General features: G+C 68.8%; 61 protein-coding genes, 1 tRNA gene and 1 riboswitch (1 of these 63 running past the window's edge). Of the genes, 34 read left to right on the top strand and 28 right to left on the bottom strand.

Translation table 11 applies throughout. From position 1 onward, the window contains the following. A protein-coding gene (locus IG98_RS0132340) for a glycosyltransferase family 2 protein (protein ID WP_030920931.1) crosses the window boundary here: on the bottom strand, positions 1 to 399 show its 5' portion. It extends 282 nt beyond the left edge of the window; the window shows 399 of its 681 coding nt (coding positions 1-399); the start codon lies at positions 397 to 399; the stop codon falls past the left edge of the window. Between the two features lie 48 nt (positions 400 to 447). After that, entirely contained in the window at positions 448 to 801 is a 354-nt protein-coding gene (locus tag IG98_RS0132335) for an STAS domain-containing protein (RefSeq protein ID WP_030920928.1), read from the bottom strand. A gap of 228 nt (positions 802 to 1029) precedes the next feature. On the opposite strand from IG98_RS0132335, the gene IG98_RS45530 reads away from it, so the two are divergent. Further along, on the top strand, positions 1030 to 1542 hold the full coding sequence (locus tag IG98_RS45530) for a hypothetical protein (RefSeq protein WP_245651814.1): 513 nt from the start codon (positions 1030 to 1032) through the stop codon (positions 1540 to 1542). Positions 1543 to 1654: 112 nt separating this feature from the next. Here IG98_RS45530 and IG98_RS0132325 read toward each other — a convergent pair whose 3' ends face one another. Both IG98_RS0132325 and IG98_RS0132320 read right to left on the bottom strand, forming a co-directional pair. Beyond that, entirely contained in the window at positions 1655 to 2782 is a 1128-nt protein-coding gene (locus tag IG98_RS0132325) for a sensor histidine kinase (RefSeq protein WP_030920922.1), read from the bottom strand. Continuing rightward, positions 2779 to 3474, bottom strand: coding sequence for a response regulator transcription factor (locus tag IG98_RS0132320; RefSeq protein ID WP_030920919.1), 696 nt, complete (start codon positions 3472 to 3474; stop codon positions 2779 to 2781). The genes IG98_RS0132325 and IG98_RS0132320 overlap by 4 nt, the downstream gene beginning before the upstream one ends. A gap of 116 nt (positions 3475 to 3590) precedes the next feature. Between IG98_RS0132320 and IG98_RS51045 the strand changes: the two genes are divergently transcribed. The 3 genes from IG98_RS51045 (at position 3591) to IG98_RS0132305 (ending at position 4819) form a co-directional block, all read left to right on the top strand. After that, positions 3591 to 3758 carry a hypothetical protein gene (locus tag IG98_RS51045; RefSeq protein WP_157594633.1) on the top strand — a complete coding sequence of 56 codons (168 nt, stop codon included), beginning with the start codon at positions 3591 to 3593 and terminating at the stop codon, positions 3756 to 3758. Beyond that, positions 3755 to 4021 carry a DUF6412 domain-containing protein gene (locus tag IG98_RS0132310; RefSeq protein ID WP_037971805.1) on the top strand — a complete coding sequence of 89 codons (267 nt, stop codon included), beginning with the start codon at positions 3755 to 3757 and terminating at the stop codon, positions 4019 to 4021. Before IG98_RS51045 ends, IG98_RS0132310 begins: the two co-directional genes overlap by 4 nt. Positions 4022 to 4123: 102 nt before the next feature. Then, positions 4124 to 4819 carry a YidC/Oxa1 family membrane protein insertase gene (locus IG98_RS0132305; protein WP_030920913.1) on the top strand — a complete coding sequence of 232 codons (696 nt, stop codon included), beginning with the start codon at positions 4124 to 4126 and terminating at the stop codon, positions 4817 to 4819. A 74-nt stretch (positions 4820 to 4893) separates the two neighbouring features. On the opposite strand, the gene IG98_RS0132300 is transcribed toward IG98_RS0132305, so the two are convergent. Further along, positions 4894 to 5325: an ATP-binding protein gene (locus IG98_RS0132300; protein WP_245651822.1), complete on the bottom strand. Its 432-nt coding sequence runs from the start codon at positions 5323 to 5325 to the stop codon at positions 4894 to 4896. A gap of 174 nt (positions 5326 to 5499) precedes the next feature. Beyond that, the gene (locus IG98_RS0132295) at positions 5500 to 7371 is read right to left on the bottom strand and encodes a sensor histidine kinase (RefSeq protein ID WP_051753244.1); all 1872 of its coding nucleotides are present in this window, start codon (positions 7369 to 7371) and stop codon (positions 5500 to 5502) included. A 125-nt stretch (positions 7372 to 7496) separates the two neighbouring features. Between IG98_RS0132295 and IG98_RS0132290 the strand changes: the two genes are divergently transcribed. Beyond that, positions 7497 to 8057 carry a methylated-DNA--[protein]-cysteine S-methyltransferase gene (locus tag IG98_RS0132290; RefSeq protein WP_030920903.1) on the top strand — a complete coding sequence of 187 codons (561 nt, stop codon included), beginning with the start codon at positions 7497 to 7499 and terminating at the stop codon, positions 8055 to 8057. Positions 8058 to 8072: 15 nt separating this feature from the next. Here the strand turns inward: IG98_RS0132290 and IG98_RS0132285 are convergent, their stop codons facing one another. From IG98_RS0132285 to IG98_RS0132260, 5 genes are all read right to left on the bottom strand, one after another. Further along, positions 8073 to 9419 carry a purine-cytosine permease family protein gene (locus IG98_RS0132285; protein WP_030920901.1) on the bottom strand — a complete coding sequence of 449 codons (1347 nt, stop codon included), beginning with the start codon at positions 9417 to 9419 and terminating at the stop codon, positions 8073 to 8075. Beyond that, positions 9410 to 9549: riboswitch (TPP riboswitch) on the bottom strand. It overlaps the preceding gene by 10 nt. Positions 9550 to 9657: 108 nt before the next feature. Then, the gene (locus IG98_RS0132280) at positions 9658 to 9981 is read right to left on the bottom strand and encodes a rhodanese-like domain-containing protein (RefSeq protein ID WP_030920899.1); all 324 of its coding nucleotides are present in this window, start codon (positions 9979 to 9981) and stop codon (positions 9658 to 9660) included. Positions 9982 to 10184: 203 nt separating this feature from the next. Beyond that, positions 10185 to 10790, bottom strand: a complete 606-nt coding sequence (locus tag IG98_RS0132270; protein WP_030920896.1) for a TenA family protein — start codon at positions 10788 to 10790, stop codon at positions 10185 to 10187. Positions 10791 to 10805: 15 nt separating this feature from the next. Then, on the bottom strand, positions 10806 to 11372 hold the full coding sequence (locus IG98_RS0132265; RefSeq protein WP_030920893.1) for a DM13 domain-containing protein: 567 nt from the start codon (positions 11370 to 11372) through the stop codon (positions 10806 to 10808). 125 nt (positions 11373 to 11497) lie between these two features. Next, positions 11498 to 12769 (bottom strand): LCP family protein, encoded by a 1272-nt coding sequence (locus IG98_RS0132260; protein ID WP_245651813.1) that lies wholly within the window; start codon positions 12767 to 12769, stop codon positions 11498 to 11500. A gap of 294 nt (positions 12770 to 13063) precedes the next feature. On the opposite strand from IG98_RS0132260, the gene IG98_RS0132255 reads away from it, so the two are divergent. Further along, the gene (locus tag IG98_RS0132255; protein WP_030920888.1) at positions 13064 to 14539 is read left to right on the top strand and encodes a hemolysin family protein; all 1476 of its coding nucleotides are present in this window, start codon (positions 13064 to 13066) and stop codon (positions 14537 to 14539) included. Then, entirely contained in the window at positions 14536 to 15570 is a 1035-nt protein-coding gene (locus tag IG98_RS0132250) for a hemolysin family protein (protein ID WP_030920885.1), read from the top strand. The genes IG98_RS0132255 and IG98_RS0132250 overlap by 4 nt, the downstream gene beginning before the upstream one ends. Before the next feature lie 473 nt (positions 15571 to 16043). Here IG98_RS0132250 and IG98_RS0132245 read toward each other — a convergent pair. Next, positions 16044 to 16126: transfer RNA gene (locus tag IG98_RS0132245), tRNA-Leu, on the bottom strand. Positions 16127 to 16292: 166 nt separating this feature from the next. On the opposite strand from IG98_RS0132245, the gene IG98_RS0132240 reads away from it, so the two are divergent. From IG98_RS0132240 to pknB, 7 genes are all read left to right on the top strand, one after another. Then, positions 16293 to 17033 (top strand): FHA domain-containing protein, encoded by a 741-nt coding sequence (locus IG98_RS0132240; protein WP_030920883.1) that lies wholly within the window; start codon positions 16293 to 16295, stop codon positions 17031 to 17033. A 17-nt stretch (positions 17034 to 17050) separates the two neighbouring features. Beyond that, positions 17051 to 17518, top strand: a complete 468-nt coding sequence (locus tag IG98_RS0132235; protein WP_030920880.1) for an FHA domain-containing protein FhaB/FipA — start codon at positions 17051 to 17053, stop codon at positions 17516 to 17518. Continuing rightward, positions 17515 to 18858 carry a Stp1/IreP family PP2C-type Ser/Thr phosphatase gene (locus IG98_RS0132230; protein WP_030920877.1) on the top strand — a complete coding sequence of 448 codons (1344 nt, stop codon included), beginning with the start codon at positions 17515 to 17517 and terminating at the stop codon, positions 18856 to 18858. Before IG98_RS0132235 ends, IG98_RS0132230 begins: the two co-directional genes overlap by 4 nt. Positions 18859 to 18862: 4 nt before the next feature. Continuing rightward, positions 18863 to 20242 (top strand): FtsW/RodA/SpoVE family cell cycle protein, encoded by a 1380-nt coding sequence (locus IG98_RS0132225; protein ID WP_030920876.1) that lies wholly within the window; start codon positions 18863 to 18865, stop codon positions 20240 to 20242. Further along, positions 20239 to 21696: a peptidoglycan D,D-transpeptidase FtsI family protein gene (locus IG98_RS0132220; protein ID WP_030920874.1), complete on the top strand. Its 1458-nt coding sequence runs from the start codon at positions 20239 to 20241 to the stop codon at positions 21694 to 21696. Before IG98_RS0132225 ends, IG98_RS0132220 begins: the two co-directional genes overlap by 4 nt. Then, positions 21693 to 23189, top strand: coding sequence for a serine/threonine-protein kinase (locus IG98_RS0132215; RefSeq protein WP_030920871.1), 1497 nt, complete (start codon positions 21693 to 21695; stop codon positions 23187 to 23189). Before IG98_RS0132220 ends, IG98_RS0132215 begins: the two co-directional genes overlap by 4 nt. An 82-nt stretch (positions 23190 to 23271) precedes the next feature. Continuing rightward, complete coding sequence (pknB, locus tag IG98_RS0132210; RefSeq protein WP_030920869.1) at positions 23272 to 25125, top strand: Stk1 family PASTA domain-containing Ser/Thr kinase; 1854 nt, start codon at positions 23272 to 23274, stop codon at positions 25123 to 25125. A 167-nt stretch (positions 25126 to 25292) separates the two neighbouring features. Here pknB and IG98_RS0132205 read toward each other — a convergent pair whose 3' ends face one another. The 3 genes from IG98_RS0132205 to IG98_RS0132195 are packed head-to-tail and all read right to left on the bottom strand — an operon-like array spanning position 25293 to position 26692. Beyond that, positions 25293 to 25865 carry an anthranilate synthase component II gene (locus IG98_RS0132205; protein WP_030920866.1) on the bottom strand — a complete coding sequence of 191 codons (573 nt, stop codon included), beginning with the start codon at positions 25863 to 25865 and terminating at the stop codon, positions 25293 to 25295. Then, positions 25862 to 26020 (bottom strand): hypothetical protein, encoded by a 159-nt coding sequence (locus tag IG98_RS52070; protein ID WP_169750221.1) that lies wholly within the window; start codon positions 26018 to 26020, stop codon positions 25862 to 25864. Before IG98_RS52070 ends, IG98_RS0132205 begins: the two co-directional genes overlap by 4 nt. A 39-nt stretch (positions 26021 to 26059) precedes the next feature. Further along, entirely contained in the window at positions 26060 to 26692 is a 633-nt protein-coding gene (locus tag IG98_RS0132195) for a class E sortase (RefSeq protein WP_084195813.1), read from the bottom strand. A gap of 213 nt (positions 26693 to 26905) precedes the next feature. On the opposite strand from IG98_RS0132195, the gene IG98_RS0132190 reads away from it, so the two are divergent. Further along, positions 26906 to 27151 (top strand): cell division protein CrgA, encoded by a 246-nt coding sequence (locus IG98_RS0132190; protein ID WP_030920860.1) that lies wholly within the window; start codon positions 26906 to 26908, stop codon positions 27149 to 27151. A 49-nt stretch (positions 27152 to 27200) separates the two neighbouring features. Here IG98_RS0132190 and IG98_RS0132185 read toward each other — a convergent pair whose 3' ends face one another. Continuing rightward, positions 27201 to 28076 carry a rhomboid family intramembrane serine protease gene (locus tag IG98_RS0132185; protein ID WP_037971800.1) on the bottom strand — a complete coding sequence of 292 codons (876 nt, stop codon included), beginning with the start codon at positions 28074 to 28076 and terminating at the stop codon, positions 27201 to 27203. 151 nt (positions 28077 to 28227) lie between these two features. Beyond that, positions 28228 to 28764, bottom strand: a complete 537-nt coding sequence (locus IG98_RS0132180; RefSeq protein WP_030920855.1) for a peptidylprolyl isomerase — start codon at positions 28762 to 28764, stop codon at positions 28228 to 28230. A 206-nt stretch (positions 28765 to 28970) separates the two neighbouring features. Between IG98_RS0132180 and IG98_RS47565 the strand changes: the two genes are divergently transcribed. Both IG98_RS47565 and IG98_RS0132170 read left to right on the top strand, forming a co-directional pair. Beyond that, a complete protein-coding gene (locus IG98_RS47565) occupies positions 28971 to 29519 on the top strand; it encodes a hypothetical protein (protein ID WP_157594632.1) in 549 nt (182 codons plus the stop codon). A 163-nt stretch (positions 29520 to 29682) separates the two neighbouring features. Beyond that, positions 29683 to 30774 carry an Rv3169 family protein gene (locus IG98_RS0132170; RefSeq protein WP_030920849.1) on the top strand — a complete coding sequence of 364 codons (1092 nt, stop codon included), beginning with the start codon at positions 29683 to 29685 and terminating at the stop codon, positions 30772 to 30774. Between the two features lie 135 nt (positions 30775 to 30909). Here IG98_RS0132170 and IG98_RS0132165 read toward each other — a convergent pair whose 3' ends face one another. After that, positions 30910 to 31488 carry a hypothetical protein gene (locus IG98_RS0132165; RefSeq protein ID WP_030920846.1) on the bottom strand — a complete coding sequence of 193 codons (579 nt, stop codon included), beginning with the start codon at positions 31486 to 31488 and terminating at the stop codon, positions 30910 to 30912. A gap of 124 nt (positions 31489 to 31612) precedes the next feature. Here IG98_RS0132165 and IG98_RS0132160 point away from each other — a divergent pair, with 124 nt between their 5' ends. From IG98_RS0132160 to IG98_RS0132150, 3 genes are all read left to right on the top strand, one after another. After that, positions 31613 to 32281, top strand: a complete 669-nt coding sequence (locus IG98_RS0132160) for a response regulator transcription factor (protein ID WP_030920843.1) — start codon at positions 31613 to 31615, stop codon at positions 32279 to 32281. Between the two features lie 2 nt (positions 32282 to 32283). Then, positions 32284 to 33639, top strand: a complete 1356-nt coding sequence (locus tag IG98_RS0132155) for a sensor histidine kinase (RefSeq protein WP_037971798.1) — start codon at positions 32284 to 32286, stop codon at positions 33637 to 33639. Between the two features lie 65 nt (positions 33640 to 33704). Continuing rightward, positions 33705 to 34091 (top strand): Rieske (2Fe-2S) protein, encoded by a 387-nt coding sequence (locus tag IG98_RS0132150; protein ID WP_245651812.1) that lies wholly within the window; start codon positions 33705 to 33707, stop codon positions 34089 to 34091. 118 nt (positions 34092 to 34209) lie between these two features. Here the strand turns inward: IG98_RS0132150 and IG98_RS51040 are convergent, their stop codons facing one another. Then, positions 34210 to 34650, bottom strand: coding sequence for a hypothetical protein (locus IG98_RS51040; protein ID WP_063766327.1), 441 nt, complete (start codon positions 34648 to 34650; stop codon positions 34210 to 34212). Next, positions 34647 to 35339: a PadR family transcriptional regulator gene (locus IG98_RS0132140; RefSeq protein ID WP_084195803.1), complete on the bottom strand. Its 693-nt coding sequence runs from the start codon at positions 35337 to 35339 to the stop codon at positions 34647 to 34649. The genes IG98_RS51040 and IG98_RS0132140 overlap by 4 nt, the downstream gene beginning before the upstream one ends. Before the next feature lie 421 nt (positions 35340 to 35760). On the opposite strand from IG98_RS0132140, the gene IG98_RS0132135 reads away from it, so the two are divergent. Further along, positions 35761 to 36633, top strand: coding sequence for a L,D-transpeptidase family protein (locus IG98_RS0132135; RefSeq protein ID WP_051753242.1), 873 nt, complete (start codon positions 35761 to 35763; stop codon positions 36631 to 36633). Positions 36634 to 36655: 22 nt separating this feature from the next. On the opposite strand, the gene pip is transcribed toward IG98_RS0132135, so the two are convergent. Both pip and IG98_RS0132125 read right to left on the bottom strand, forming a co-directional pair. Continuing rightward, positions 36656 to 37603 (bottom strand): prolyl aminopeptidase, encoded by a 948-nt coding sequence (gene pip, locus IG98_RS0132130; protein ID WP_030920826.1) that lies wholly within the window; start codon positions 37601 to 37603, stop codon positions 36656 to 36658. Positions 37604 to 37741: 138 nt separating this feature from the next. Beyond that, positions 37742 to 38620: an SCO6745 family protein gene (locus IG98_RS0132125; RefSeq protein ID WP_030920823.1), complete on the bottom strand. Its 879-nt coding sequence runs from the start codon at positions 38618 to 38620 to the stop codon at positions 37742 to 37744. Positions 38621 to 38659: 39 nt separating this feature from the next. Between IG98_RS0132125 and IG98_RS0132120 the strand changes: the two genes are divergently transcribed. From IG98_RS0132120 to IG98_RS0132110, 3 genes are all read left to right on the top strand, one after another. Further along, positions 38660 to 39307: a CGNR zinc finger domain-containing protein gene (locus IG98_RS0132120; protein ID WP_245651810.1), complete on the top strand. Its 648-nt coding sequence runs from the start codon at positions 38660 to 38662 to the stop codon at positions 39305 to 39307. 250 nt (positions 39308 to 39557) lie between these two features. Further along, a complete protein-coding gene (locus tag IG98_RS0132115) occupies positions 39558 to 39890 on the top strand; it encodes a YnfA family protein (protein ID WP_030920817.1) in 333 nt (110 codons plus the stop codon). Between the two features lie 79 nt (positions 39891 to 39969). After that, positions 39970 to 40218 (top strand): cell division protein SepF, encoded by a 249-nt coding sequence (locus IG98_RS0132110; RefSeq protein ID WP_030920815.1) that lies wholly within the window; start codon positions 39970 to 39972, stop codon positions 40216 to 40218. A 76-nt stretch (positions 40219 to 40294) separates the two neighbouring features. Here IG98_RS0132110 and IG98_RS0132105 read toward each other — a convergent pair whose 3' ends face one another. Further along, entirely contained in the window at positions 40295 to 40633 is a 339-nt protein-coding gene (locus tag IG98_RS0132105) for a hypothetical protein (RefSeq protein WP_211264205.1), read from the bottom strand. 147 nt (positions 40634 to 40780) lie between these two features. Between IG98_RS0132105 and IG98_RS0132100 the strand changes: the two genes are divergently transcribed. The 3 genes from IG98_RS0132100 to IG98_RS0132090 all read left to right on the top strand — a co-directional run bounded on the left by IG98_RS0132100 (position 40781) and on the right by IG98_RS0132090 (position 43413). Further along, positions 40781 to 41269, top strand: coding sequence for a MarR family winged helix-turn-helix transcriptional regulator (locus tag IG98_RS0132100; protein ID WP_030920809.1), 489 nt, complete (start codon positions 40781 to 40783; stop codon positions 41267 to 41269). A 74-nt stretch (positions 41270 to 41343) separates the two neighbouring features. After that, complete coding sequence (locus IG98_RS0132095; RefSeq protein WP_037971793.1) at positions 41344 to 42819, top strand: MFS transporter; 1476 nt, start codon at positions 41344 to 41346, stop codon at positions 42817 to 42819. A 141-nt stretch (positions 42820 to 42960) separates the two neighbouring features. Beyond that, positions 42961 to 43413 (top strand): SSI family serine proteinase inhibitor, encoded by a 453-nt coding sequence (locus IG98_RS0132090; protein ID WP_051753241.1) that lies wholly within the window; start codon positions 42961 to 42963, stop codon positions 43411 to 43413. A gap of 19 nt (positions 43414 to 43432) precedes the next feature. Here IG98_RS0132090 and IG98_RS0132085 read toward each other — a convergent pair whose 3' ends face one another. Continuing rightward, entirely contained in the window at positions 43433 to 44284 is an 852-nt protein-coding gene (locus IG98_RS0132085; RefSeq protein WP_037971791.1) for a DUF72 domain-containing protein, read from the bottom strand. Between the two features lie 192 nt (positions 44285 to 44476). On the opposite strand from IG98_RS0132085, the gene IG98_RS0132080 reads away from it, so the two are divergent. Further along, positions 44477 to 45250, top strand: a complete 774-nt coding sequence (locus IG98_RS0132080) for a class I SAM-dependent methyltransferase (protein WP_030920799.1) — start codon at positions 44477 to 44479, stop codon at positions 45248 to 45250. A 93-nt stretch (positions 45251 to 45343) separates the two neighbouring features. Next, positions 45344 to 45802: a helix-turn-helix domain-containing protein gene (locus IG98_RS0132075; protein ID WP_211264203.1), complete on the top strand. Its 459-nt coding sequence runs from the start codon at positions 45344 to 45346 to the stop codon at positions 45800 to 45802. Between the two features lie 112 nt (positions 45803 to 45914). Here the strand turns inward: IG98_RS0132075 and IG98_RS0132070 are convergent, their stop codons facing one another. Beyond that, positions 45915 to 47159, bottom strand: a complete 1245-nt coding sequence (locus IG98_RS0132070; protein WP_051753240.1) for an MFS transporter — start codon at positions 47157 to 47159, stop codon at positions 45915 to 45917. A 91-nt stretch (positions 47160 to 47250) separates the two neighbouring features. Here IG98_RS0132070 and IG98_RS53695 point away from each other — a divergent pair, with 91 nt between their 5' ends. Together IG98_RS53695 and IG98_RS0132055 are read left to right on the top strand one after the other, a co-directional pair. Beyond that, positions 47251 to 47817 (top strand): CGNR zinc finger domain-containing protein, encoded by a 567-nt coding sequence (locus IG98_RS53695; RefSeq protein ID WP_157594629.1) that lies wholly within the window; start codon positions 47251 to 47253, stop codon positions 47815 to 47817. Positions 47818 to 48097: 280 nt separating this feature from the next. After that, entirely contained in the window at positions 48098 to 48313 is a 216-nt protein-coding gene (locus IG98_RS0132055) for a VOC family protein (protein ID WP_169750220.1), read from the top strand. Positions 48314 to 48389: 76 nt separating this feature from the next. On the opposite strand, the gene IG98_RS0132050 is transcribed toward IG98_RS0132055, so the two are convergent. Next, entirely contained in the window at positions 48390 to 49505 is a 1116-nt protein-coding gene (locus IG98_RS0132050; protein ID WP_030920784.1) for an FAD-dependent monooxygenase, read from the bottom strand. A gap of 92 nt (positions 49506 to 49597) precedes the next feature. On the opposite strand from IG98_RS0132050, the gene IG98_RS0132045 reads away from it, so the two are divergent. Further along, the gene (locus tag IG98_RS0132045) at positions 49598 to 50500 is read left to right on the top strand and encodes a GntR family transcriptional regulator (RefSeq protein WP_030920781.1); all 903 of its coding nucleotides are present in this window, start codon (positions 49598 to 49600) and stop codon (positions 50498 to 50500) included. A gap of 50 nt (positions 50501 to 50550) precedes the next feature. Here the strand turns inward: IG98_RS0132045 and IG98_RS0132040 are convergent, their stop codons facing one another. Continuing rightward, entirely contained in the window at positions 50551 to 50826 is a 276-nt protein-coding gene (locus tag IG98_RS0132040; RefSeq protein ID WP_425428135.1) for a GntR family transcriptional regulator, read from the bottom strand. A 437-nt stretch (positions 50827 to 51263) separates the two neighbouring features. On the opposite strand from IG98_RS0132040, the gene xynC reads away from it, so the two are divergent. Further along, the gene (gene xynC / locus IG98_RS0132030) at positions 51264 to 52913 is read left to right on the top strand and encodes a glucuronoarabinoxylan endo-1,4-beta-xylanase XynC (RefSeq protein ID WP_030920776.1); all 1650 of its coding nucleotides are present in this window, start codon (positions 51264 to 51266) and stop codon (positions 52911 to 52913) included. Between the two features lie 314 nt (positions 52914 to 53227). Here the strand turns inward: xynC and IG98_RS0132025 are convergent, their stop codons facing one another. Further along, positions 53228 to 53593: a DUF5997 family protein gene (locus IG98_RS0132025; protein WP_030920773.1), complete on the bottom strand. Its 366-nt coding sequence runs from the start codon at positions 53591 to 53593 to the stop codon at positions 53228 to 53230. 55 nt (positions 53594 to 53648) lie between these two features. Between IG98_RS0132025 and IG98_RS0132020 the strand changes: the two genes are divergently transcribed. Next, positions 53649 to 54377, top strand: coding sequence for a LysR family substrate-binding domain-containing protein (locus IG98_RS0132020; protein ID WP_245651808.1), 729 nt, complete (start codon positions 53649 to 53651; stop codon positions 54375 to 54377). The last annotated feature ends 360 nt before the right edge of the window (positions 54378 to 54737 follow it).

Genomic DNA, 54737 nt, shown 5'->3' with positions numbered 1-54737 from the left:
CTTCACGACGAACCCGTGGCCGCCGAGCTTCACCCGGGTGGTGAAGACGGCGATCGTCATGTCGACCTCGCCCGCCGCGACCGGCTCGATCAGCGGCGCGGCGGTACGGGCGGTCTCCCCCAGATCGGCGTCGAGGAACAGCAGGTGCCGAGGCTCCTCGTCGTCGAGCAGGCGGACGGCCTCGGCACCGCTCTCCATCGCGGCGGCCTTGCCCCGGTTGTGGCTGTGCCGCACGACGTGGGCCCCGGCCGCCTTGGCCACCCGCCCCGTCTGGTCGGTCGAGCCGTCGTCGACGACCACGACGAGATCGACGCCGGGGAGCGCCAGGGCCGCGGCCACGGTCGCCCCGATCCGATCATCCTCGTTCTTGGCGGGAATGATCGCCGCCGTACCGGTCATCTAACACCTCCAACGTGGAAACCCCCGGCATCGGCCGTGAGGAGAGGGTCATCCCTGGGATTCGGAGGTCATCAGCTTCTCCGGCAGGGTCTCGTGCACGACGAAGACCGAGTCTAGGCCCGTGACCTGAAGGATCTTGCGTACGGCGGGCCGGGGCGCCGCCACCTCCAGTGTGCCGCCGCGTTCGCGCAGCCGCTTGAGCGCGGAGAGCAGCACGTTCATGCCGGTGGAGTCACAGAACTCCACGGCGGACATGTCGAGGACCACGAGCATGGCCTGGCTCTGCCCGAGCAGCCGGGTGAACTCGGCCTGCAGGCGAGGTGCGGTGTATAGGTCGATTTCGCCAATGATGGTCACAACGGCGTGACCGGCATGAGATCGAGTTGAGACTTTTAGCTCCACAGCGGGCACACTAGCGGCGCGAGAGCCACCGGTCACGCTCTCTTGAACAACCCGAGTCGTCCGCCCTTTGTCCCCCGTTTCGGCCTCATGGAAACCCGGAGTGCGCGAAGCTTGACACTGCGCAACACCGGCTTGGCCGGAAAAGGGAGAAGACCCGACGCTCCCGATCATCGCTGCGCTACGGCAGCGACAGCCGTTGAGTTACAGGAAACGGGCTCGAACGTATCCATGAACACCGACCTACCCGAGGATCTCCAGCGGCAGCGGCTCCGGGAACACCTGGAGTCCATGATCACTCGTACCGACAGGGCCACCTCGTGGCGCGATGCGGCGAGCTCACTGCGGAACCTGGTGAACCACGAGGGACACGTCCCGATCAGAACCAGCCTGTCGACCGAGGACCTCGACTTCCTCGAAGGGGCACGCGAAGAGCTCCTCGACTTCGCCACGCTCGGCGTCAGGCTGCTCGACCTGCACCAGCCTCGTGACGCGGGTGGCATCACCAGCGACACGGCACATCCGATCCTGCGCTGCCGCAGCTGCATGTGGCGCTGGCCGTGCCCGACGTTCCGGGCGATGGTGGAGTCCCTGGGCACCACCAGGAGGCTCACCTCCTGCAGGCGCGTCGAAACCGATGCCGCCGAGGACGACAGGTGCGCGCGAACGCCCCTCATGGTCTCGGTGAGACCCGAGAGCGACGCCACGACCGCGCCGACCTCCAACGGCAACGGCTCCGGCTGACGGCTCGAACCGGCGGCCCGAACCGGCGGCCCGAACCGGCGGCCCGCCGCACCCGGGCCGATCGGATCAGGGCCGGCGACACCGCCTCGCGACGACGGCCGGGCGGTGCCGTTCAGAGGGAGATCGGCAGGCGGATCTCGAAGCGGCACCCCGGACCGGAGTTGACGACGCCGATCACTCCCTCGTGGGCCTCGACGATGCCGCGCGTGATCGCCAGGCCGAGGCCCGCTCCGGCGCCGTCGGCACTGGGCGTGCGGGCCGCCTCACCGCGGAAGGCGACGTCGAAGACGCGGGGCAGGTCGTCCGCCGGGATGCCGCCGCAGCAGTCGGCGACGGACAGGCAGGCGATCTGGCCCTCGACCGAGGCGCGGACCAGGACGGTGCCGTCGCCGGGAGTGTGCCTGATCGCGTTGACCACCAGATTGCGCAGCGCCCGGGAGAGCTCGGCCGCGTCGGCCTGGACGGGGATCACCGGGGTGACCTCACCGGCCAGCCGTACCCCTTTGGCCCTGGCCAGCTGCTCCACCCCGGCCAGCGCGTCGGCGACCAGGTCGCCGAGGCCGATCCGGTTGCGCGACAGGCGCAGCGCCCCCGCGTGGATCTTGGACAGCTCGAAGAGGTCGTCGACCATTCCCGACAGCCGGTCCACCTCCAGACGGATCTGCCGGTGGTAGCGGCCCACGGTCCCGGGATCGACGACCACCCCGTCCTCCAGGGCCTCCGCCATGGCCCGCATGCCCGCCAGCGGGGTACGCAGGTCGTGGCTGACCCAGGCGACGAGCTCACGGCGCGCGCTCTCCAGGGCACGCTCGCGCTCGTGACCCAGGCGCAGTCGCCGGTAGGCCTGATCCAGGCTCCCGGCGATCGTGCCGAGCTCGGCGGGGAGACCTCTGGGTGGGGTGAACTCCCCCGAGGCGGGCACCGCGTGCACGGCGTCGACGAGCCTGCGGCTGGCCGCCACCACCCGGCGGGCGAGCACCGTCGCGACACCCAGCCCGACCAGACCACCCACCACGACCACGCTGAGCACGATGTCCCTCGGCGTACCCTCAATGATCATTTTCAGGGTGATGGCGACCACGCCGCCCACCGTCGCCAGCACGGTCACCACGACGACCACCCCGAGCATCGCGCCGATCGACCGCTCGCGCAGCAGCCACATCGCCCCCAGCCCGGCGAGCGCGACCAACAGGCCGAGGCCGGCGGTGACCGCGACGATCAGCAGAATCTCGGGGATCACGGCTCCACCAGCGGCTCGTAGCGGTAGCCGACGCCCCACACCGTGACGATGCGCCGGGGAACGGTCGGATCCGGCTCGATCTTCTCGCGGAGGCGGCGGACGTGGACGGTCACCGTGGAGGAGTCGCCGAAGGACCAGCCCCAGACCTGGTTGAGCAGCGCGGATCGGCTGAAGGCCTGGCGGGGGTTGCGCATCAGGTGAGCCAGAAGATCGAACTCGCGGGCGGTCAGCATGATCTCGCCACCTCGGAACCGCACCTCGTGCGCCCCGACGTCGACGGTCAGATCGCCGTCCCTGAGCACCCCGGTGCCGGTCGGCAGCGAGGCGCCGCGCGCCCGCCGCAGCACCGACTGCACGCGCAGGGCCAACTCCCTGGGACTGAAGGGCTTGGTGACGTAGTCGTCGGCACCGGTCTCCAGCCCGACGACCCTGTCCATCTCCTCGCCCAGCGCGGTCAGCATGATCACCGGAACCGGCCACCGCTCCCTGAGCTTCCTGCACACCTGGAGCCCGTCCATTCTGGGGAGCATCAGGTCGAGCACCATCAGGTCCGGCGGGTTGGACAGCGCGCGCCTGAGCGCCTCCGCGCCGTCTCCGACGCACTCGACCACGTGACCGTCACGTTCCAGGTAGCGGGCCACCACCTCGGCCACCATCGGATCGTCGTCGACCACCAGAATCCGCGCGCTCATGACCCCAACGGTAGGCCCGCGAGGGGAAATCCCTAAGCCGTGTCACCGGTCCGTAAGCACTCGATCGTTACGATCAAGGCGCCCGCCGTTCCCCCGGTCAGCGTACGGTGGAGCACATGAGTCGTATCGTGCTGGCGGTCCTGGGCGCCCTGCTCGCGCTCTATGTGGTGTTCGGGCTCGTGCTGCCCGCCCTTTTCGGGCTGCTGAAGTTCGTGATCGTGCTGGCGGTCGTGGCCTTCGTGGTCGTCGCCCTGGTCACCATGGTCTCCAAGTCCAAGAGTTGAACCTGCTCCTCGCCGTCCAGACACTGGCGGTCTGGATGTTCGACGGCGGCGGCGTCCTGACGGCGACCGCCGTGGTCGGGCTGGGTGTGCTCCTGCTCGCCTGGGCACTGCGACCGGCACCCGTCACCTCCGGCGCGCGGGCGCGGTCGCCGCTGTCACGGCGCGATCGGGCCAGGCGGACGATGTTCGTCCGGCAACGCGACCCCGACGCGGCCGGGAGATCCCGGCCCAGAGCACCCTCCGCGGGCTCGGCGCCCGCGTAACCCCCCGCGACCACCGTGTGCCGCGCGCACGCGTTCCGAAAACCCCCGCGGTGCGCGGGCGTCCTCTGTACCGTCTCCACTCCGGTCAGAAGGGCCCCGACCATGTTCGATCCCGTCATCGGGTTCACCGCCGACCTCATCACCGCGCTCGCGGGACCGCTGGGCTCCACCGCGCTCGCGATCGTCGTTTTCACACTCCTCGTCCGGCTCCTGCTGCTCCCGCTCAGCGTCATGCGGGCCAGGGGTGAGCGGACCAGGATCCGCCTCGCCCCGGAGGTCCGGAAACTTCAGAAACGCCACGGCCGCCATCCCGAGCGGCTCCAGCGGGAACTGGCCGCCCTCTACGCCAGGGAGAGGACCTCACCACTGGCAGGCTGCCTGCCGTCGGTGGCGCAGTTGCCGTTTCTCATGGTGACCTACCAGGCGTTCGTCTCCTCGACGATCGCCGGGCAGGCCAACGCGCTGCTGACCCACGGGCTCCTAGGGGTGCCGCTCGGCCAGCAGTTCGCCGGCACGGTGGCCGGGTTCGGGCTGCTCAGTGGCCCGACCCTGGTCTTCGCCGGGCTTTTCCTGCTGCTCGTCGCCGTGGCGTGGGTCGCCTCCCGCCAGACACGGAGCACGATGAGCGAGGACGTCCAGCCCGCGGCGCTGCGTCGGATGCTGCCCCTGCTGCCGTATGGAACCGTTCTGGTCGCGGCGGTACTGCCGCTCGCAGCCGGAATCTACCTGCTCGTCACGACGGCCTGGACCACCGGGGAGCGGGCGATACTGCACCGGCCCGCGCTCGCCGGAGGCTGACGACACTCCGGGCCGTGGGGGAGGCGCCGTCCCGCTTCATGACAGGCTGAGCGGGACGGCACCCGACGAAAGGGCTATCCGCATTCCCTGAGGGCGGGTTCGGGGGTGGAAACATGGCCGTTACCTACCGTGTTGACCGCCGTCACCACCGCCCAGACCGTGGTGATGTCCCCCTCGTGTCTGACTCCCCATGTCGAGGCCAGATATTCGACGATTCCGAGGCCTCGCCCTCCCAGGGAGGAGAGCGTCGGGCGCCCTGCTCTTGGTTCGGTGGCCGCGCCACCGTCACTCACCGCAACCTCGACCTGCTCCTCGGTCCAGTGCCATGACACCCTGATCTGCCCCGACGGCAACGGATGCGCGTGACGCAGCGCGTTACTCAGCAGCTCGCTGACCACGAGCACCGCGTCATCTATAGCGGTCTCGTAAACACCCCGTTCCTGCAGGTCAGAGCAGAGGCGTTGGCGTGCGACAGCGACGCTGGACGGTGCATACGGCAACAACACGACGCTCGACGCACTCACCTCCCCGTATGCCTTTCCCCTCTGAGGAACTCACCCCAGTACGACCGAAATGCCCCGTTAGATAGCCTCGGAAACCGAGCAGCAATTACAGCTTGTGCACATTCGACAATAGATCAGCAGATCCGTTACCGACTCGTTACTGCCTTGGCGTGTCGATCAGGTAAGGGCGTCCGGCGTGTCGGCGATGCGGAGGGCCAACCTCATCCGGGTGCCGCCCGCAGGGCGTGGATGCGCCGACACCTCTCCTCCCTGGGCCCGTGCCAGGCTGCGCACGATGTAGAGACCAAGCCCGACTCCGCCGAACCTGCGGCGGTCGCCGCTGTCCGCCTGGACGAAGCGGTCGAAGACGCGCTCCCTGCTGGCCTGGGCGATGCCCACGCCCTCGTCGTCCACGACCAACACCACCCGGTCACCATCCACCCATGCCTCTACCCTGATCAGACCACCGTCCGGCGAATATTTGAAAGCGTTCTCCAGCAGCTGGGCCAGCAGAATATCGGTGGCCAGCGCGTCGCCGGAGACCAGGGGCAGGTCATCGGGGACGTCGACCTCGACCCGGTGCAGATCCGACAGGATCGGCAGGCCCAAGGTGGCTCCCCGCACCAGTTCGGCCAGGTCGAAGCCCTCGATCCTGAGCGTGAGCTCACCGGCCCCCACGCGCGAGCCCAGCAGCAGATGGTCCATGAGCTGGCCGAGGGAACGGGCCCGCTCGGCGATGATGTGCACCGCGGCACGGCGCTCGGCGTCGGTCATGCTGTCCCAGCGGTCGTCGAGAGTGCCCGCGAAGCCACGGACCACGGTGATCGGGGTGCGGAGTTCATGGCTGGTGGTGGCCAGGAAGAGGTCCTTGGCCTCCTCCAGTTCCTTCGCTCGGGTGATGTCGCGGAAGTCGACCACGATCTCGCCCGTCTCCACGATCTCCGCGCAGAGCACGTCCAGCCAGGTGCCCGAGGGCAACTGGATGGTGAGCTTCTCTCCCGGCGCCGGGAGCCGGAACGGGGGTGGACCGCCGATCACCTCGGCGGAGTGGAAGCCGGTCAGCTCGCCGGCGGCCGGGTTCCACTGGACGACCCGGCCCAGCTCGTCGAGGACCGCTATGCCGTCGGCACTGGCGTCGAACACCGCCCGCTCGTGGGCCCGCTGCCGTACGGCCTCCTGGTAGGCCATCGCGTTGCCCACGGCGATGCCCGCGTGACCCGCGAGGAGCTCCAGCAGCTCCAGCTCCAGGTGGCCCACCTTGCGCTTGGCGAAGAGCGCGTACAACGCGCCGTACGGTCGCCCGCCCATGGCCGCGAGACCGAGCGCGATGGTGTGCAGGCCGGGCAGCTGCGACCAGATCAGCTTGTCCAGCCGGTCCTGGTCACCGGTCTCCAGCAGGACGGTCCTGCCCTCGCGCAGCAGCTTGCCGACCAGGCTGGTGCGGAGGTCCGCCGTGGAGTTCCGCATCGAGTCGGGAAGGTTGTGGCGGGCCACGAGCCGGAGCCGGTCGCCCTCGATGAGCACGAACCCGCCCGCGTCGGCCCCGGTCAGGTCGGCGAGGCTGGCCGCGATCCGGTCGAGCACCGCGGGCAGCTCCAGCTCGGCGTTGATGTCGGCGACCACATCGGTGAGCCGGCGGACGAGCTGCGCCCGGCGGGCGTTGCGGTCGTTGGCGCTCTCGTCGTCCTGGGCCAGGTGGTAGACGCTGACGTAACCGATGAGGGTGCCGTCCCGCGAGGAGAGCGCGCCGGTGTCCACCCGCAGATCGAGCAGACTGCCGTCCCGGCGGAACCGCTTGGTCCGCAGCGACACCTGGCCACCGGTGCGGACCTTCTCCAGGACCGCGTTGTGCTCGGCCATCAGCTCCTCGGGAACCACCGGAACCCTGCGGCCGACCGTCTCCTCGGCCGACCAGCCGAAAAGGCGCTCGGCGGCGGGATTCCAGGCGATGACCGTCTGTTCGCGATCAATGGCGACGATCGCGTTGGGCGCGTTGGCCACGACCGCCCGGCCGATGCCCTCGTCACTGTCGGCCGTGTAGTCCACCACACACCCATAGTGCCGTCTCAACCGGTCTGATCTTGGCACTTTCGTCCCGCACGTGTTGCCACTGGCCGGGCGATCCGTCCGATACTCTGCGGTCACCACACACCTGGATACGAAAGGGTGGGGCCATGTCATCCGGCGACATCGATGCATTGCTACGGGTGACCTCGCCCGACTACGTCGGCACGAGCCATCCCGACATCGCGTTCGGCACGCTCGACGGACCGCTGGGGCGTCTCACCCTCGCCGTGACCGGCCGGGGTGTGGTGGCCTGCAGTTACGAGGACGAGAACGTCGTCTTCGAGCGGATCAGCAGGGAGGTCGGCACCTTCATCGGGCCGGACCCCCGGCGGCTCGACCCGGTCCGCCGGGAGCTGGACGCCTACTTCTCCGCCCGGCTCCGGGCCTTCACCACAACGGTCGACCTGCGCCTGGCCACCCAGTTCTCCAGGACGGTGCTGCAGATGATGCTCTCGGTGCCGTACGGGACGGTGACGACCTACCGTCAGATCGCCGAGCGGATCGGCAGGCCGCGGGCGCTGCGCGCGGTCGGCAACGCGCTGGGCAGCAACCCGGTGTGCGTCATCGTGCCGTGCCACCGGGTCGTCGAGAGCGAGTCGGTCCTTGGCGGGTACGCCGGGGGCTCGGCCGCCAAGGAACGCCTGCTGCGCATCGAGTCCCGCGCGTAGCGCGCCTCCGCCCGGTCAGGAACGACGCCGGAGCGCACCGGTGCCCAGGGTGACGAGACCCGCGGCGAGGAACGCGCCGACGGCCGCGCTCATCCACGGCTGCGGGACGAAGCCGAGCAGGTCACGGGCATCGGTCCAGAACGAGGTCCACCAGGCCAGCTCCGGGGCGACCGGCAACGCGGCGAGCATCCACCATGCCGCGAAGCCCAGCAGCCACGGGGCCACCATGAGCCAGCGCGAGGGCGCGCTGTCGGAGGTGTCCCAGCGCCTGGCACCGCCGAGCAGGAAGTAGTCCACGGCGAGCACCGCGAACATCGGCACGAAGACCGCCCCGATCAGGCTCAGGAACGCGGTGTAGGTGTCGACCTTGACGAAGATCGCGAGCAGGGTGACCAGTACCCCGATGACCACGGAGATGACTCTGCGGTCCAGCCTGGGCATCAGGTTCTGCAGCGACATGGTGGTGGAGTAGACGTTCACGAACGACTGGTCGGTCTCCCGGAGCACCAGGATGCCGAAGAACAGCGGGCCGAGCGCCGCGGCCACGAAGGGGTCCCAGACCCGTCCGGTGTCGTTGCCGACCAGGGCGAGCGCCGCGATTCCCAGGACCAGGCAGGCCACCTGGGTGATCGTGTAGCCGCCGACGACACCGGTGAACGTGGCCCTGCCGGACCTGGAGAACCGGGCGAAGTCCGCCGCGACCGGCACCCACGAGACCGACAGCGCGATCACGTAGTCGACCGAGGGCGCGAAGGCCTCCCACGATCCACCACCGATGGACGGTCCCCGGCTGAACAGGGCGACCGCGAACCAGATCATCGAGACGACCACACCGGCGGTGACGTACCGGCGGAGCAACCGGACCGCTCCCAGCGGCCGGATGCTCAGCGCAGTGGTGATCACCCCTCCGACGACCACCCAGACCGCGTACGGCACCTCGATCCCGAAGGATCCGGCGATGGCCTGGGCGCCCTGGGCGATGACCCAGAGCTCGAACGCGCCCCAGCCGAGCATCTGGATGATGTTCAGCACGGTCGGCAGGTACGAGAGCCTGGCGCCGAACAGCCCGCGGAGCAGGACCATCGCCGGAGCGCCGGTCCGCTGCCCGGGAATGGCGGCCAGGCCGACCATCGCGGTGCCGATGACGCTGCCCACGACGGCGGCCAGGATCGCGGCCACGAAGCTCAGCGGCCGGTCGCCGAGCGGATCGATCAGTGCGATCGCGCCGGAGAATCCGAGCAGGCTGACCCCCAGATTGGCCCAGAGCGCGCCCTGGTCGAGCACGCCGAGCTCCTTGGGAGGAGCCTCGTCGAGGGTGAGGGGAGCCTCGGCTGACTTGGAGTCAACGACGGCAGACGACATCACACGCTCCCTACGCCGGCATTACCCGGACAGGTTCATGCGGTCGGCGGCGCGTCGGAGGGTCTGTGCGACCCTCTGCGTGGTTCCGCCCTCTCAGCCCGGTCACGCCCGAGCTCCCGCGGTAGATAATTCGCCCTGATTATGCCATTTATTCCTTTCTTGGCAAGGACCACCACCTCGGTGGACGTCGACTCAGGCCTCCCGGGCCGCTGAAATCACTCAGAGCACTCAAGACCGCTCAGGCCACGAACGGGTCCTGACCGCTCTCGGCGACCATCGAACGCCCCGCCACCTCCCAGGACCGCATACCGCCGCCGACGTTGATCGCGTCCCAGCCCACGTGGTTGAGCCAGGCGGTGGCGTTGGCGGAACGGCCGCCGACCCGGCAGATCACGTAGACGGGCGCGCCCTTGGGCACCTCGTCGACCCGGGACTGCAGCTCACCCAGCGGGATGTGGACGGCTCCCGGCGCGTGCCCGGCATGCCACTCGTCGTTCTCGCGTACGTCGAGCAGGAACGCGTCATCCGGCACGGCCCGTGCCTCGACCTCAGGAACACTCATGCGCCCATTGTTCCAACTCCCGCACCTGATGGGTGCGCAAAGCCTCTCGGACGCCCTCATCCGGACTCTCAATTTCCCCTGATAGCGGACTAATTCCCCACAACTGACCGACTGGATCAGCCGGCCTCCGGCGCCCGCCGAAGGAGCGGCGAGACCGGTGCCGAGGAGGGCGGAGCCGAACAGCAGGCCACGAGGGGACGGGCTCAGGGCACGTCCCAGAAGGCGAGTTCGTGGGCCATTCCCTCGGTGAACAGCTTTTTCGCCCTGCCGGGGTCGGGTGCCGCCTCGTCGATCATCACGGCGATGCGCTCGGTCAGCTCGGCGAAGGCCGGGTGGGCGTAGGTGTCGACCCAGGCACGGTATCGCGGCTCGTCGGGCGGGTTCTCGGCCAAGGTCCGGCCGAGCGTGGAGTAACCCCACATGCAGGGGTAGAGCGCGGCCAGGCCATCGGCGTAGACGGCCGCGGAGTCGAGCAGGAAAGAGGTGTAGGCCGCGCAGGCGGGTCCCTTTCGCGCCCCGCCGAGATCGGCACCGAACTCCGCGGACAGTGAACGGTGCAGGTTCAACTCCTCGTGGAATGTGGCGTGGGCCAGATCCACCAGGTCGCCCAGGTGCCCGTCGGGGGCCTGCCAGGCGAGTCGTGAGAAAACCCGGACGTAGTCGAGCAGGAACAGGTAGTCCTGCTCCAGCCAGGACCGGAACACCGGCTCGGGCAGGTCCCCTCGCGCGATGCCGGCCACCGTCGGGTGCGCGAGCTGCACCTCGACGAGCGGGCGGCCGATGGCATGCAGTTCCCCGGAAACACTCATAATCCGGGCATTGTGTCAGGTGAGGGCGGCGGCGCCGAAAGAGACGCTGAAGCGCCTGCACCAGATGGTGACGCTCTTCAGGCTGTCGAGGTCGGCCCCCGCGGGGATGGCGTAGTTGGCGTTACCCCGGTTGCCCTTCAGCTCGCCGAGTTCGAGGTGCCTGCCGTCGTCCAGGTTGAACCATCCGGCCCTGCCCTCCTTGACGGGCTGGTCACTCAGCCAGACCCGCAGATCCGGGCCGTCGGAGGTGTCCAGGTCCTCGATCCGCAGGACCCGGCTCCCATCCGGGAGCTCCAGCACCCTCGCCTTGCCCGCGGTCTCGTGCTCGTGGGAGACGAACGTGCCCTTGGCCAGGATTCTCGGCTCCTCGGGTGCCTTGGCGGGCTCGCTCGCCCCGTCTTCCACCACCGGGGTCGCCTCCGGCTCGGAGGTCACGGCCGCGGTCGGCAACGCCTCGTTCACCTCGACCGTGGTGAACAGGCGCCAGGGCTGGAACAGGTAGAGGGCGACGCCGAGCACGACGGCACCGACCGCCAGAACGCTCCACGTGACGGGGTGTCGGAGCAGGCTTTTGATTCTCATCGAATACCTCCGGCGCGGGGCCCCGGTTCTGGCCTTCGAGGCCGAGACCGGCCTCGGGGTCGACGCTACCGGTGCCGTGGCCGCGCACCGCTTACGGAGTGCTTACGACCACGGCGGGGGCGACCCTACTTGGCGAGGACGTCCTTGGGGACGGGCTTGTCCTCGGCCAGCGCGTCGAACAGGCGCAGCGCCTTCTCCCGATCCCACTTGACGACCGCCTGACCGTTGATGGTGGGCAGGGAGCCGACCGGGACAACGGTGGTGACCGGGTTGTCGCCCATGGCGAGACCGAGGGAGAGCAGGTTGAAGGCACCGGTCTCCTCGCCCACGGACACCGAGTCGGCGGCGCTCAACGCGAGCGGCACGGAGGTGAAGGGATTGATCAGGACCCCGGGGCTGGCCGCCTTCTTCACCACCGCGGAGAAGAACTGGCGCTGACGCTGGGTCCGGTCGAAGTCGGGGATGGTGCCGGTGGCACGGGTACGGACGTAACCGAGGGCCGTCCCGCCGTCCATGAGCTGGAGCCCCTTCTTCAGGTTGATCCCGGCCTTGGGATCCTTGATGGCCTGCTTGACATCGATCTCGACCCCGCCGATGGCGTCGACGATGCCCACGAAGCCGCCGAAGCCGATCTCCATGTAGTGGTCGAGCCGCAGCCCGGTCACCTTCTCCACGGTCTTGGCGAGCAGCTTGGGGCCGCCGTCCTGGAAGGCGTAGGCGGCGTTGAGCTTGTCGCTGCCGTGGCCGTCGATCGGCACGTAGGAGTCACGCGGCAGGCTGACCAGGGTCGGTCGGCCGTCACCGTCGGGGATGTGCAGCAGCATCATCGTGTCGGTCCTGCGGCCCACGGCCTTGCCCGTGGCGAGCTTCTTACGCTGTGCCGCGGTCAGGCCCTCCCGGCTGTCGGAGCCGACCAGCAGCCAGTTGGTGCCGGGGGTGTCGGCGGGCCGGCCCTCGTAGTCGGTGAGCGCCTCGATCCTGGTCAGCCGGGAGTTAATCATGAAATATCCGCCGATGGCCACGACCAGCAGCACGACGAGCAGCCCGGCGAGGATCCGCACGATCAGCCTGCCCGGACGCTTCGGGCGCCAGCTCGGCATCCGCGACCCGCCGCCGCCACCCGGACCACCGGAACCAGCGCCGGAACCAGCGTGGGAGCCGTCGGAAGAGGCGTTCAGCGGTCTGACCGGGCTGGAGCCCGACCTGGCCTTGCCGTACACCCGTGAGCTTCCCCGGGGAGGCGGCCCCTCCTCGCCCGCGGGTGTCCCCCGCCGGGCGGACGCCGGCCCGCCCGGCAGAGGGTGGGCGGGCTGCCCGGCCGCTCGCTGCGGCGCGGACCCCGGTGTGGGCGACCGCAGCGCGCGAGTGCGATCGTCGTCTTCGGGCCAGTCAGCCACGTCGTGTCCCGCCACTTCTTGATCTCATGATGAAAACGTCATTATCGACGCTACGTCGCGGCTCACGCGCATGCCGCAGGGTCCCCAAGGTTTCCCTATGTAAAAGTACTCAGACAGGTTGTTAGCCACCGACAATGCGATCGTCTGCTGATCCGGAAACATCAACCCCCACCCGGATCGTTACGGTAGAGAACTACCTCTGCTCGAAAGGATGATCGTGTCCACTCCGGACTCGTGGAGTACCTGCCCGTGCAAACGCACGGGAACCGCTGAACCAGCCGGGAGAGCTACCCGGTGAACACGGCTCTGGGCCTGCTGGCCGTACTTCTTCTCACCCTCGCCACCGGCTATTTCGTCGCCCAGGAGTTCGCCTTCGTCGCGGCGGACCGCGGCGTGCTGCGTGAGCAGGCCGACTCGGGCGACGTGGCCGCGGAACGGGCGCTGGAGGTGACGGGACGCCTGTCGTTCATGCTGTCGGGCGCGCAACTCGGCATCACCGTCACCGCGCTGCTCGTCGGTTTCATCTCCGAACCCGCCATCGCCACGGTCATCCGCCCCTGGCTGGAGGCCGCGGGAGTCCCGTCGGGTGTCGTGCCCGGCATCGCCGTGGCACTGGCCGTCGCGGTCGCCACCGTCATCCAGATGGTCCTCGGCGAGCTCGCCCCCAAGAACCTTGGCATCGCCCGTCCTGAGCCGGTGGCGAAGTTCCTCGCCCGCTCGACGTTGATCTACCTGCGGATCGCCGGACCGGTCATCCGGCTGTTCGACTCCGCCGCCACCGGCCTGTTGCGCCGGGTCGGCGTCGAGCCGGTGGAGGAGATCGAGCACGGCGCCAGCCCCGAGGAGCTGTCCCGGATCATCTCCGACTCCGCCAGCACCGGCGACCTGCCGCCGCGGCTGTCGGAGCTGCTTGAGCGCGCGCTGGAATTCGGCGACCGCACCGCCGAGGACGTGATGGTGCCGCGTCCCCGCGTGGTGCTGCTGAGGGAGGAGCGCCCGATCTCCGATCTGATCGACGCCGTCCGCAGGCACGGTCACTCCCGCTACCCGGTGCTCTGCCACCAGAACGGCGACGACGTGGTCGGCGTCACCGGCGTGCGCGAGCTGCTCAAGTCGGGGCTGAGCACCGGAACGCTGGAGAGGATCACCCGTCCCGCGCTCCTGGTGCCCACCTCCCTCCCGCTCCCCGTCGTGCTGGAGCGCATGCGCGCCGCCCGCGACGACCTGGCGTGCGTCATCGACGAGTACGGGGGCCTGGCCGGCGTGGTCACCGTCGAGGATCTCGCCGAGGAACTCGTCGGCGAACTCGTCGACGAGAACGATCCGGAGCCCGCGGGGGTCGTCGCGGGTGAGGAGGGCACCTGGGACCTGCCTGGCACGCTCAGGTTGGACGAGATCGAGCGGGCCATCGGGCTGCAGCTTCCGGAGAGCGACGACTACGACACCGTCGCGGGCCTCGTGCTCGCCACCCTCGGCCGGATGGCCGAACCCGGTGACAGCGTGATCGTCACGCTGACCCTGCAGAACGACCCCCTGGAGAACGACGGCGCCGACGAGAAGGACGCGGTGCTCACCGTGCTGTCGGTGCATCGCAGGGTCCCCGAGTGGGTACGGCTGTCGCTCGCCGTACCGCAGAAGGACGATCCCGAGGGGGACCCGACGCCGGGAACGGCGGGGAGAGAGAATGATCCGGCGATGACCGCGCCGCAGACGATCGAGCCCGTCCCGGAGACTTCCATGATCGAGCGGAGCGGGGTGAAGCGACGATGAGCACCATCGCCGCCCTGCTGCTCGGTGTGGCCCTGCTGATCGGCAACGCCTTCTTCGTCGCCGCCGAGTTCGCGGTGATCTCAGCCCGCAGGCACCGTCTGGAGGAGCTCGCGGGCAAGGGGGGCCGGTTGACCCGGATCGCCGCCCGCGCCGCCGTACGCGGTGGCAGGGAGCTCTCCCTGATGCTGGCCGGTGCACAGCTGGGCATCACGCTCTGCTCGCTCGGTCTGGGCATGGTGACCGAGCCGGCCGTCGAGCAACTGCTGGAACCGGTCTTCGGCGCGGTCGGCGTGCCCGAGTCGCTGCGGGTCCCCATCTCGCTGATGATCGCCCTGGCGATCATCACCTTCCTGCACATGGTGGTCGGCGAGATGGCTCCCAAGTCGTGGGCGCTGACCCATCCCGAGATCGCCGCGATGGGTCTGGCCCTGCCGTTCCGCGGCTTCACCTGGGTCGTCAGGCCGGTGCTCGCCGCGCTCAACGGCCTGACCAACGGGATCCTGAAGCTGTTCGGCGTACGTCCCAAGGACGAGCTGGCCACCACCAGGACCCCTGTCCAGCTGGCGATGCTGGTCGGTGAGTCGGGCCGGATGGGGCTGCTCGACCGGGACGAGCACGACCTGCTCACCCGGGCCCTGCGGGTCCACCAGCAGCCGGTCGAGCGGTTGATGCTGCCGCTGGCGAAGGCCACCTCGGTGCCCGGCGACGCGACGAGCGCGCACATCCGTGAGGTGGCCGCGCGCGACGGGCACCTGCGCCTGCTGGTCACCTCCGGCCGGCCGCGCGACGTCCTGGGCGTGGTGCACATCAGGGACATCCTCGTCCGGCCGGATGCCAGCCCCGCGGAGCTCGCCCGGCCGGTGCCCCGACTGGACAAGGCCACCACGATCCCCGACGCCGTATCCGCCCTCCAGGACGCCCACGCGCACCTGGGCCTCGTCACGGACGGCGGCGGCGAGGTGGTCGGCATGGTGAGCCTCACGGACCTTCTCGGCGAGATTTTGGGCGTCCGGGTGCTCGCGACCCGCTAGTGCGGCGGCCGGGGCCCCTCGTCCGCTTCCTGGGCACTCCATGCCGAGGTCGTCTCCGAGGCGCCCCGCCGTCGCGTCCGGTGAGCGCCGATGAACACCGATGAACACCGGTGGGCACCGCGTCGCCGGATCGGCCCGCCGATCCAGCGACTCGACGGGTCGGGGGAGATCCTCTCCCCCGACCCGTTTTCTCTGTCAGCGTAATCAGTCAATCGGCAAACCCATGCAAGTCATCCGAAAGCGAGCAGCAAGCGTGGCCGGGTAGAACTGGAAGGCGTGCCGCACCGCCCCAAAAACCACAAGACCCATACATAAGCCCTGAGACTTCTCTATAACGGAGCGAACAGCTACCTTGATCGATGATCGACTCGGTCCGCCACGAGACCTCATGGACGGCTCAGATGAATGCACGCTTTCCCGGCAAACAGCAAGACCCCGGTCGCGGTATCCGCGTGACCGGGGTCGTGATCTTGTGGGCGAGGAGGGATTTGAACCCTCACGTCCTTTCGGACACACGGACCTGAACCGTGCGCGTCTGCCGTTCCGCCACCCGCCCTTGTTGGGTGCGGTCGAAACATTAGCACGTATCAGCCGGTACCCACGAACCCGGATACGATCCTCCTAGATGCGAAAGCGGAGCAGCTGGGTGCGAGAGAGCGAGGACCGAGCCAACGAGCCCCCAAGCGGCCGCGACCACATAGACGGAGGAGGGGAGGTACCCGGTGGGAGTCCTTCAGCGTTTCGAGCGGAGGCTCGAAGGCTTGGTTGAAGGGGCCTTTGCGCGGGCGTTCAAATCTGACCTTCAGCCGGTAGAGGTCGCCAGTGCGGTCCAACGAGAGATGGACGAGCGGGCGGCGATCGTCGCTCAGGGACGCACTCTCGTGCCCAACGACTTCGTGGTCGAGCTGTCCACGACCGACAGCGAGCGGCTGGAGGTCTACGCGGACAGCATCGGCCACGAGCTGGCCAACCTCGCCAGGGAGTACGCCAAGGAACAGGGCTACTCCTTCGTGGGACCGGTCAGAGTCCGCTTCGAGACGGCAGACGACCTCGCGGTCGGTCTGTTCCGCATCCGCTCGGGCGTGATCCGTGGCGCGACGGTCGAACAGGACGAGATCCGCCAGCCGGTGAGCGACGTGCCCGCCGCCAAACCGCACGCGTTCGGAGGCCGCCCCCGCCTGCTGGTGTCCACCCAGGACGACCCGCAGGGCCAGCGATCCTTCGACCTGACAACCCCGGTGACCCTGCTCGGCAGGGGCACCGACTGTGATCTACGGCTGGTCGACCCGGGTGTGTCCCGGCACCACGCCGAGCTACGAGTGGAGGGTCCCCAGGTCGCGCTCGTCGACCTCGGCTCCACGAACGGCACCTTCGTCAACGGCCAGCCGGTTCGCCGGGTCGAGCTCCAGAACGGCACTCGCGTGACGCTGGGGCGAACGACTCTGGTTTTCCGGCGCGATTAAAGGTAAATAGACGGTCCATGTCCGAGCTCACGCTGCTGCTGATCCGGCTCGCCTTCCTCGCGGTGCTGTGGTTCTTCGTGATTGCCGCGGTCGGCGTGATCCGGACGGACTTGTTCGGATCACGTACGGCCGCCGTCGTCCCCGCGCGCAAGGTTCCCAAGCCGGTGAAGCCCGCGGCCAAATCCAAGAAGGGGGAACCACGGCAGATGGTCGTCACCGGTGGCCCCCTGCAAGGCACCACCATTACCCTCTCGGAGACGCCCATCACCATCGGCCGGGCGAACGACTCGACGCTGGTAGTCAGCGACGACTACGCCTCCAGTCGGCACGCCCGGCTCTTCCCCCAGGACGGTCAGTGGATCGTGGAAGATCTCGGCTCGACCAACGGCACTTATCTCGACCGCTCAAAAGTCACCCGTCCGACTCCGGTGCCGCTCGGTGTTCCGATCCGCATCGGTAAGACCGTCATCGAATTGCGCAAATGACCATCGCACTCCGTTACGCCGCCCGCTCTGACGTCGGCCTCCTCCGCGAGGGCAACGAGGACTCCGCCTACGCCAGCGGCCGCCTGCTCGCCGTCGCGGACGGCATGGGCGGCCACGCACACGGCGAGGTGGCCAGTTCGGTCGCCATCGCCGCGATGTCCTCACTCGACGCGGACGCCCAGGGAGGTGACCTGCTCAGCACCATCGAGGCAGCGGTACGCGACGCCAACCGCAAGCTGCACGAGATGGTGGGCCGCGATCCCAGCCTCAAGGGCATGGGCACCACCCTCACCGCCATGCTCTGGTCCGGGACCAGGGTCGCCCTGGTCCACGTCGGCGACTCCCGGGCCTACCTGCTGCGCGCGGGAGAGCTCTACCAGATCACGCATGACCACACGCTGGTGCAGTCACTGGTGGACGACGGCCGGATCACCGCGGAAGAGGCCACCACCCACCCCCAGCGGTCGATCCTGCTCCGGGCACTGGACGGCAGCGGCGAGGTCGACCCCGACCTGTCCCTGCGCGAGGCCCAGGTCGGCGACCGCTACCTGCTCTGCTCCGACGGCCTGTCCGGGGTGGTGAGCGCGGAGACCCTGCACCACACGCTCTCCACGATCGAGGATCCCGACGGGGTGGTCCGCACCCTCATCGACCTGGCCAACCGGGGCGGTGGCCCGGACAACATCACCTGCGTGCTGGCGGACGTGCTGGAGGTGGACGAGAGTTTCGCCCCGCGCACCGAGGCGGCCGTGGTCGGCGCCGCCGGCTCCGGCATGCCGCGGTCACAGCCGCCGGACACCCCGGCGGGACGTGCCAGCGCGGTCACCATGCCGCAACCGGTCATCGCCGACGACGAGCCCGACGAGCCGATCATCAGGGCCGTCGCCGCCAGACCGGCCAAACGTCGTCGGCTGTGGCCCCTGCTGGCCGTGGCGGGCGGTGTCGTCGTCATCGGAAGCGGCCTAGGCTGGTACTTCGGCGGGCAATGGCTGGACGATCAATACTTCGTAGGGGCCAGAGGTAACGAAATCGTGGTTTTCCAGGGCGTGAAGACCAACCTCGGCCCCTTTGAGCTTTTCGAGGTCGCCCAGAGCACCGCAGAATCGATCACGACCCTTGGTGCGTTCCAGCAGGGCCAGGTCCGCGACGGCATCCCTGTCCCCACCGTCGAGGCGGGCCTGAAAAAGATCGAAGAGCTGAAGTCGTCCGCGGCCAAGCCCGATGACAAGGCCGACGACACAGCCGAGCCGACCACATCGCCGAGCGCCTCCGCGTCCTCCAAGCCCCCCACTCCCAAGCCCCCCGTCCCCAGGGCCCCCGAACCCACAAGGACACAGTGAACACATGAGCACCCCTAGCGCCGAGCCTGTCCCGCTTCCCGCCAAACGGCGGTTGGCCCAGCTGGCGATGCTCGCATTCGCGGTCGCCATCGTGATGCTGGCGTACGCCAATGTGGGGTTGGCGCTCGACAACCAGGTCCCCGCGGGCATGCTCACCTACGGCCTCGGCCTGGGCGGTCTCATGCTGGCCGCCTACCTGGTGCTGGCCAAGTTCGCGCCCTGGGCCGACCCGCTGATCCTGCCGCTGGTGACGCTGATCAACGGCCTCGGGCTGGTGATCATCTATCGGCTTGAGGCGGCCGGCATGGACGGAGCCTCGGCCACCAACCAGCTGCTGTGGACCGCCGTCGGGGTCGTCATGTTCTCCGTGACGCTGATCGTGCTGCGCGACCACCGTGCGCTGCAGCGTCTGACCTACACCGCGGGTGCCGTCGGCCTGGCCCTGCTGATCTCGCCGCTGCTGCCGTTCATCGGCCAGGAGATCAACGGCGCCCGCATCTGGATCGGTATCGGCGGCTTCACCCTCCAGCCGGCGGAGTTCACCAAACTCGCCCTGGTCGTCTTCTTCGCCGGTTATCTGGTCGCCAAGCGCGACGTGCTGGCCCTGGCCGGGCGGCGGCTGCTCTTCATCGACCTGCCCCGGGCCCGCGACCTCGGCCCAGTGCTCATCACCTGGGGCCTCAGCCTGGGCGTGCTGATCCTGCAGAAGGACCTCGGCTCCTCGCTGCTGATCTTCGGCACCTTCATCGCGATGCTCTACATCGCCACCCAGCGAACCTCGTGGGTGCTCATCGGCATCCTGCTCTTCGTCGGTGGGGCGGTGCTGGCGGGGCTGATCTTCGACCACGTCGCGGCCCGCTTCGAGGTCTTCCTCGACCCGGAGAACCCGGCGCTGTACGACCGCGAGTTCGGCGGCAGCTTCCAGCTCATGCAGGGCCTGTTCGGCATGGGCCAGGGCGGCGTTCTGGGCACCGGTCTCGGCCAGGGCCACCCCAACCTGATCCCGCTCTCCTTCTCCGACTTCATCTTCACCGCCGCGGGCGAGGAACTCGGCCTGACCGGGCTGATGGCCCTGCTGATGGTCTACGCCCTGCTGGTGGAGCGCGGCCTGCGCACCTCGATCGCGGCCCGCGAGCCGTTCTCCAAGCTGCTGGCGGGCGGCCTGTCGTTCATCCTGGCGTGGCAGGTCTTCATCATCGTCGGCGGCGTGACCAACCTGATCCCGCTGACCGGCCTGGTCACCCCGTTCATGTCCCAGGGCGGATCGGCGCTGCTGGCTAACTGGATCCTTATCGCGCTGCTGGTACGCATGTCGGATACGGCGAGGAAGCCTCCGCCCCAGGCCATCCAGGACGAAGGAATGACGCAGGTGTTCCAGCGATGAACGGTCCCCTCAAGCGCGCGGCCCTGGCCTGTCTGCTCATGTTCGGCCTGCTCATGATCAACGTGAACTACCTGCAGGCCGTGCGGGCGGAGGACCTGCGCGCCGACTCGCGCAACACCCGCAACTTCTACGCCCAGTACGAGGTCGAGCGCGGCCGGATCACCGCGGGCGACAAGGTCCTCGCCGAGTCCGTCGACACCGGCGACACCAAGTTCCGCTTCCAGCGGCGTTACCCCGAGGGCAAGATCTACGCGCCCATCACCGGGTTCTTCGCGCCAGAGAGCCAGCGCGACATCGAGCGGACGGAGAACCGCCTGCTCAACGGCACCAGCGCCGACCTGCTGATCCGGCGGAGCATCGACCTGTTCACCGCCAAGCGGAGCAAGGGCGCCAACGTCGACCTGACGATCAACCCCAGAGCGCAGGAGGCCGCCTACAAGGCGCTGGGTGCCAGCGGCAAGAAGGGCGCGGTGGTCGCGATCGAGCCGAAGACCGGGGCGATCCTCGCCATGGTCTCGATCCCCACCTACGACCCCAACCCGCTCTCCAAGCCCAACAAGGCCACCGTCAACGAGGCCTACAAAAAGCTGGACAAGGACGAGGACAAGCCGCTGGTCAACCGGGCCATCGAGCGCACCTATCCGCCGGGCTCGACCTTCAAGGTGGTCACCATGGCGGCGTACCTGGAGAGCGACGACAGCATCGGCCCGGAGACCCAGGTCGACGCCCCGCAGGTGCTCGACCTGCCCAACACCACCGCCGACCTGCCCAACTACGGTGGCGCGGCCTGCGGCGTCGGGCGCGTGACGCTCTCGTTCGCGCTGGAGAAGTCCTGCAACACCCCGTTCGGCAAGATCGCCATGGAGCTCGGCTACGACGCGCTGAAGGACCAGGCCGCCAAGTTCGGCATCGGCGGCGAGCCGTTGTCGATCCCGCTGCCGGTCGCGGGGAGCGGGATCGGCCCCGAGGAGGACCTGGCGGCCCTCGCCCAGGCGTCGATCGGCCAGCGCAGCAACCAGATGACCCCGCTGCAGATGGCCTTGATCGCCGCCGGCATCGCCAACAACGGCGTGGTCATGAAGCCGTACCTGGTGAACAAGATCGCGGATGCCGAGGGCGGCGAGATCGAGACCGCCGACCCCGAAGAGCTGAGCACCGCGATGAGCGAGGACAACGCGCGCAAGCTCCAGGAGATGATGATCAACGTCGTCAACAAGGGTACGGCGAGCGCGGCGCAGATTCCGGGCGTGACGGTCGGCGGCAAGACCGGCACTGCCGAGACCTCCAGGGGCCAGGCGCCGCACGCGTGGTTCATCTCCTTCGCTCCCGCCGAGGACCCCAAGGTCGCCGTCGCACTGATCGTCGAGTCCGGCAGCGCGGGTGACGACGCCTCAGGTGGTCACACCGCCGCCCCGATCGCCAAGAGCGTGATGGAAGCGGTGCTGGGTAGATGACCGCGTTGCTCGGGGGCCGATACCGCCCGCTGGGGCGTATCGCGTCGGGCGGCATGGGCGAGGTGTGGCGGGCCAGGGACGAGTTGCTCGGCCGTGAGGTCGCGGTGAAGCTGCTCCGTGCGCACGTGGCCGAGGATCCCGCCTTCCGGCGGCGCTTCCGCTCCGAGGCCCGCATCGCGGCCGGGCTGTCCGATCCGGGCATCGCGCAGGTCTTCGACTACGGCGAGTCCGACGGCGTCGCCTACCTGGTGATGGAGCTGGTGCCCGGTGAGTCCCTGGCCGGCATCCTGGCCCGGGACGGCGCGCTGAGCCCCAAGGTCACTCTCGACGTGGTCCATCAGACCGCCAGGGCCCTGCAGGCCGCGCATCGCGCGGGGGTCATCCACCGGGACATCAAGCCCGGCAACCTGCTGGTGACCGAGGCGGGCGTGATAAAGATCACAGACTTCGGCATCGCCAGGGTGCTGGAGGCCGCGCCGGTCACCCAGACGGGGGTCCTGCTCGGCACCGCCCAGTACGTCAGCCCCGAGCAGGCGTCCGGCGAACCGCTGACGCCCGCCACCGACATCTACTCCCTCGGGGTGGTCGCCTACGAGTGCCTGGCCGGCCGGGCGCCGTTCCTCGCCGAGACGCAGGTGGCGATCGCTCTCATGCACATCGGCGAGACCCCGCCGCCGCTCCCGGCGAGCGTCCCGCCCGCGGTCCGTGACCTGGTCATGGCGTGCCTGTCCAAGGACCCGCTGCGGCGCCCGGCCGGCGCCAGGGAGCTGTCGGAACGGGCGGACGTGCTGCTCGACGCGCTGGCCGCCACCGACGCCACCGGTCTTGGCATGCTCACCGACCCCTTGGGCTGGCGCGCCGAACCCGCGACCGAGTGGCCGCAGGAGATCACCTCGGCCATGGCCGCGCCCGTCGGCCCCGGTCCGGTTCCGGATTCGGGCGCGGGTGCGGGTTCGGGTTCGGGTTCCGGCGCTCACGGCGGTGCGGGCGGAGGTTCTGTGGCAGGTGCCGGAGGGGGCGCCGGAGCGGGCGGGACGCCTCCGGGCACCGGGCCGGCGCCGCATGGACGCCGACGCTCGCGCAGGAGAACAATGATCGTCGCCGCGGTCGCGGGGTGCGCCGCGGTCGGGTTGGGCTCTCTGGCGGCCTACGAGCTGACCAGCCGACCAGGCGGCAGCGAGCCGGAGGAGCCGGTCGTACGGCCGAGTCAGGCTACCGAACCGCCGATGGCCACACCGAGCCGGAGTGCGTCTCCGACGAGCAGACCACCTGTCTCGCCGACGAAGACGGTCCGCCCCTCGGTCACGCCGTCGGCTACGGTAAGCACATCGGCCACGCCCACCGCAAGGCCGAGTACGTCGCCACCGCCCAGCCCCAGCCCCAGCCCGACGATTCCCACCCCGACACCCACCACCCCGACGGTGACACCGAGCCCCACACCGAGTACGACTCCCGAACCCGGCGATACAGACCAGCCGAATGAGGAGACGTGATGCGGCAACGGGTCGATGATGGACACCGGTGGCCCAAGAGCCCACCGGCACCCAAGATGAACGGTAAGGGACAGTGCAGGAAATGACTCAGCCCCGACGCCTCGGCGATCGCTACGAGCTTGACGGCGTCGTCGGGCGTGGCGGCATGGCCGAGGTCTATCGCGCCCGAGACATCCGGCTGGATCGGATCGTCGCCATCAAGACCCTCCGCGCGGACCTGGCCAGGGATCACATCTTCCAGGCGCGGTTCCGCCGGGAGGCTCAGTCCGCCGCGTCACTGAACCACCCGTCCATCGTCGCGGTCTACGACACCGGCGAGGACGTCTCAGAGGGTGCGCCCGTTCCCTACATCGTGATGGAGTACGTCGACGGCCGCACGCTGCGCGACCTGCTCCGGGCCGACCGGCGGTTGCTGCCCGAACGTGCCGCCGAACTGGTCGACGGGATCCTTCGGGCGCTGGACTACAGCCACCGTGGCGGCATCGTTCACCGGGACATCAAACCGGCGAACATCATGATCACTCGCAACGGCGACGTCAAGGTCATGGACTTCGGCATCGCCCGCGCGATGGCCGACTCGGCCGCGACCATGACACAGACCGCCCAGGTGATCGGCACCGCCCAGTACCTCTCGCCGGAACAGGCCAGGGGCGAGCGGGTCGACGCCCGCAGCGACCTCTACTCCACCGGTTGTGTGCTGTACGAGCTGCTGACCGGACAGCCTCCGTTCACCGGCGACTCGCCCGTCGCGATCGCCTACCAGCATGTACGCGAGGAGCCGATCCCTCCGTCGCAGATCGACCCCGACATCCCCCAGTGGGCCGATGCCATCGTGCTCAAGGCGATGGCCAAGGACCCGGCGCACCGTTACCAGAGTGCCGGGGAGATGCGGGCCGACATCCAGCGGGCGATGTCCGGCATCCCGACGGACGCCCAGACCATGGCCATTTCCACCAACTACGGCTCGGCCACCCGGACGATGCAGGCTCCCGGGCCCGGCGGCCCGGCCACCCAGCGCACCACCGCCGTCCCGGCGTACGAGTACGGCGAGGAGGGGGGCGGGCGCACCGGCGAGCGCGGTCGGCGCCGACAGCAGAGCAGCAACACCGCGGTCAAGACCGCGGCGTGGATCCTCATCCCCCTGCTGGTCATCGGTGCCTTCGTCGGCGTGGGCTACATGTTCCTCAGCTCTCCCGGCACCACCGTCGCCTCGGGCAAGGTGAAGATCCCTCCGCTGGCCTCGCAGACCATGGAGGCGGCGACCAAGGCGCTGACGGACCTCGGCCTGAAGGTGAAGACGGTCCAGGCGTTCGACGAGGAGATACCGAAGGGTTCGGTGATCGACACCGAACCGGCGGCCGACACCGAGGTGGAGAAGGACTCCGAGGTGACGCTCAAGGTCTCCAAGGGCATCGAGAAGGTCGAGGTGCCCTCCGTGCTCAACATGACCGTGGAGGACGCCAAGGCGGCCCTCAAGGAGGCCGGTTTCGAGGTCAGCCTGCAGAGCAAGCCCTCCATCCGGAAGCAGGGCATCGTCTTCGAGACCCTGCCCGAGGCGGGCAAGAAGGCCACCAAGGGCAGCACCGTGCGAATCTACGTGCCCAAGGAGGCGGTGGAGGTTCCGGGCGTGACCAACCTCACCATCGGGGACGCCAAGAACACGCTCAAGGAGGCGGGTTTCAAGTGGAAGATCGTCGAGCAGCCGAGTGACCTGCCCAAGGACACCGTGCTGAGCCAGTCTCCCGAGGCGGGCGGCAAGTACCAGCCGGGGACGACGATCACGCTGATCGTGTCGAGCGGGCAGGCGCCCGAGCCGACCCAGCAGCCGACCTACCCGTCCGACGAGCCGACCATTCCCGACGAGCCGACGGACGACACGCCCACGGAGCCCGACGACGGCACCATCTTCGACGAGTCGCCCCCCGACGGGACCTGACCCGGAACACATGAGAAGGCCCTCGCGATCGCGGGGGCCTTCCTCGTTTCCCGTGACCTTCCGGCATCGCCCATCCGAGAGGCCGGAAACGGGGAAGAGTCCTTCCGCCACTCGGGGGCGATGGCGGAAGGACTCTCACTGGTCAATCGCCCAGGAAGGGCGCCGCGTTACACCAATCTTTCCAGCCAGTTTCCGAGCAGCCGATGACCGTGCTGGGAGATCACCGACTCGGGGTGGAACTGCACACCCTCGACGGGGGCCGTACGGTGGCGCAGGCCCATGATCACGCCGTCACCGGTGGTCGCGGTCACCTCAAGGATCTCAGGAACCGTCTCGGGCAGGACGGCCAGCGAGTGGTAGCGCGTCATGGTCGCCGGCGACGGCAGGCCGGCGAAGACGCCGCGCCCGTCGTGCGTGATCGCGCTGGTGCGGCCGTGCACCAGTTCGGGGGCTCGCGAGACGGTCGCGCCGTGAGCGATGGCGATGGCCTGGTGCCCCAGGCAGACGCCGAGTAGCGGAATGCCGTGGGCCTCGCAGTAGCCGACGAGCGGGACGCTCACGCCCGCGCTCTCCGGGGTGCCGGGGCCGGGGCTGATCAGAACCCCGTCGAAGCCGGCGGCGTCCTCCACCCTGACCTGGTCACGCGGTCGCACGTCGCAGGTGGCGCCGAGCTCACGGAGGTACTGGACGATGGTGTGGACGAAGCTGTCGTGGTTGTCCACGACCAGGACGCGGCTCATGGGCCCACGCCGGCCATGTCGAGGGAGATGCGGGGTTCGATCCAGGGGAACACGACATACCAGAGTACGGCCGCGACCAGACCGACCAGTACGGCGGCGGTGAACACCCTGACCGCGAGGTTTCCGGGAAGCAGCCGCCAGATCCAGCCGTACACGAGACTCCTTCTCCGAGTTGTCGGGGTTGGTCTTTGAGGCTATTCGGGTCGTTTGAGGCGGTCCTGGCTCTGGTCCAGCGCGCCGAAGACGACGAGCCGCTGGGCGGCCGAGTACCTCGGGTGGCAGGTGGACAGGGTGATCGTCGCCCTGGTCGGTGTCTTTCCCGGCTGGTCGGGGACCGGGGCGATGACGCCGAGCTCGGTGGGGTCGACGACGCGCCTGCCGGTGACCCGGTAGGTGTAGCGGGCCTCGCGGGCGTCGACCACGATGCGATCGCCCCGCTGGAGCTCGTCGATCCGGCCGAACGGAGCGGCATAGGTGGTCCGATGGCCCGAAAGAACGAAATTACCGATTTTTCCTGGCATGGCGGTTCCGGGGTAGTGGCCCGGTCCCATCCGTAGCCGGTCCTGGTCGACGCCCTCCACCACGGCGTACCGGTAGTCGTCGCCGAGCCTGGGAATCGACAGCAGCGCGACCGCCCCGCCCAGCCGAACCGGGCCGGGCCCGTGCCCCCGGCCGGCCTTCCCACCCTCGATGAGCTGCCTTTGCAACAGCACCTGCTGCTCCGCGGTGTAGGAGCCGGTGCCCCACAACAGGTAGGCGCAGAAGAGCAGGATGACCAGGCCCGCGGTGATGCTCAGATCGCCCATGACCCTCAACGCGGCTCTCACGAAGGTCAAGGCTAGTGACGGGACACTCCGCCCGGCAGGACCGGATCACGGGTCCGGCAGAACATTTGCCGCAGTATGGTGCCTCACGGAATCGCCATGGCCCACCTGCGCGGACTATCCTTACACGGGACTTCACCCACCAGCGACTACGCTAATCGACATGGCCTGCGCACGATCCGGATCGCGCAGGGTTGACGCAGGAGAAGAACCCCAGTGCCCAAGCCCAAGACTCGCAAGAAGCCGGTCTACACCCCGCCGCAGACCTCACAGCAGATCAAGATCAGCCCGCGCTGGTTGGCGCCGGTCATGGTGACCTGCTGGATCATCGGCATCCTGTGGATCGCCGTCTACTACGTGGCACCCACCGCGCCCGTTCTCGGTGCCCTCCAGAACTGGAACCTGCTGGTCGGGTTCGCCTTCATCATCCTCGGTGTGATCCTGTCCACCCGCTGGCGTTAGCCTTTTCCACAGGCATTATCCACACCCTGGGGAAGCATCAGGGTGTGGATCAACCGTAGATGCCGAGTTCGGCCTGGAGGGCGAACGGCGGCAACGCCAGCACCAGCGCGACCAGAACGACCAGCATCGCCGCGCAACCTCCCCACTGGACGGCGTCGCGGCTCTTAGCCGGAGCGAAGGCGAACACCGCCGCGACCAGGGAGCCGGCGATCAGGCCGCCAAGGTGTCCCTGCCAGCTGATGCCGGGGATCACGAAGGTGATCACCGCGTTGATGCCGATCAGCCAGAGCACACCCTGGACGTTGTAGCCGAGCTTCCTGCCGAGCACGAACAGCGCGCCGAACATGCCGTAGATCGCACCCGAGGCACCGACCGCGGCGATGCCGAACAGGTAGACCGCCACGGACCCGCCGAGCGCCGCGAGGAGATAGAGCACCAGGAACCTGGCCGAGCCGAGGCGCCGCTCCAGCTCCGGGCCGATGGCGTAGAGGGCCCACATGTTGAACACGATGTGGGTCAGGGCCCAGCCACCACCGCCGAGCGGCATGTGCAGGGAGGCCCCGGTGATCAGGCGCCACCACTCACCGTCGTAGGCGACGGCGAAGGAGTTCATCGCGAAGTTGTCCAGCACCCAGTCGGTGCGCACGGTCTCGGCGAAGTAGGCCAGGACGTTGAGAACCAGCAGCGCCCAGGTGACCCGGGGCGTGACGACCGCCTGGCCGCCGAACACCGACTGTGCCTGCCGCATGCCCCTGTTGCCCTCCGCCACGCACTCGGGGCACTGGAAGCCCACCGAGGCCTCGCGCATGCAGTCGGGGCAGATGGGGCGCTCACAGCGCTGGCAGCGGACGTAGGTCTCCCGTCCCGGATGCCGGTAGCAGTTGGGAACAACGGTGTTGGGGTCGCTGGACGGCTGGGTGGTCATGGTCTGTGGCTGGCCCCTTCGCGCGTTCTGTTATCCCCAGACTGCCAGCCTATTCACGATCCCGAGTGCCCGTACACCCATAAACGGCAGCTGAACGACCTCGGCCGGAGACGCGAACGGCGGCCTCCATGGGAGGCCGCCGGGCGAGAGATCAGCTCTGCACGCGTTCGATGGTCACCGACTCCAGGACCACCGGCTCGGTGGGACGGTCGCGGGCGTCGGTGTCGGTCTTGGCGATGGCGTCCACGACGTCCTGACCCTCGATCACCTCACCGAAGATGGTGTGCTTGCCGTTCAGGTGCGGCGTGGGCACCACGGTGATGAAGAACTGGGAGCCGTTGGTGCCGCGGCCCATCTGGACGCCCGCGTTCGCCATGGCGAGCAGGTACGGACGGTTGAAGTAGAGGTCCGGGTGGATCTCGTCGTCGAACTTGTAGCCGGGACCGCCGACCCCCTGACCCAGCGGGTCGCCGCCCTGGATCATGAAGCCCGAGATGACCCGGTGGAAGATGGTGCCGTCGTACAGCTTGGCGGTGGACTTCTGGCCGGTCTCCGGGTGCACCCACTCGCGGGTGCCCTCGGCGAGCTCGACGAAGTTGCGCACGGTCTTGGGCGCGTGGTCCGGGAAGAGCTGGACCTTCACGCTTCCGCGATTGGTGTTGAGGTTCGCGATCAACTTCTCAGCCATGATCGGACTGCCCCCTTCAGGTTGTGGCAATGCCTATGCAACGTATTGCTTTTGTGGCGCTTTGACGATTTCGGCCGGAGCCGATCCCTCATGCATCCTCCCACGGGCCGTCATGATTGAGCCGCCTTCGAGCGGGAAGGGGTGGCGACGGGGCCCCAACGAATGGGGAGGTTGTTGTGCCTCTAGCACTGTTTGGAAAGCGCCACATGAAGATCGTGGCTCCGGAACGGCGACTGCGCCACGCGAAGGCTCAGGCTGTCCTCGTCGCGGATCGGGTCAGCCCGCTGGCCGGCCAGGCCCGCGACGTAGCTGGCCAGGCCCTTGAGATGGCCGATCATGCTCGCAACGTGGCCGGTGAGAAGATCATCGTGGTACGCGGGTGGGCGGCACCCAGGCTTGACGCCGCCGCGCACTCGATCGAGGAACAACTCGCGCCGAAACTCAGCGCCGCGCTGTCCCAGGCCGCCGCGAGGATCGATCCCAAGCCCACCAAGTCCCGCGGATGGCCGATGGCTCTACTGGTCACCGGCGTCGCGATCGGCGCAGCGGGCTACGCGCTGTACCGCAAGAACGCCGACCAGTGGGCGGACACCCTGAAGGACAGCACCTCCGACACGTCCCAATGGGTGGGGCACAAGACGGAGGCGGCGGCGGGCAAGGCCTCCGACGTGACGAACGACGCCACGTCGAAGGCCGAGGAGATCGGCGGCAGGGCCGACGCCAGGGCGGAGCACACATCCAAGAAACTGCCCTAGCGGTATGACGTGCCCGGGTCGGCCGACCACGGCGTGCGTCACCTGTCAGCGGTATGGCCCGCGCCTTCGAAGGCGCGGGCCATACCGCTGTGCGGACCGCGCGCCATTGACCGATTCACCAAGCGCTTGTTAGAACGTGTTCCTGAGACAGAAGGAGCACCCGATGACGCTGTCGCCCCTCGACGACCATCCCGTACACCAGTCACCCGAGGTGATGCGGCACGTCACGACCTCGGACCGTAACTTCTACGACCGGTACTACTTCAACTGTCACGCCGGATCCGACGAGCTGATGCTCATCGTCGGCCTCGGGCAGTATCCCAACCTCGGGGTCACCGACGCGTTCGCCTGCGTGCGCCACCGGAACCTGCACCGTGTGGTCCGCGCCTCCCGGGAGCTCGGCGACGATCGGATGGACACGCGGGTCGGCCCGTTCCGGGTCGAGGTGATCGAGGGGCTCAGGCGGCTGCGGGTGGTGCTCGACCCCACCGAGCACGGCCTCTCCTTCGACCTCGTCTGGGAGGGCACCATCCCGGCCACGCTGGAGCCCCGGCACTTCCTACGCCGGCAGGAGCGCGTGGTGTTCGACTCCTCCCGGCTGGCCCAGACCGGCAGGTGGAGTGGGCACATACTGATCGGCGACGAGCGCGTCGAGGTCACCCCCGACCGCTGGCAGGGCACCCGGGACCGCTCGTGGGGCATCCGCCCGGTCGGCGAGCCCGAGCCCCCCGGCATCCAGACCCGCGACGCCGGCACCTTCTACTGGCTCTACACCCCGATCCAGTTCGACGACCACGCCATCCTGTGCATCCTCCAGGAGGACGAGAAGGGCCGCCGGGTGCTGGAGGAGGCGGTGCGGGTTTGGGGATTCGGCACCCCGAGACAGGGCGAGGAGGAGTATCTCGGCCGTCCCGAGTACCGTCCGACGTATGTGGAGGGCACCCGGGACGTACAAGAGGCGACGATCTCCTTCTCTCCGCCGGGCGGCAAGCCCTTCGACGTGCACTGCACTCCGATCCTCCCGGTGCACCTGATGGTGGGCACCGGATATGGCCTGGAATCGGACTGGAGGCACGGCATGTACCAGGGGCCGGAACCGGTGGTTCAGGGCGTCACCCACACCCTTCCGGAGGACGCCGCCACAATGTGGGGCCTGGTCGACGCGGTCGGCCGCTTCGAGTACGACGGCCACGTCGGTTACGGCCTGTACGAGTACTGGGCCCTGGGCCCGCACCCGACCTTCCCCGAGGGCTGAACCGCGCCGGCCCCGACGCGGCACGGTCTGCCAGGACGCTTTCCGGTCGTCCCGGTTGGCTGCGAGCCGGCCGGGGTCACTCCCGCACGGGTTTCCCCGGCCGGCTCGCAGGTCTTTGGGATCACCCCAGCGGGACTACTCCTTCTTGGCCTTGGCGCAGGTGACGACGGGCGCGCCCGCCGAGGGCGTGCTCATGACCATGACCGCGACATCTTCGGGTCCCTCGGCCCCCTCGACCTTCTCGGCCCTCTTGGCCCCCTCGATCCGCTCAGGAGCACCCTCGGAGATCACGGTCACCACTCCGGCCTCCGGTGCCCCGAAAGCCGCAGTCGCCGAGGGGGCGGCCATGACCTTGACGTCCTTGCCGGGAGTCACGCTCTCGGGAAGCGGGGGGAGTTCCTTCGCGTCCTCCCCTTCCGTCCGGGCGCGCCTGAAGTCCTTGACGTGGCCGCTCGGCACCCCGGCCTCGTCGGCCCGTCCCGAGGGCACGGCGGGCACGGCGGGCGACGATCCGGCCTTCGCCAACTCCTTGATCTCGGCCTCGGTCAGCCGGCGCGTCGTCAGGATCGCCTGTCCGCCGCCCTCGCACTGGATCTGCACCGTGCCCTCCCAGGGGACGGGCGTGGGCGTGCCGTCGGCGTTGGCGGCCCCGGTCAGGGTGGCCATCAGTGCCCCCGCGGTCACCACCGCGGCGGCGAGCATGCGGATACGCATGGGCATTCTCCTTGTCAGGCGGATCTGGAGATCACAGACTCCCGCCCGCCGCCTGAACCCAACCTGAAGGCGGCAGAAATCATCTTCAGGTTGGCTTTAGGCGGGGTGCGGCACCCTGAGCGGTATGCGTGTGCTGCTGGTTGAGGACGAGAGACGTCTGGCCCATCTGCTGAAGGATGGGCTGGCGGGCGAGGGGTTCGCCGTCGACGTGACGTACGACGGGCGCGACGGGTTGTGGATGGCGACCGAGAACCCGTACGACGTGATCGTGCTGGACGTCATGCTGCCCCGGATGAACGGTTATACCGTCTGCGCCAGGCTCCGCGACGCGGAGAACTGGACGCCGATCCTGATGCTCACCGCCAAGGACGGGGTGCACGACGAGGCCGAGGCCCTGGACACCGGCGCGGACGACTTCCTGTCCAAGCCGTTCTCCTACGTGGTGCTGCTGGCCCGGCTGCGCGCGCTGGTACGCCGGGGCGGCCACGCCAGGCCGGTGTCCATTGTGGTCGGCGACCTGACCGTCGATCCCGCGGGGCTCCGCTGCCGCCGCGGGGAGGTGGCCATCCCCCTCACCCCCAAGGAGTTCGCGGTGCTGCACGGCCTGGCGCGCAGGCAGGGTGAGGTGGTCTCCAAGAGCGAGCTGCTGGCCCAGGCGTGGGATTTCTCCTACGACGGTGACCCGAACATCGTGGAGGTCTACATCAGCGCGCTCCGTCGCAAGATCGACTCTCCGTTCGGCCGCTCGTCACTGGTGACGGTGCGCGGCGCCGGCTACCGGTTGGAGGCCTGACGATGGCGTCGCGCCTGTCGGTGCGGCTGCGGGCGACCCTCGCGGCCACCGCCATCGTCGCGGTCGCGCTGGGCGTGGCGGCCGCGGTGCTCGTCGGTGTGCTGACCGGGAGCCTGGCACGGAGCGCCTCCAACGAGGCCGTCCGCCGTGCCGACGCCACCGCCAAGGTGCTCGCCGGCGGTGTGGCGGTCACTGGAAAACCCGCCGATGCCGTCAGTCTGGCGAAGACGGCTCTTCTCGACCCCGACGTCAAGATCCTCACGTACCCCGCACCGCTGGTTTCCGACCTCTCGATCCAAAGCCCGGCCACCGCCGCATCGCCCGCGGGAAAGTCCCCGGGAGCCGTGCGGGACTTCCAGGCCCAGCCCGCCGAGGTGGCACAGTGGGCGCCCGGCGACACCTTCGCCCTGGCCACGATGCCGGTGGACGCCGCCAACGGCGTGCTGGTCGTGCAGGCCAGGGCGTCGCTGGAGCCGACGGGGGACGCGCTGCGGGCACTGTGGGGTCTGCTGCTGCCCGGCATCCCCGCGCTGCTCCTGCTGGTCGCCGTTCTGACCTGGCTCGCCGTCGGCCGGGCACTGGCACCGGTGTCGGCCATCCGTACCGAGATGGCCGACATCACCGCCAAGGACCTGCATCGGCGGGTCCCCGTACCGCGGTCGCGCGACGAGATCGCCCGCCTCGCCGAGACCATGAACCGCACGCTCGACCGCCTCGAACTGGCGGTCAGCCGGCACAAGCGCTTCGTCGCCGACGCGGCCCACGAGCTCCGCAGTCCGCTGGCCATCCTGAGAACGCGCCTTGAGCTGGCGCCGCCGGGACCGCTGGCGGCCGAGGCGCTGACCGACGTGGAGCGGATCCAGGCACTCACCTCCGACCTCCTCCTGCTCGCCCGCCTGGACGCGGCAGAGCCCGTCTGCCACGAGGAGGTGGACCTCGGCCAGGTGACCGCCGAGGAGGCGGCCCGGTCGCGGCCCAGGCCGGAGATCAGGGTGACGCTGGAGGTGGCGGCCGACACCGTGGTCCTCGGCTCGGCCGGGCAGTTGCGCCGCCTGGTGGCCAACCTGGTGGACAACGCCGTACGTCACGCGAACTCCGCGGTCACCGTCCGGCTGGCATCTGACGGCGGTGAGGCGGTGCTCGACGTGTGCGACGACGGCCCCGGCATCCCCGCCGAGCACCACGAGGCGGTCTTCGACAGGTTCACCCGGCTGGACGAGGCCAGGGACAGGGACGCGGGCGGATCGGGCCTCGGGCTGGCCATCGCCAGGGACATCGCGGTACGGCACGGTGGCAGCCTGCGCATCGCCGGGGAGGATCGCGGAGCCTGCCTGCAGGCCCGCTTTCCTGTGATATGAACCACACACGCGATTCATTCGTCCCTCTCGGGAGGCCCGCCATGCCCACCCCCACCCGTCGATTAATGATCTTCCGAGGTCTCGCGGGCGGCGCCGCCGCCGCGATCGCGTCGGCCGTCGCGTGGGTACGCCCGGCCGAGGCGGCCGAGGAGACCGGAGAGACCGCCGGCCCCGTGCTCGCCAAGACCAGCAGCATCCCGGTCGGCGGCGGCCGGATCATCAACGGCAGATGGGTGGTCACCCAGCCCGTCAAGGGCACCTTCCGCGCCTTCAGCGCCAAATGCACCCACCAGGGCTGCGCGGTCGCCACCATCCGCGGCGGAACCATCAACTGTCCCTGCCACGGCAGCAAATTCCGGATCGCCGACGGCTCGGTGGCCAGGGGGCCGGCCGGCCGACCACTGGCCCGCAGGAAGATCAAGATCTCCAAGGGCGTCATCCGGCTCGGCTGATCGGCCGGTGCTCCCCTGGATCCCGTACGGGGACCTCTTCGTGACGTCCGCGAGTTTCCCAGGGGGCACCCCCGGCGTTCTCCGGCTCTGCGGATCCGGTACCGGAAACGCCGTGCGCTCAGAGCAGGCGGGTACGGCAGCCCAGTTCGTCGCCGATCCGCCGGAGCCCCATGGTGAAACCGTCGCTCGCGCTCCTGTCGAAGCCGAGAAAGAAGCGGTTGGCGAGCGGCACGCCCCACCGTCCCCGGGTCGCGACGTTGTGTACCCGGTGGGTGAGCAGGGCGCCCTCCGGGTGCGGCTCGACGGCGTACTCCCCGCGGTACCACCAGCCGCCCTGGAAGGCGATGGTGTGTTCGCGTACCTCGACGGTCATGGTGTGTACCGGCGTGCTGAGGGTGAACCGCTCCGGGCCGCCCGCCACGACGCCGCCGTGCTCCGCCAGCAGCCAGACGTTGTCCGCGCCGACGGGCCCGGGACGCACGGCCAGCAGCAGCCGCTCCACCCGGTCCACCGGGGCCTCGATCACTCCGGCCGCCTCGAACAGCGGGGTGGACTTCACAGCGGGCTCCCAGGGGTGTTCAGCCGCGAGGCGTCGTCTCCGAGGGGACCGGGCGGTTCTTGGTGCTTCTCCTGCTCTTCGCGCGGATGGGGTTCCTCGTCGATCCAGCCCAGCAGCTCACGGTTGAGGCTGCCGGTCCAGGTGATCTCACCCGCCTCCAGCCGGACGAGGAGACCGCGTACCCAGTCGCGTTCGGCGGCGCGCAGGGCGCGCTCGCATTCGAGCTCCAGCAGGAGCACCGGGGGCAGCCCACTCTCGGCGAGCCCCTTGAGGCCGGCGTCGGCCGCGACGACCCTCCCTTCGAGGGTGGCGGCCCTGACCCGCAGCGCCCGCTCCACCTCGGCCGTCGGCAGGCACCCCATCAACGAGACCGCCGCGGTGAAGGTGCGGCTGTCCGGCCCCACCTCCTCAAGTAGCCGCCGCAGCCGGGTGGCGAGCTCCGCCCGGCCCTCATCCGTCAGCTCGTAGACGGTGCGCTCCGGCCTCCGCCCCGCCCTGCTGGTCTGGACAGCCGCGATCAGCTCGTCCCTGACCAGGCGGTCGACCGCGTGATAGAGGCTGCGCGGCAGCCCGGTCACGTAGTCCTTGTGGGTGTCGACGACGAAGCGGTGCATCTCATAGGGATGGCTCGGCCGGACCGAGAGCAGCGCGAGCACGGTCAGCCCGACCAGATCGACGCCCCGTGCCATGGCCCCTCCCCGCACTCCGTGTGATGCAAAATTCTTTATTGCAATATGCACTATAGAGGTACGCTATAAGCCGTACAAGACCATGTGTACTCGTACGGCTCGCGAGCGGGTCAGCCGGCGGTGAAGACCGGTGTCCGGGTTCCGTGCCTCCCGCGCACTCCATGGGAACCGGTCAGAAGGCCGGGCTTACCTCCGTTGAGGTCGATCAGGAGCGGCCGACGCGCGGCAGCGCGCTGTTCGCGGCCGATGACCCGGAAATATCTCTCAAATCATCTTATCGCGCCAACTTAAAATACATATCTGCTTTCTCGGGAAAATCTCTTCACACTAGCCGTCGGGTCGCACACGGCGGTATAAGTCTTACTTTCTGGCAAGCGGCATTAGAGGGTTAATCATCATTGCCAGCGGATAGACGTCACATATGCGAAGCACCGTCCACCGTGTCCTGATCGCAGGCACCATCTTCGCCCTGGCCACGACCCTGCCCATCGGCGTCGCGCACGCCGCGATCGACCCCTCCCCGGATTTCCAGCAGGCTCCCCTTCCCGACCAATTCACGATCCTCAAAATGGGCAGCAGGGGAATCGAGGTGCATAATGTGAAGAAAAGGCTTAGAGATCTGGGTTTCACCCCGGGAAATCTCAGCTCCACGTACGATTCCGCGCTGCGCATGACCGTATGGGCCTTCCAGAAGGCCAACGGGTTGAGGCCCGTCGACAGGATCGACCTGCCGACCTGGCAGGCCCTCCTGCGTCCCAGGCGCATCAGGCCCCTGGTGGGGTACGGCGGGTCCGAGCGGGCCGAGATCGATCTGCAACGCCAGCTCCTCACGGTGTGGCAGGAGGGGAAACCCGTGCTGGTGACCCATATCTCAACCGGTGCCCGCAGGTCGTACTGCGAGAAGGGCCACTGCGGGTTCGCCGACACCCCGGTCGGCGACTACCGGGTCGGAGCGCGGGTCCCCGGCTGGTCCACCGGGATCCTGGGATCGATGTTCTACTCCGTCTACTTCAACGGCGGCATCGCCATCCACGGCTCCACCCTCGTTCCCCGCTTCCCCGCCTCCCACGGGTGCGTCCGGGTCCCGCTGCACAACGCCGTCCCCCTCTACCGGCTCCTCCAGCCGGGTGATCCGGTGTACGTCCGCCGCCCCGAGGTCCGCGTCGAACGCCGCCCGGAGGCTCACCCGGAGCGACCCCGGCGAATCCCCAGGGCTCGGCACCCCGAGGTCCCCCGTGACCCGCGCGGACGCGCCCCGTCCGCGCGCCCCGCGCACGGCCCGCGGGGAAGGTGAGACCTCAGCCGTACCGGCGTGCTCAGCCGGCGAAGGCGTCCAGGGCTGAGAGGATCTCCGCTCTGAACGTGTCACTGCCGGTGTGCCCGGAGTCCTCGACCACGACCAGCCGGGCGTCGGGCCAGGCCTGAGCGAGTTGCCATGGCGTGTCGAGCGGTCCGCCCAGGTCCAGGCGGCCGTGGACGAGTACGCCGGGGATCCCGGCCAGCCGTCCGGCCTCGCGCAGCAGGACCCCCTCCTCCAGCCAGGCGGCGTTGGAGAAGTAGTGCGCGCAGATCCGTACGAAGGCCAGCAGGGCGGCGGGGGGCCGGCCGCTGTAGGTGTTCGGCGTGCCGTTGGGCTCCAGGGAGATCACCGTGTCCTCCCACGCGGTCCAGTCGTGCGCCGCCCTGGCCCGCACCTCGGGATCGGGGTCGGCCATGAGCCGTGCGTAGGCCGCGAGCAGATCACCGTCGCGGTCGGCCTCGGGCACTCCCCGCCTGAACCGCTCCCACTCCTCGGGAAAGAACCGCCCGACCCCCCGGTAGAGCCAGTCGATCTCGGAGCGGCGCGTCATCGTGACGCTGGCGACGACCATCTCCGACACCCGCTCGGGGTGGGCCTCGGCGTAGGCGAGCATCAGCGTGGAGCCCCACGACCCGCCGTGCAGTAACCAACGGTCGATGCCGAGGTGCTCGCGCAGGCGCTCCATGTCGGCGACCAGATGATGGGTGGTGTTGGTGCTCAGGTCGGTCGCGGGGTCGCCGGCGTGCGGCAGGCTACGGCCGCAGTTGCGCTGGTCGAACAGGACGATCCGGTACCGCGAGGGGTCGAAGAGGCGACGGTGGCCGGGCCTGCACCCCGACCCGGGGCCGCCGTGGACGACGACCGCGGGCTTGCCCGCGGGGTTGCCGCAGACCTCCCAGTAGACGAGATTGCCGTCACCGGTGTCGAGCAGGCCGTGCTCGTGGGGCTCGATAGGGGGGTACACGACGAGTTCCTCTCCGGAGATATAACAACCGGTACATTCTGGAGGCAGAACTGTCCTACCCGTTGAGCAGGCTCATCGACGAGGCACTGGAGTCGCCGAGCAGGCGGCCGATGCGGGACAGGATCGCCGGGCCGTCCCCTATTCCGGCGCCCGCACGCTGCCGATGCCCAGGGTGCTGACCATCGGCAGCATCCCCGACTCGAACACCGCGCCCAGCAGAGGCTGGTTGAGCAGGGCCAGCCGTTGGGCCGACTCGGTCCCGAGCGCGCGCCACGGCCCGGCGGCCAGCTCGTCGGTGATCCGCTCGACCCGGTCACGGAGCGCCCGGCCCGCCGGGGTGGCGCCCCCCTCCGCGTCGACCAGGCCTCGGGTGGCCAGCCGGTCGCGGGCCGCCGCCCACTCCTCGTCGCTCCAGCCGCGGCTCGCGAAGTTGCCCACCGGTGCGGCCCCGATCGCGGCGAACGAGACCAGCGCCTCGCACCCGTCCAGTTCCGCGGTCGCCAGGGCTGCCAGGTGCCCGTCGCCCCGGTGCTCGCGCAGCACGGTGCAGGCCTGCCAGAGCGCCAGGTGCGGCTCCTCGGGCCAGGGCAGATCAAGGTTGGCGGCGGCCAGGGGGCGATGGACGACCTCGACGCTCTCGGCGGCCCTGACGGCCAGCTCGGCCGCCTCGGCCAGCTCGGGCGTGGCGACCTTGTCACCGAGCAGGGTGCGGAAGGTGCGGTCCACCGCCCGCAACCGGGCCTGCAGCACCGCCTCGGGCCGCGCCGTGGCCCAGATGCCCGGCACGTGCTCGGCGACGGTCGCCGGGCTGAAGCTGTAATAGGTGCCGGTGACCAGCTTCGGCCCGGCGGCACCGAGCGGCGCGGCACGCCAGGCGAAATAGCTCGGCCAGCGCGACTCGACGTCGTAGCCGAGCCGCGCCGCCTCGTCGAAGGCCTCGGGAGAGAAATAGAGCGACGCGTGCACCGGCTCGATCTGGTGCCACATCTGCCGTGCCAGCTTGGAGAAATCCGACATCATAAGCCCCGTTCATCACTATCTATGTAGAATATGACAGTGACAGTAGATCCTTGGCGCATCACTCGTCAACCCCAAATAGACAGTTACGTCGGTAGCAGGATCGAGTTGGCCGCTCTTCTGGTCAACCGCCTCACCGTCACCTCGGCGCACGGCCGCGAGGTCACGCCACCGGCCTCAAGCGCCGAGCGACTGGCCGCGATCAGCGGAGAGAGCGTTGTGACCGACCGGGCTCCGCGTGCCCTCACCGCCGCGGAGGCGGATCGGCTGGCCGAGATCGCCGCCCGGCTACGGCCGGCGTTCGGCGCGGGCGAGTCCATCACCGAGGTCGCGACCGCACTCAACGACCTGCTGGTACGGCACGCCGCCGTCCCCAGCCTGCGCGTCGATCCGGGTCGGCCACACCGGCTGGCCTTCCACCGGCCCGACGCGCCCCTCGTGGACGCGTGGGCGGCCGACATGGGCACGGCACTGGCCATGGTCATCGGCGTCGGCCAGGCCGTCCGGCTCGGCGCCTGCCAGGCCGACGGGTGCGACCTGGTCTTCTTCGACACCACCCGCAACGGCTCACGCAGATTCTGTGACCTGTCCTGCCAGAACCGGGCCAAGGCCAGCGCCTACCGCGCCAGACGGCACGCCGCCCGCCACCCCGCGCAGGACGCGGCGTCCGACACGGACCTCGGGTAGCGACAGGGGTCGCGTCTGTACCCCGGTACCGGCCGCTCGCAGCGGAGACGGGTGGCCTTGGCGCCGGGGAGGACCCCATGGAGGGGGCACCGGCCGAATGCGCGCTTCCGACCGAGGAGCGGCCGTCGCGAGTGGCGGAGTTCGACCCGGCGTCCGCCCTCCTGATCCTCGCGGACCCGGCCGCACCGTCGTGGTGGCTGCGCGGACGGCACCGGCCGTGGCCACCGGACGATCCCCTAAAGTCACAGCCGTGACTGTCGCCCGATCCCTCCTGCTGTTCGTGGTCGCCGCACTCGCCGAGATCGGCGGGGCCTGGCTGGTCTGGCAGGGAGTCAGAGAACAGCGCGGGCTGCTCTGGATCGGGGCCGGATTCGTCGCCCTGGGCCTGTACGGACTGGTGGCCACCTTCCAGCCCGATGCCGACTTCGGCCGTATCCTCGCCGCCTACGGAGGCGTGTTCGTCGCGGGCTCGCTGGTCTGGGGCATGGTGGTGGACAGGTTCCAGCCCGACCGCTGGGACATCATCGGGGCCGCCGTCTGCCTGCTCGGCGTGCTGGTCATCATGTACGCCCCGCGGGGATGACCGGAATCTCCGCCGCGACGCGTGACCGTCGACGCAGAAGACGACTTGACGGTCACCATGGGCGGTGGAGACTGATGCGGTGATTAAAACACTGTGTCCCCAGGACTACAGCGAGGCCATCTACGTGGGACATTTCTTTCGTACCGGAACCCCCGTGGTGATGGACCTCACCAAGCTGCCGGACAGCGAGGCCAAGCAGTTCGTGGATTTCGCCGCCGGCCTGGTGTTCGGCAGGGGCGGGAACATGGACCGCCTGTCTCCCAAGGTGTTCCTGCTGATGCCCCGCGGAATGGCCGAGCGATCATCGACCGCTCACGAGGCACGGTAGGCGGCCGACCCGGCGGCATCCCCCCCGCGAGTTCCCGCGACCGACCACCGTCGATCGCTCCCGGGCGGACCGGCGGTCATCGACCGGAGGCGTCGGCCAGGGCGATCGCCCGCAGCAGCCCGCAGAGATGCGCGAGCTCATGCCACAGGATCACGGGGTCGTCCGGTGCACGAGCGAGCAGAGCGTGAATCTCGTCGAGGTCGTCACTTACCTGGCCGACCCCGATCTTCGTGGCCGGGTCGTTCCACATGTCGAAAGCCGCCGCAAGGGGAAGATCCCAGTAGTGGTCCACAGCGAGTGATTCCCACTCGATGTGTTCACCGTATTTCCTCTCCACCGCGTCGAGCAGCAGAGCACATGCCTCACGGAGATCGGCAAGGCCGAGCACCGGGTCGCCCATATGAGTCACAGGCACTAACTACCGCACGGACACTCTCTCTGACCATTGAAAGCGAACTTTTCCGTCAGGCACAGCGATCACCGGGCGGCCGTCAACGAACCGAGAGCAAAAAGCGCCCGTTAGCAGATAATCCAGAACGGAACTAATTGCTATGCTGGGAACATGACCGCCATGGCACCCGCCCGCACCGAGCCCGATCTGTCATTCCTGCTGGACCATGCCGGTCGCGTACTGAGAACCCGGATGGCGGCGGCGCTCGCCGAGATCGGGTTGACGGCGCGAATGCACTGCGTGCTGGTGCACGCCCTGGAGGAGGAGCGCACCCAGATCCAGCTCGCCGAGATCGGCGACATGGACAAGACCACGATGGTGGTCACGGTGGACGCCCTGGAGAAGGCAGGCCTCGCCGAGCGCCGCCCGTCCAGCACGGACCGGCGGGCCCGCATCATTTCGGTCACTGAGAAGGGCGCCGAGGTCGCACGACAGAGCCAGCGGATCGTCGACGGGGTGCACTGGTCGGCCCTGGACTCACTGCCCACCGATGAGCGCGAGGTGCTGGTACGGGCCATGAATCGCCTGGTGACCGGCCACCTGGCCGTCCCCGCCGAGGCATCGCAGACGGTCAGGCGGGCGCGACAGCGGACAAAATAGATCCATAGAGGATCGTCTACAACAAAACTATCTGCTACGGTCACTCCTGTTCCCTTCCGGACAGGAGAAGACCCATGCCGCACACCCCGCCTTCGCTCCAACCAGCCCGATCACGCTGGTCGGCACTCGCCGTGCTGTCCGCCGCGGCACTGATGACGATCCTGGACGGCAGCATCGTGACCGTGGCGATGCCGGCCATCCAGCGAGATCTGGGCTTCTCACCCGCCGAGCTCAGCTGGACCGTCAACGCGTACCTCATCCCCTTCGGCGGGCTGCTCCTGCTGGCCGGTCGGCTGGGTGACCTCATCGGCCGCAAGACCATGTTCCTGGTGGGCAACGCGGTCTTCACCGTCGCGTCGCTGCTGGCCGGAGCAGCGGCCGGGCCCGGCATGCTGATCGCCGCCCGCTTCCTGCAGGGCGTCGGCAGCGCCATGGCCTCCGCGGTCGTGCTGGGCATCCTGGTGACGCTGTTCACCGAGCCCGGAGAGCGCGCGAAGGCGATCGGCATCTTCAGCTTCACCGGTGCCGCCGGAGCCTCGATCGGCCAGGTGCTGGGCGGGGTTCTCACCGACGCGCTCAGCTGGCACTGGATCTTCTTCATCAACCTGCCCATCGGACTGGCCACGATCGTGCTGGCGATCAGGCTGCTACCGGGCGAGCGCGGGGCCGGACTCGCCGCCGGGGCCGACGTCCTCGGCGCGGTACTGGTCACCGGCGGGCTGATGCTGGGCATCTACACCGTGGTCAAGATCGAGCAGTACGGCTGGCTCGCGACGCACACCCTCGGCCTCGGCGCGGTGTCGCTCGCCCTGCTGGCCGCGTTCGTCATCCGTCAGGCGACCGCCAGGACCCCGCTGATGCCGCTGCGGATCTTCCGCTCGCGTAACGTCTCCGGCGCCAACCTGGCCCAGATGCTGGCGTTGTCGGCGATGTTCGCCTTCCAGATCCTCGTCGCGCTCTACATGCAGAAGGTCCTCGGCTACGGCGCGCTCGACACCGGCCTGGCGATGCTTCCCGCGGCGGTGGCCATCGGCGGCGTGTCCCTGTTCGTCTCCGCCCGGCTCAACACCCGCTTCGGCGAGCGCACCGTCCTGATGGTGGGCCTGGCGCTCCTGTTCGGCGCGATGGGCTGGCTCACCCGCGTCCCGGTCGACGCGAACTACGTCACCGACCTGCTCCCGGTGATGCTGCTCATCGCGGGTGGCGGATTGGTGCTCCCCGCGCTGGCCGCACTCGGCATGTCCGGCGCCAGAGCCGACGACGCGGGCCTGGCGTCCGGGCTGTTCAACACCACCCAGCAGGTCGGCATGGCCACTGGCGTCGCGGTACTGTCCACGCTGGCCGCCTCGCGTACCGAGGAGCTGCTGTCCGTCGGCGAGAGCCAGGCCGCCGCACTGACCGGCGGCTACCAGCTGGCCTTCGGCACCGCCGCCGCACTGCTCGTGGCCGCCTTCGTCGTCGCGCTCATCGTGCTGCGACAGCCCAGGCCGGACACCGCCCCCCAGGACGAGCCCTCCGCCTCACCGACGGCCCGGTCCGGGATCGCCTGATCACCACCGCGATCGGTTCAACCCCGGCTTTGCCCACTCGCGGAATCTTGACCGGCACCTGGAGGGCCGGTACTTGGCTTCCGCGCCATCGCTGGTCACGCTGGGAGCGTCGGACACCGCGTGAGCTGGGAGACGGGCTGTATGAGGCGGCTTACGGAGTGGGTGGTTCTCGGTTCGGCGGTCCTCGGTGCGATGACCACGCTCGGCGCGTCACCTGCCGGCGCTGATTCGCTCGGTGACCCCAGGCCGGGCATGTCCGATGTGTCGGGAGACGAGTTCTCAGCCCGGGCGCTGGTGCTGACGCTCAGCCAGGGAGCGGTCCCCCTGTCGTCGACTCACACGGCGGTGTTGCAGTGTTCACCGGTCTACGGAGGGACGCACCCGAAAACACGGGAGGCGTGCGCGACCCTGGAGCCCGCGAGTGGCGACGTGCGTAGGTTCAAGCCCGCGGTGGGGCTGATCTGCCCGCTGATCTATGAGCCGGTGACGGTGTCGGCGGTCGGTGTGTGGAAGAGCCGGTTCACCATGTCGTCCCAGACCTTCGGGAACAGTTGCCAGATGCACAGTGCGCTCGGAGCCGTGGGCAGCTTCTGACCCCACCGAGCCCACGCGGTCAGAAGAGGGTCAGCGGCTCGGCAGGCATGGGCTCGGGCAGCGGTTCGACCTCGGGCAGCCGGGCCCGTACGTCGTCGTGAAAACGACGGGCGAGCATCGGCGCGTCGGCGTTGTCGGGGGTATGGATGAACACGGTCGGCGAGCGGCCTTCGCGTAGCCATTCGGTGACCGTGTCGATCCACTGCCGCCAGCCCTCGATCGTGCGCTCCGTGGCGTCCCGGCCGAGGTAGCGCACGATCGGACGGTCGGTGAGCGCGACCGACCGGCGCGGCATCCGCGGTTTCTTCGTCCACGCGTCCCGTTCGGCGTCACTGGTCGGAGGGCTCTGGAAGAGGGTGACGGTGTCGAAGGGGACCCACTCGGCACCGACGCCGGCGAGAACCCCTTCGAGAAGCCGTTCGGACCGCTCGTCGTCGAAGAACGCGCGGTGGCGGACCTCGACGGCGTATCTGTACGAGCGGGGAAGTCCGCGAAGAAAACCCGCCAGGGTGCCGAGGTCGGTCGGAGCGAATGATCCCGGCAGCTGGATCCAGAGGGTGTGAGCGCGAGGCCCGAGTGGCTCGATCGCCTCCAGGAACGACCGGAGTTCCTCCTCGACGCCGGTAAGACGACCCTCGTGCGTGATCGTCTTGGGCAGCTTGACCACCAGGCGGAAATCCGGCCCGGTCTGCCGCGCCCACGACTCCACCGTGCTTCTCGCCGGTGTCGCGTAGAACGTCGTGTTGCCCTCCACCGCGTTGCACCAGGTCGCATAGGCCCGCAGGCGCTCTCCGACCGGGAGCGGATGGGGCAGAAAGCGCCCCTGCCATGACTTGAGAGTCCACATCGCGCATCCCACATGAAGCCGCATGACCTCGACGCTATCCAAGGCCGGCGGGAGGGAACACCGAGCGGACGATCAGTCGGCACGGACGGTACACCCATGTCGTGTCCCAGCCGATGTCCGACAGGATCCGAGCGCACAGCGACTTGCGTACGTCCGCGCCCCGTGGAGTCGCAAAATCATTGGACAACGCGTATACCCATGGCGATCGTTGGGGGCATGCGACAGGAGAAGGTCTGGGACGTCGACGCCGCCCAGCGCTATGACACGCCGGGCACCGGCATGTTCGCGCCCGAGGTCCTGGGGCCGACCCTGGACCGCCTCTCCGAACTCGCGGACGACGGACAGGCGCTCGAGTTCGCCATCGGAACCGGCCGGGTGGCCGTCCCGCTCGCCGAGCGAGGGGTGCCCGTCACCGGCATCGAGCTGTCACCTCCGATGATCGACCAGCTGCGCACAAAAGTGGACGAAGCGACGATCCCGGTAATCGTCGGCGACATGGCGACCGTCGTCGCCCCGGGGAAATACACGCTCGTCTACCTCGTCTACAACACGATCTCGAACCTGCTCACCCAATCCGAGCAGGTCGCATGCTTCCGCAATGCCGCCCGCCACCTCATACCCGGCGGCCGGTTCGTGATCGAGCTCTGGGTGCCCGAGCTGCGCAAGCTCCCACCGGGTCAGCAGGCCACGGTGTGGCATTCCGAGCCCGGCTACATCGGTTTGGACACCTACGACGTTCTGCGGCAACACGTCGTGTCGCACCACTTCACATTCGACGAGAGCAGACAGGCTCAGCTGTTCCGCAGCACACACCGCTACATCTGGCCGGCCGAACTCGACCTCATGGCGCAGTTGGCCGGGTTCGAGCTGGAGACCAGGCACGCGGACTGGACCGGGGCCGACTTCACCGCCGAGTCGCGTTCCCACGTGTCCGTCTACCGCATCCCACCGGACCACCGGCGTCGTCCGAGTATGGAACAGAGAACATGAGTCGGCCCGGAGCCGAAGCGTTCGTTGACTCTCTCCACCCCGAGCCGTTCGATTGCGGCTGTTCCGAATGCCTGGCTGCGTAAAAGAATCTTGATGTGGACCGCCGACGGGTGGAGCCGGATCGTGGCCGCCGATCGGGCACTGGTCGCGACGGCCCGCGAGGCGATCCTCCAGAGGACGCCGGAGGCGGCGGGGCTGTGCTCGCTGGCCGGGCTCCTGAAGGTCTCGCCGTACCGGCTGAGCCGGGTTTTCTCCCAGGAGATGGGCGTGTCACTGACCCGCTACCGCAACCGCGTGCGCGTCGGCCAGGCCATGGACCGGCTCACGCAGGGCGAACGCGGTCTCGCCGACCTGGCCGCCGATCTTGGTTTCGCCGATCAGGCACACCTGACCCGTACCGTCCGCGAGCATCTGGGACACACTCCGACCGTGCTGCGCCGGCTGCTGTCGGCCCGCGGGGCGGCGGAGCCAGCACGTCCGCTGAGCCGGCAGTGCGTCCGTGGCGGTCCGCTCGCGTTCGGTCAAGCCCATGGCTCCGTGCTGAGGCGATGAGGCGGATCTCGTGTGACGCCTTGGGCGCGAGCAGGTCCAGCAGGCCGCCGCCCTCCACGGTCGGCTCCTCGCGATCGGAGGCGGTGCGGAGATTTCCCCATGAATACCCCGCTCACCCGACGGGCTGATGGTCCACTTTCGGCTCGATGGCCGCGGACAGATCCGTACGGAGCGCGTACGGCACGAAGGCGCCCAGCACGACGACGGCGAGCCCCGTGGCCAGGACGAAAACCGCCTGTACGCCCCACAGTTCCGCCGCGATTCCGGCCAGCGCGGCGCCGGCGGGAATCACCCCCCAACTGAGCACCCGAGACGCGGCGTAGACACGCCCCAGCAACTCCGGCGGCGACAGGTTCTGCCGGATCGTGGCCACCAGGATGCGCCAGATGCTCGACCCGGCCCCAGCGATCACTGCCCCGGCGGCCACGGTCCACACCGGCCCGCCCAGCGCCACCGGCGCCACCAGCAGAACGGTCCCGGCGGCGTCGGCGATCAGCAACCTGGTCACCCCGAACCGGCGCCGCAACGGCTCCACCACCGCCGACGCGAGCAGCCCGCCCACAGCCATCGCCGTCAGCACCAGGCCGTACTGGGCCGCGGTGAGGTCGAGCGGACCGGGGCTGACGGCGTACACGACGAGCAGGGCCGTCGCGACTGCCCAGGGGATGTTCATCACGGCGGTGAAGAGGGTCAGCGTTCGCACCACCGGCTGTCGCCACAGGTACCGGAAGCCGGTGACCACGCCGCCACTCCCTGAGGTTCGGGCCTCGGCGGGTGCCCGGCGCAGGGCCATCATGGCGAGGCCCGCGACGGCCAGGGCGTAGAGGGCCGCGCTCGCACCGGTGGCCAGGGCGAGGGTGAGGCTCGCCAGCAGGCCGGCGAGCGGTGGGCCGGCGAGTTGGTTGGTGACGTTGATGGTCGCCTCGATGCGCGCGTTGGCTCTGTTGCGACCGGCGGGCTCGACGACCATGGGGATGGTCGAGGTCAGCGCGGTGTCGACCAGCGTCTCGGCCACACCGAGCAGCACCGCCACGGCGAGGAGCAGCGGCAGCGACAGGGTGCCGGTGAGGTGACTGACGGTGAGGCCGGACAGTACCAGCGCGCGGACCAGGTTGACGCCGCTCAGCAGTGTCCGGCGGTCGACCCGGTCGACGATCCAGCCGGCGTGCAGGCCGAAGACCGGCCATGCCAGGGTGAGCGCCGCCGTCACGGCCGCCACCCCGCCGGGCGAGGCGTCGACGGCGACGGCGAGCAGTGGCAGGACGAACAGCGCCATGCCGTCGCCGAGGTTCGCGGCACCGGTGCCGAACCACAGCGCGTTGAACGACCGGCCCAGCGACAGGGAGAGAAGGCGCATTTCTTACCTTTCAAATACCTTTGATCGGTCATAGAGTGGCCTGTGCCGCCTGACCTGTCAACGGGGTTTGATCGGTGAGATACTCGATGCCGTGACTGCCATCGAGTTGGTTGGGAACGCGCTGTGCCTGGACTTCGCCAACACGGTCAACGCTCGTCCGGTGGCTCGGCGGGACTGGCTGGGTACGCCGGAGGAGGCTGTGACCTGGGCCGCGGCGACGGGGCATCCGATCGAGGAACCGGACGGGCTCGCAGCGGCCCTGCCGGATGCCCGCGAGCTGCGCGAGGCGGTGTTCCGGGCGTTTCAGCCGCTCGCGCAGGGAGGGCGGGCGCCGCAGCCGGATCTTGATGTCGTCGTCGCGCTGCACGGTGACGGCATTGCCCATGGCCGGCTGGAGGAGGCCGGCGGGAACTTCCGGCTCTCGTGGGGGGCGCCACGTACGGCGCGAATCCTGCTCTGGGAGGTCGCGGCTTCGGCGGTCGAGCTGCTCACCCACGGACCACTGGATCGGCTCGGCAAGTGCCCGTCGTGCTGCTGGTTGTTCCTGGACGTCAGCAAGAATCGTCGCCGCCGGTGGTGCAGCATGACCACCTGCGGCAGCCGCGACAAGTCGCGGCGCTACTACGAGGGGATTCGACCCGTCCGAAGTGGCCGGTGATCCGGCTCATCAGGTCGTTGAGGGTGACCAGTCAATCGTCAGGCTCTACGCCGTCGGCCACGGCCATCACATGGTGGCCTTCGTCATGTGACCACCACGCCAAGATCACGGAGTGTCAGCACGGGTATCACGCAGCCGCTGACGGGACGCGTGGGATGGCTCACGATTCGGCCTGCCTTCTGGCGAGCGTGCTTGCACGTTGACGAGAGGGCCGATGACGACCTATCTCGTCTGGCTCGCTTTCGAGAGTGTGTCCAGCTAACGGCGCTGAAGGGCGGATATGGGAGTATTGCGAGATCACGGACCCTCATGTGCACATCACGACTGTGCCGCCCCCGAGCGCCTGGCCACGTTTTGGGGAGCGCTCCTTGGCAGGCCGATCGTGGCGCGCATGGGCCCGTACGTCTGGCTCAAACGTGAGAACGGCCTGGGAGTGGGTTTCCAGAAGTCCGGCGAGCCGAAAGCCGGCAAGAACCGGGTGCACTTCGACTCTTGAGCGACCATGGTTCCGTTCGGTCGCGCACCCCGTTTCCACGATTGGAAACGGGGTGTTTCAGTTCGATGCCGGCTCATCAGGGGAGCTGGATCGCGTTCTTCACGTGGTCCAGCGGGCTCTCCCCGGAGGAGGTCTCCTCCGAGTGGTCGCGGTTTTTCTCCGCGAGCGCCTGGTTGAGTGCCACCCACGGTCGCATGCGCTCCTCATAGGCGGCGAACGCGGTCTCGTGGCCCGACCGGACCAGTTCGGCGGCCAGGACGTACGCGCCGACCAGTGCCAGACTCGTACCCTGGCCGGACAGGGGTGAGGCGCAGTAGCCGGCGTCGCCGAGCAGCGTCACCCGGCCGGCCGACCAGCGCTCCATCCGGACCTGGGCCATGGAGTCGAAATAGAAGTCGGGCGCGTCCCACATCGCCTTGAGCAGCCGAGGCACCTCCCAGCGCGCGTCCGTGTAACGCTCGGCGATCAGCCGCTTCTGCGCCTCGACATCATGGTGGTCGTACGTGACCGGCTCCTCGGCCTGGAAGCCGAGGTTGACGCGGAGTTCGGTGTTGTCGCGCACCGGGTAGATCGCACCGCCCGTGTTCCCGTCGTTGAACCAGGTCTGCCAGTTCTCCAGGCCAAGGTAGTTGTCCATGGAGAAGATCGACAGGTACGTCCCGAGGTGCTGAACGAACTCCCGCTCGGGACCGAACACCAGACGGCGGACATTGGAGTGCAGGCCGTCCGCGCCGACCACGAGGTCGAAGCGGCGTGCGTCCGCCCGTTCGAAGGTGACCCGCACGCCACGCTCGTCCTGGGCGAGCGAGGTGATCGAGTCGCCGAACAGGTACTCGACGTCGTCCTTCGTCCTGTCGTGGATCAGGAGGCTCAGGTCCTCGCGGAGCAACTCGACGTCGTCGCTGTCGAGACGGCCACTGGACAGCGCCATCTCGGTGGAGCGCCACAGCTCGTTGCCGTCGCCGTCGAGCATGGACATGCCGTTCATGCGGGTACGGCAGCGCCGTACCTCGGGGAGGATCCCCATCCGCTCGGCGACGGTGAGCGCGGTGCCGCGCACGTCGATCGCCTGGCCGCCGGGGCGGAGTGCGGGAGCGCGCTCGACCACGGTGACGGTGAAGCCGTGCCGGCTCAGGAAGTAGGCCAGGGCGGGACCAGCGACGCTAGCGCCGGAGATCAGTACAGAAGTCATGGTTCCTTGGTATCCCCGGCGGCCCCCAAACGCCCAACTGTGCTAGAACAGATGCGGCTCCAGTCGTCATATCTGTTCTAGGACAAACCCTCGTGGAAGCTCCCTACCGGCGCATCGCCGCCGACCTCCGGCGTCGCATCCAGGCGGGTGAGCTCGCACCCGGAGACAAGACGCCGTCCACCCGTGCGATCGCGCGCGACTTCGGGGTCGCCCTGGCCACGGCGGTGCGGGCGCTCGCCGTCCTCAAGGAGGAAGGACTGGTGGAGGGCAGGTCCCGGTCGGGGACGGTGGTGGCGGCCACGCTGAGCAGGCCGCGGCGACATCCCGGTGCGATGGAGCTGACCCGGGAGCGGATCGTGCGCGCGGGGATCGCGATCGCCGACGCGGAAGGGATCGGCACCGTGACCGTTCGCGCCGTGGCCGCGCGTCTCGGCGTCTCGGCCGCGGCGATCTATCGGCAGGTACGCGGCCGTGACGACCTGGTACGGACCATGGCGGACCTCGCCTACGGCGCGGAACGCTACCCGGACGTGACGCTCGGCCGGCGGGACCGGCTGGAGCTGGTCGCCCGCACGTTGTGGCGGATCTATCGGCGACATCCCTGGCTGCCCCACCTTTCCCCGCTGGGCCGTCCGCTGCCACTGCCCGGCGTACTCAGGCACGGCGAGCAGCTGCTGCTCGCGCTCGACGGGCTCGGTCTCGATCCGGCGACCGTGATGACCATCGAGGTGCTGCTCTACGCCTACACGCAGGGGCTCGCCGTGCATATCGAGCGGGAGACTCAGGCGATGTCGGCCACGGGCTTGTCCGACGAGCAGTGGCAGGGCACCCAGGGCGGCACGGTGAACGCTGTGATCGCCGCCGGACGGGCGCCGTTGCTCGCCAAACTGATCGGTGAACTCGGTGCGGACGGTTATGACTTCGACCTCGACAGGCTCTTCGAGTTCGGGCTCCAGACGCTCCTCGACGGCCTCGGTATCGAAAACACCGACTGATGATTTAGTGTCCTGCGCCGGAAGTTCACCGGTTGAGAAGCCGTGATGAGTCACACGGAGGCCGATGCCGCCCCACCGGGCGTCAGCGCGGCCTGAACTATGCGGATCGCCTCACCGGTGTCGATGCCGACACTGGCGATCACGGCCGCATAGTCGGCGTCGGCCTGGCGTGCCCGTTCGCGCCCCTCATCCCCGGCGGCCGACACGAACGAACCCGCCCGTCCGCGGGTCTCGATCAGTCCGGCCTCCTCCAGTTCCCGGTAAGCCCTGCCGACCGTGTTGACGGCCAGGCCGAGGTCGGCCGCGAGATGGCGAATCGTCGGCATCCGGTCCTGGATCTGCCTGGCCGGCTGAGCGCGCAGTTGCTCGAACGGCGGCACGGGCAGCGACTGCCTGGCGACCCGTCCCAGAGCGGAACCGCTGAAATTTTCACGGTTCGGCGAGACATTCGTACAGTTCGCCCGCTCGCCGGCCCGCCTCGTGCTTGACCTCTGCCGAGGGCCGAACCAGACTCCGCCGGAGTGTCACCCCTCCGCACGGTCCGCGTCCCCGTCGCCCTCGCGTGCCGGTCCATACGGGGAAATGTTAACGCCAACAATTATGGGAGTCGATCAAGGTCGAAAATGTTATCGATAACACGATCAAGGTCCACCCCTGTGGCGACGCCGGAGACCGGCGCCGACCGGGCCAAAGGGACCGATAAGGCGCGGATCAGCACCAACAGCCAGCAGGAGGAGACGTGACGCAAGAACAGAATGAGCCCATGAGCAGCGAGCGGAGGCTACTGAACCGGAGAACCGTCCTGACGACGCTGGGGGCCCTGCCGATCCTCACGGCCGCGGCCTCGGTCGTGGGGGCCTCGGAGGCCGTGGCCGCCACGGCGGTCATCGATCCATCGACGCAGCGACAGACGATCCGAGGCTTCGGCGGCATGACCCACGCGGCCTGGATCGGCGACCTGACAGCTGCCCAGCGGGACACCGCGTTCGGCACCGGCGAGGGCCGGTTGGGGTTCTCCGTGCTGAGGATCCCCGTCCCCGAGAACCAGTCGGACTGGAACCGTAATCTGGCGACGGCGAGGCGCGCGGTCGAGCTCGGGGCGACCGTCATCGCGTCGCCGTGGAATCCCCCGGCCAGCATGGTGGAGACCTTCGTCCGCGGCAGCCAGACCAACGCGAAACGCCTCAGGTCCAACATGTACGGGGCCTATGCCCAGCACCTGAACGACTTCACCACGTACATGCGGAACAACGGGGTGAATCTGTACGGCATCTCGGTGCAGAACGAGCCCGATTACGCGCATGACTGGACGTGGTGGACCCCCACCGAGATTCTCCGGTTCATGCGGGAGAACGCCGGCTCGATCAACACCAGGGTCATCGCACCCGAGTCCTTCCAGTACCTGAAGAACATCTCGGACCCGATCCTCAACGACTCCGTGGCGCTCGCCAACATGGACATCCTCGGCGCTCACCTCTACGGCACGTCGTACGCGAACTTCCCCTATCCCCTCTTCAAACAAAAAGGCGCGGGCAAAGAGCTCTGGATGACCGAGGTCTACCACCCCAACAGCAGCGATTCGGCGGACCTCTGGCCGCAGGCGCTCGACGTGGGAGAGCACCTCCACCGCGCCATGGTGGAGGCCGAGTTCCAGGCGTACATCTGGTGGTACATCCGGCGCAGCTACGGCCCCATGCGGGAGGACGGCCAGATCAGCAAGCGCGGCGCCATGATGGCGCACTTCGCGAGGTTCGTCCGCCCCGGATACGTGCGGATCGAGGCGACGGCGAACCCGGCGTCGAACGTCTACGTCTCGGCGTACAAGGGCGGTGACTCCACGGTCGTCATCGTCGCCATCAACAAGGGGACCTCCGCGGTGAGCCAGCAGTTCACCCTGGCGAACAGCACCGCGTCCAGTGCCTCGTCCTGGCTGACCGACGCGAGCAGGAACGTCGCACCTCAGGGAACGACGAGCATGTCGAACGGCTCCCTCACCGTCACGCTTCCCGCCCGAAGCGTGACGACCTTCGTGACCGGCGTGAGCGGCCCGACGCCCACCCCGACGCCCACCCCGACGCCCACCGGCGGCACCGGGACGGGGCCCCGGGTCACCTACACGATGAACTCCTGGAACAACGGCTTCACCGCCAACATCAGCATCACCAACACCGGGACCTCGACGATCAACGGCTGGACGCTGGTCTTCACCCTGCCCTCCGGCCAGTCCATCACCTCGGGCTGGAACGCCACCTACTCGCCCTCCAGCGGTCAGGTGAGCGCCCGCAACGTCAGCCACAACGGCACGCTCGCCCCCGGGGCCACCATCGACATCGGCTTCCAGGCCACCCACACCGGCGACACCGGCAAACCGACCGCCTTCACCCTCAACGGCGTCCCCTGCACCGTGGTCTGACCGACAGGTGAGACCGTCCCCAAAGCCCGACCGGAGAAGGGATCGGCCACTCGACGGGCACGGGAGCGGAAGAAGGCCGCATGAAGATCAAAGCCCAGGTCGCGGCAACCATGCCTGACCTGGGCTTCTTCGTGTCCGTGAGGGTGGAACCTCTGACATCCTGCTCGCAGAACAAGACGGACGGGCCGGGACCGTCGGCTCCTACCTGCGCATACGGTCCACTCCGGCCTCGTCCAGGGGCGCCGTCACGGCGAGGCGGTGGCGGCAGCCTGGAGACGCGTCCGGAATCTCTGGAGCACCTCAGCGCTCTAGCGTTACTTGAGGCGGAGTGCTGCTTTGCGGGCCTCGGCCTGGAGGGCCTGCTCGCGCTCCAGCCACTCCGGCTTCTCCGCTTTCAGCGCATCGATCTCAGCGGTGGTGAGCGGTACGGTGATCCCACCTCTGAGCAGGCCGGCAATGGAGACCTTGAGCTTCGCGGCGATGACCTGCTTGGTGTGCGGGCCGTCGCGGCGCAGGTCGGCGAGCCAGGCGGGGGGCGTCGACTGCAACTCTTTCAGCTCGTCCCTGGAGATGACACTCGCCTGAAACTCGGCGGGAGTGGCCAAGAGGGGGACACCCAGCTTCTTGGCCACGGTCGAGGGCTTCATCGTCTGGATGGTCTTCGGTTTGGGCGAGGTCATAGCACCAAGAGTAGTCAGCCGGAACACGTTCCCTTGACATCGGTACTCTGAGGACGTGACTGATGGAGAGACCGGCAGGATGTTTCGGCTGGCGTACGTGCCCGGGGTGACACCCGCGAAATGGGTCAACGTCTGGACCGAGAGAATGCCCGACGTGCCGATCACCCTGGTCGCGGTTCCCGCCGCCGAGGTGGTGGAACTGCTGCGGAACGGCGGCGCCGACGCCGGATTCGTCAGGCTGCCGGTCGACCGGGACGGGCTCAGCGTGATTCCTCTCTACCTGGAGACCACGGTGGTCATGGCGCCCAAGGACCACGCGATAGCCGCCGCCGACGAGGTGACCATCGCCGACCTTGTCGACGACGAGGTGTTCCATCCCCTGGACGACACCATCGAGTGGACGGTCCGGCCCGGGCTGCCCGCGTTCACCCGCCCGGACACAACGGCGGACGCGGTCGAGCTCGTAGCGGCCGACGCTGGGATTCTCCTGGTTCCGCTGTCGCTGGCACGCCTCCACCACCGCAGGGATCTCACGTACCGGCCGGTGCCGGACGCGCCACAGTCTCAGGTCGCGCTGGCCTGGCCCACGGACGCGACCACTGACCTGGTGGAAGATTTCATCGGCATCGTCCGCGGCCGGACGGCGAACAGCTCGCGGGGCCGTACCCCCGCCTCCCCTGCGGAGAAACCGGCACAGCGCCAGGCAAAAAAACCCGCACAGAACGGCTCCAGTCGCCGGGCCGTGCCGGCCGGCCGTAAAAAGAAGGGCCCCCGACCTCGGTGACCTGCAGACAGATGCGCCGATCATCTCTGGTAACGACATGAACACTGACGGTGTCAAACTGAGGCGGCAGGCATGATGTCGCCGCATGTCCGATGAATTGCGCGTCCCGTCTCAGCGGTTTCCGCTATACGCCATCGTGCTGACAGGCCGAGCGGTGGGCGATAGCCGACGCCCAGCGATGAGTCGCGCGAAGTGCGACGGGTGCCACGCGACAAGGTCCTGTCACTACCCATAAAGCGCTATTTGAGTGGTACAGCGTGTGTGAGGTGCCTCGGTGATTCCGGACAGCCGTCTTATGGTCGTAGCCTATGCGGCTGCTCGGGTTGAAAGGGATTCGTTGAGTACTTCGAGGGGCGGCCG

Origin of the sequence: Streptosporangium amethystogenes (genome assembly GCF_000721075.1) — a bacterium.
Taxonomy (GTDB): domain Bacteria; phylum Actinomycetota; class Actinomycetes; order Streptosporangiales; family Streptosporangiaceae; genus Streptosporangium; species Streptosporangium amethystogenes.
The sequence above is the reverse complement of the archived record's forward strand: the minus strand, read 5'-3'. Positions and strand labels throughout refer to the sequence as shown.

Excerpts from the sequence above, each read along its gene's own strand:
- IG98_RS45530 (WP_245651814.1), top strand. The coding sequence starts at position 1,030 with ATGAACACCGACCTACCCGAGGATCTCCAGCGGCAGCGGCTCCGGGAA.
- IG98_RS0132320 (WP_030920919.1), bottom strand. The coding sequence starts at position 3,474 with ATGAGCGCGCGGATTCTGGTGGTCGACGACGATCCGATGGTGGCCGAG.
- IG98_RS51045 (WP_157594633.1), top strand. The coding sequence starts at position 3,591 with ATGAGTCGTATCGTGCTGGCGGTCCTGGGCGCCCTGCTCGCGCTCTAT.
- IG98_RS0132305 (WP_030920913.1), top strand. The coding sequence starts at position 4,124 with ATGTTCGATCCCGTCATCGGGTTCACCGCCGACCTCATCACCGCGCTC.
- IG98_RS0132290 (WP_030920903.1), top strand. The coding sequence starts at position 7,497 with ATGTCATCCGGCGACATCGATGCATTGCTACGGGTGACCTCGCCCGAC.
- IG98_RS0132285 (WP_030920901.1), bottom strand. The coding sequence starts at position 9,419 with ATGTCGTCTGCCGTCGTTGACTCCAAGTCAGCCGAGGCTCCCCTCACC.
- IG98_RS0132280 (WP_030920899.1), bottom strand. The coding sequence starts at position 9,981 with ATGAGTGTTCCTGAGGTCGAGGCACGGGCCGTGCCGGATGACGCGTTC.
- IG98_RS0132270 (WP_030920896.1), bottom strand. The coding sequence starts at position 10,790 with ATGAGTGTTTCCGGGGAACTGCATGCCATCGGCCGCCCGCTCGTCGAG.
- IG98_RS0132265 (WP_030920893.1), bottom strand. The coding sequence starts at position 11,372 with ATGAGAATCAAAAGCCTGCTCCGACACCCCGTCACGTGGAGCGTTCTG.
- IG98_RS0132250 (WP_030920885.1), top strand. The coding sequence starts at position 14,536 with ATGAGCACCATCGCCGCCCTGCTGCTCGGTGTGGCCCTGCTGATCGGC.
- IG98_RS0132235 (WP_030920880.1), top strand. The coding sequence starts at position 17,051 with ATGTCCGAGCTCACGCTGCTGCTGATCCGGCTCGCCTTCCTCGCGGTG.
- IG98_RS0132230 (WP_030920877.1), top strand. The coding sequence starts at position 17,515 with ATGACCATCGCACTCCGTTACGCCGCCCGCTCTGACGTCGGCCTCCTC.
- IG98_RS0132225 (WP_030920876.1), top strand. The coding sequence starts at position 18,863 with ATGAGCACCCCTAGCGCCGAGCCTGTCCCGCTTCCCGCCAAACGGCGG.
- IG98_RS0132220 (WP_030920874.1), top strand. The coding sequence starts at position 20,239 with ATGAACGGTCCCCTCAAGCGCGCGGCCCTGGCCTGTCTGCTCATGTTC.
- IG98_RS0132215 (WP_030920871.1), top strand. The coding sequence starts at position 21,693 with ATGACCGCGTTGCTCGGGGGCCGATACCGCCCGCTGGGGCGTATCGCG.
- pknB (WP_030920869.1), top strand. The coding sequence starts at position 23,272 with ATGACTCAGCCCCGACGCCTCGGCGATCGCTACGAGCTTGACGGCGTC.
- IG98_RS0132205 (WP_030920866.1), bottom strand. The coding sequence starts at position 25,865 with ATGAGCCGCGTCCTGGTCGTGGACAACCACGACAGCTTCGTCCACACC.
- IG98_RS0132185 (WP_037971800.1), bottom strand. The coding sequence starts at position 28,076 with ATGACCACCCAGCCGTCCAGCGACCCCAACACCGTTGTTCCCAACTGC.
- IG98_RS0132180 (WP_030920855.1), bottom strand. The coding sequence starts at position 28,764 with ATGGCTGAGAAGTTGATCGCGAACCTCAACACCAATCGCGGAAGCGTG.
- IG98_RS47565 (WP_157594632.1), top strand. The coding sequence starts at position 28,971 with ATGAAGATCGTGGCTCCGGAACGGCGACTGCGCCACGCGAAGGCTCAG.
- IG98_RS0132170 (WP_030920849.1), top strand. The coding sequence starts at position 29,683 with ATGACGCTGTCGCCCCTCGACGACCATCCCGTACACCAGTCACCCGAG.
- IG98_RS0132165 (WP_030920846.1), bottom strand. The coding sequence starts at position 31,488 with ATGCGTATCCGCATGCTCGCCGCCGCGGTGGTGACCGCGGGGGCACTG.
- IG98_RS0132160 (WP_030920843.1), top strand. The coding sequence starts at position 31,613 with ATGCGTGTGCTGCTGGTTGAGGACGAGAGACGTCTGGCCCATCTGCTG.
- IG98_RS0132155 (WP_037971798.1), top strand. The coding sequence starts at position 32,284 with ATGGCGTCGCGCCTGTCGGTGCGGCTGCGGGCGACCCTCGCGGCCACC.
- IG98_RS0132150 (WP_245651812.1), top strand. The coding sequence starts at position 33,705 with ATGATCTTCCGAGGTCTCGCGGGCGGCGCCGCCGCCGCGATCGCGTCG.
- IG98_RS0132140 (WP_084195803.1), bottom strand. The coding sequence starts at position 35,339 with ATGGCACGGGGCGTCGATCTGGTCGGGCTGACCGTGCTCGCGCTGCTC.
- IG98_RS0132135 (WP_051753242.1), top strand. The coding sequence starts at position 35,761 with ATGCGAAGCACCGTCCACCGTGTCCTGATCGCAGGCACCATCTTCGCC.
- IG98_RS0132125 (WP_030920823.1), bottom strand. The coding sequence starts at position 38,620 with ATGTCGGATTTCTCCAAGCTGGCACGGCAGATGTGGCACCAGATCGAG.
- IG98_RS0132100 (WP_030920809.1), top strand. The coding sequence starts at position 40,781 with ATGACCGCCATGGCACCCGCCCGCACCGAGCCCGATCTGTCATTCCTG.
- IG98_RS0132095 (WP_037971793.1), top strand. The coding sequence starts at position 41,344 with ATGCCGCACACCCCGCCTTCGCTCCAACCAGCCCGATCACGCTGGTCG.
- IG98_RS0132090 (WP_051753241.1), top strand. The coding sequence starts at position 42,961 with ATGAGGCGGCTTACGGAGTGGGTGGTTCTCGGTTCGGCGGTCCTCGGT.
- IG98_RS0132085 (WP_037971791.1), bottom strand. The coding sequence starts at position 44,284 with ATGCGGCTTCATGTGGGATGCGCGATGTGGACTCTCAAGTCATGGCAG.
- IG98_RS0132080 (WP_030920799.1), top strand. The coding sequence starts at position 44,477 with ATGCGACAGGAGAAGGTCTGGGACGTCGACGCCGCCCAGCGCTATGAC.
- IG98_RS0132075 (WP_211264203.1), top strand. The coding sequence starts at position 45,344 with ATGTGGACCGCCGACGGGTGGAGCCGGATCGTGGCCGCCGATCGGGCA.
- IG98_RS0132070 (WP_051753240.1), bottom strand. The coding sequence starts at position 47,159 with ATGCGCCTTCTCTCCCTGTCGCTGGGCCGGTCGTTCAACGCGCTGTGG.
- IG98_RS0132055 (WP_169750220.1), top strand. The coding sequence starts at position 48,098 with ATGGGAGTATTGCGAGATCACGGACCCTCATGTGCACATCACGACTGT.
- IG98_RS0132050 (WP_030920784.1), bottom strand. The coding sequence starts at position 49,505 with ATGACTTCTGTACTGATCTCCGGCGCTAGCGTCGCTGGTCCCGCCCTG.
- IG98_RS0132040 (WP_425428135.1), bottom strand. The coding sequence starts at position 50,826 with ATGCCGACGATTCGCCATCTCGCGGCCGACCTCGGCCTGGCCGTCAAC.
- xynC (WP_030920776.1), top strand. The coding sequence starts at position 51,264 with ATGAGCAGCGAGCGGAGGCTACTGAACCGGAGAACCGTCCTGACGACG.
- IG98_RS0132025 (WP_030920773.1), bottom strand. The coding sequence starts at position 53,593 with ATGACCTCGCCCAAACCGAAGACCATCCAGACGATGAAGCCCTCGACC.